Source organism: Pontibacillus litoralis JSM 072002 (assembly GCF_000775615.1).
GTDB lineage: Bacteria > Bacillota > Bacilli > Bacillales > BH030062 > Pontibacillus > Pontibacillus litoralis.
Window position 1 is genome coordinate 1 of record NZ_AVPG01000020.1, and the last position, 57671, is coordinate 57671.

Below are 57671 nucleotides of genomic sequence, written 5' to 3' on the forward strand. Positions count from 1 at the left end.
AAGTTCGTAATGTCTTTCGTTTGCGTCGCTTATTTCGGCGACTTAACTAATATAACATTTTATCGAATCTTCGTCAACAACTTTTTTAAAAGTTTTGAAGTGTTTTCGATTGTTTGTTCCGCCTCGTTTGAAGCGACAATTAATAATTTAACACGTATAAATCATTAATGCAACACATTTTTAAAATTTCTTTTAAAATAATTAGTAAAACAATCAAAAACCACTCTAGCTACTACTTTTAAGCTAGAATGGTCACATGAATTAAGATACAACAAACATTTGAATCGCTACTAGTGACATTAAACCAGGAATACCTAATAATCCGGAAACACTGGCCGTATACACGTTAATAGGTACGTGTAAGCCTATAGACGCCCCAAATACATTGAAGAAGAATAATATAAATACACCAATGACTACTTTAATAGCTCCATTGGCAATATATTTCATCGGTCGCAATGGTGTTCCTACTATTAATAGTCCTCCTATGAGTAAGGAAATAGCCAAGATAATAAAAATAGATCCCAATTAGAAACCCCTCCTTTTTGCTCGTCCTTATTGTTACTATATGAACGAAAAGGGAGAGGCATGCCTAGTTATTGAGCACGTATGTTACGTTTCCTTGCTTCATTTAACAAATATAAATATTTAACTCTTGCAATTGCTAAATCACACTGACCAAATTCACTTGCATCCACACTACAGTCCATAATTTTTTTTAAACTCATCCACTCTTGCTTTAGTTGCCTAATTTCCTCTAATAATTGCTGATCGTATTCTTTCTTTATTCTTTTGCGCTTGATCATGAAGATCCCCTTCTCCACTAAATATCTCTTCTTCCTTCTAATGCTTTCGAAAGTGTCACTTCATCTGCATATTCTAAATCCCCACCTACCGGCAAACCATGCGCAATCCGAGACACACGAACACCAGCAGGCTTAACTAATCTTGAAATATACATTGCTGTAGCTTCTCCTTCAATGTTAGGGTTCGTAGCAACAATTAGTTCTTCTACTTCTTCGTCTTTCAAGCGGCTAATTAAGCTTGATATATTAATATCCTCCGGTCCAATACCATCCATAGGTGATATAGCACCATGCAGCACATGATATTTACCACTAAACTCTTTCATTTTCTCTATCGCAATAACATCTTTCGGATCTTGCACAACACAAATGACAGAAGGGTCTCGTTGGTTGTCTTGACAAATAGCGCAAGGGTCTTGATCTGTAATATGACCACATACCACACAATGGGTTAACTCTCGTTTCGCGCTCACTAAAGCTTTTGCAAAATCTAATACGTCATCTTCTTGCATTTCCAACACAAAAAAAGCCAGGCGCGCAGCCGTTTTGGGGCCTATCCCTGGCAATTTCGTAAAGCTGTCAATTAATTTAGAAATAGGTTCTGGATAATACATTTTCCGCTTCCTCCAATGCCTATAGCAAGAAAAAACAATGCTACACTTTACGCGTAGCAGCTGTTTTTCTATAATTAAAACATTCCTGGCATGTTCAATCCTTTTGTAAACTGGCCCATCGTTGCATTTGTTTTATCATCTACTTGCTTAATCACATCGTTAGTAGCCGCTATAATTAAGTCTTGTAGCATTTCAATATCATCTGGGTCTACCACATCTTCTTGAATTTCCACATCTACAATTTCTTTCGTCCCTTTAGCAACTACTTTCACCATGCCGCCACCTGCTGTAGCTTCAAATGTCATTTCGTGCAGTTCTTCTTGAGCCTTCTCCATCTTCCTTTGCATTTGTTGCATTTGTTTCATCATATTCTTCATATTACCTTTCATGCTAATTCCTCCTTTAATCTTCTTGAATTTCTAATAAGCTATCGCCAACCAGCTTTCTTGCTTCTGCTACGACAGGATCTTCTTGTTGCACAGTACCTTCTTTTTCTTCCTCATCTTTATGGCGTTGTCTTACATATTCTTCTCTTAATTCTTGCCACTTATCTTCTGGAATCGGAATAATTGTAGTCTCATTGCCCATAAATTCAGCCAATAAAGATTGTATAATATCTTGATTTTCCAATGCTAATGAACAGTGAATTTCATATTCAAAAGATAGAACAATGGCCTTATCTGAAGCTGCTCTCGGTTTACTGTTCATTAAGCGAGCGTGCGCAGGCGCGCTTTTCTGTCTAAGCGCATCCATAAAGCTGGCCCACTTCGTTTGAATGGTTTTCAAGCTTTGCTTGGAAGCTTCATCCATCACATGGCGAATACGCTCATAAGGAATTTTATATTGATTCCGTCGATTCATTCGTTGAGGCTTTTTCTCTACTTGTTGCACCCCTTGTGCAGGTACTCCCTGTTCGTGCATATCGGCTAGTTTTCTCTCTAATGAATCTACTTTTTGTTTTAACTGTTGAATCCCCTCAGGTTCTAATGCCGTTGGAGGTGCATTCGGTTGATTTACTTGTATATCACATATATTTAACATTGCAATTTCAATAAATACTTTCGGGCTATTGGTCCACTTCATTTCCTGCTGACATTGATTCAACACCGTAATCGTTTGTTGGATCCAACTGGCTTGTAATTGTTCACTCAACGCCTTGAAACCTTCATCTGGAATAGCTCTTTCTAGAATATTCTCTAGACCAGGTGCACTTTGGTACAGTAATAAATCCCGCAAATAATAAATTAAATCAAAAATAAACCGACCTGGGTCTTTCCCTTCTCGAATAAGCTCATCAACAAATTGTAACGCTTCTTTCACTTCATTAGCTAGCAGTGATTGAATAATGTCCGTCAATTTCTGCTGAGAAACAGAGCCTGTTACAGCTAACACATCTTCTATTCTTACTTCATCTTCACTGTATGAAATGGCCTGATCTAACAAGCTTAACGCATCACGCATTCCACCTTCAGCTGCTAACGCAATTGCCCCAAGAGCTTCTGTAGTTACAGAGAGGCCTTCTTGCTCTACAATATATTGCATACGTTCTACTAGAGCAGTTTGATTAATCCGTTTAAAGTCAAAACGTTGGCAACGGGAAATAATCGTTAGGGGAATTTTATGCGGTTCTGTTGTCGCTAATATAAAGATAACGTGTTGCGGTGGCTCTTCTAACGTTTTTAATAAAGCATTAAACGCTCCAATAGAAAGCATGTGCACCTCATCCACAATGTACACTTTATACGTAACAGCGCTCGGGGCATACTTTACTTTATCCCGAATATCCCTAATTTGCTCAACACCGTTGTTTGAAGCTGCATCAATTTCAATGACGTCAGAAATAGATCCATCCTGAATGCCTCGACACGCATCACATTCATTACACGGCTCTTTAACAGGTCTTCGTTGACAGTTTACGGCTTTCGCAAAAATCTTAGCCGCACTCGTTTTCCCTGTTCCTCTTGGTCCCGAGAACAAATAGGCATGCGAAAACTTATCCTGAACAATCGCATTTTGCAGCGTGCGAGTGATATGTGATTGTCCGACGACATCTGCGAAACCTCTCGGCCGCCATACTCTATACAATGCCTGATAGCTCATCGTCCTCGTTCTCCTTTACGGTTTCTTCCCTATTATACCTAAATACAGTCGTCCTTTTCAATGTGTAAACCTAGACACTATATTCACATTTACTCCATTAAAAAAACTCACCCGTTAAGGTGAGTTGCTATTATGTATACGCCGTGCACCCACCTTCGATGAGATGGTCTTAAGCGTTACTTAAGGTCATGGCTCGACCCAGGCTACCCCGCAACACATGAAGAATACCGCTTACTGCTGCTTCCTTCCGGACCTGACAGGGTTCACGGGTCTCCATTGTGCAGGACCAAGGTGTCAACACCAATTACTTAAGGCAGACCTTAAAACCATCCCACCTAGGGCGGGAATTCAGCCTTGCTATAGCGGATTGCAAGTGCAGGGCACCGCTACCTCCCCACCTAGCACGGCAAAGTTGTTATCCATTTGTATCAACACATTTTTTAATGTGCATACTCCAGTATATATACTATTTACGGAAAATGCAACGTTTAATGATTGTTAATTTCCACCACATTGACATTTATTTTGTTTTACTCGCTTTTTTTCTTCTCGAAGATGACGAAAAAAAGTCGTTAATAATAGAGCGCATGGTTCCTGCATGACTTCCGGCACAACCTCTGCTTGATGATTAAATCTCTCATCTTGCAATAAATTCATTAGTGTACCTGTACACCCAGCCTTTGGATCATAAGCGCCAAACACAACACGCGGAATTCTCGATTGCAATATAGCACCCGCGCACATCGGGCATGGTTCAAGGGTAACATACAATGTACATTCTTCCAGACGCCAACTTCCTATCACACTATTCGCTCGTTCAATCGCAATAAATTCTGCATGAGAAGAAGCTTTCTGTGTATGTTCTCTTTTGTTGTATCCCGTCGCAATGACTTCATCGTCTTTTACGATTACTGCTCCTATCGGCACTTCACCGATACGTGCTGCTTTTTTCGCTTCCTCCATTGCAAGCTCCATATAATATTCATCATTCATATAGGCCACCACTTTTTGATTAGTTATTCCTTAGTGAGTAAATTCCATAATTCAAACATCCTTATTGAAATCTGGACGAATCTATATGGGTAAAAATATTGCTTTAGGACACTTTCTACGGACATGACCGTCTTTTCTTACAAACATCCGAATTAGAAATTAATACATTCGTTCCGATATTCAGTTGAACTAAACAATTATGAAATTGCTTCTAGTATAAGTAAAACAAACTTTCCTATCCTCGTAAACATACTTTTGCTCTCCCTTTCATAAGTCTTTATAGAGATAATTGCTAAGAAGGGGGCCACAAAGGTGCAAATTCATGTAGTTAAGCCGGGGGAAAGCATTTATAGCATCGCAAACCAATACAGTATTACGATGAACGAAATAATTGTAGCAAACGAACTAGATAATCCCGACCAATTAGTCGTTGGCCAAGCACTTGTTATTCCGATAGTTGGTCAATATTATTTTCTTAAGCCGGGAGACAGTTTGTATAAAGTTGCTTCACAGTTCAATATGACCGTCGATGAGCTAGCAGCGATAAATAACATCCCTACACAAAGTGTTTTACCTATTGGATTACGTTTATACATTCCCCCTAGTCCTAAAACATCTGCAGCGTTTAACGGCTACGCTGAATCATATGGCGGAAAAGTATCACCTGCATTAGAAGAGTACGTACAAGAGCACATGCGTTCCTTAACCTACTTAGGTCCATTCAGTTACCAAATCAAGGAGGATGGTTCTTTACAACCACCACCATTAAATAACTATTTCAATATCGCCAAACAAAATAACGTTGCCATGATGCTAGTGGTTACCAATTTAAAAGAAGGGGGATTTAATAAAGATTTAGGCGGAAAAATTGTTACGGATACGGCATTTCAAGATACACTTCTCAAAAATATTATCGAAATTGCTCAAGCAAAAGGATATACAGATGTCCATTTCGACTTTGAGTTTTTACCACCAGAGAATCGTGAAGATTACAATCGATTTTTGCGAAAAGCAAAGCAACAACTATCAAAATCGGGATTACAAATGTCGACAGCTTTAGCACCAAAAACAAGTGCACAACAAACAGGGGCATGGTACACGGCACATGATTATAAAGCGCATGGGGAAATTGCTGATTTTGTCGTATTAATGACCTATGAATGGGGATATAGTGGTGGTCCTCCTATGGCTGTATCGCCTATTGGTCCTGTTCGTAAGGTGGTCGAATATGCCCTATCCGTCATGCCGTCAGAGAAGATTTTCTTAGGCCAAAATTTATACGGCTACGATTGGACACTTCCATACGTAGCAGGCGGGGATCCTGCAGAAGCGATTAGCCCTCAACAAGCCATTCAACGCGCAAGAAAATACAATGTAGCCATCCAATATGACAACAAAGCGCAAGCTCCTTATTATACGTATGTAGATGAACAAGGGAGAAATCATGAAGTTTGGTTTGAAGACGCTCGCTCTATCCAGGCTAAATTCGACCTTGTGAAGGAACTGAATTTAAAAGGAATGAGTTATTGGAAGCTCGGCTTAAACTTCCCACAAAATTGGGAATTATTAGAGAGTCAATTTAATGTATCCAAAATCGTTTAAATGCCATCTCGTAGGCTAGCATCTTTATCAGATGCTAGCCTTACATAATGACGAATAACGGAGGAAAAGATAACGAAAGCGGAAGTGCCCTAGCTCTTTAAAACAATCAATTACACTTCTTCTAATCCAACAACACAAGCCGTATTCTCATTCTAATTGAAAGTACTAGAACAAGAAGGAACAAACGAGACTAGACGACGGGAATATTCTCCTAGTTCGAAGGCGCGTTCCCAGCCATTTGTATTTATTAAACGCCGTGATACACGTTTGTACGGGAAATCTATGCGAAATGGAGCTCGAAAAGGAAATGGATCAACGCTCACCGTTTGTTCATTATCCCAACGCGCTATCATGCCATTGGGAAATGAGGGAAACACTTGCCGAAACCCGCCCCGAAACCAGGACAATTCTTCTTCTTTCGAAACACCAGGAACATTCATACAACAATATAAAGACAAATCGTCACAAAACTGAAGCAAGGGAAAATGAACCTCCACCTCTTCTTCAGTTATGCTCCCGTAAAGCTTATCCCAAAGCAAACGCTGCCGCTCATTCTCTCTATATAAAAACGCCGCGATATTTTTATCCTTCGATTCTTTCGGAAAAAAAGAACAAAAATGCAAGCTACACAAATATCCTGCGTACAGAGACTGTCGTTCCACATCCGTAATCCCTTCATCATATCGCTGCAACTTCTCTTTCATTGGATAATCCATAAATGAATACGGCTGTTGCTGCTCAGCATTCCAAATAGGCGTTTGGTCTAACGGAATCCATCCTCGGTCGTGATAAGCAATTGCATATTCAACGTGTTGACGCAAAGCTTCATTTGGAAAAGTACCATTCCACATTTTCGCCATAACCCCAGAGGCCAAAGCATGATGATGTTGTTCAAAGACAAGAATTTGTTGGTCATCTGCCATAACAATCATAGTCCCATCCCTCCTGTTACTCTCCTTCTCCTTTCCTAGACCAAATTCCTTTTTTAAAAAGGGCAAAACAGCGCAAAAATTACTCTTTCCAAGTACGTTCTAGTATCATAATAAGGAGGGTCCCAACTAAAAGTCCATTACTAGCAATATTTTGCAATACAGAGGGGAATCCAGTAAATGCTTCAGAAGGTAAGAACATGATACCTATACCAATTAAAAAAGAGACCGCTAATATAGTTAATCTACGCTGATCGAACGGTTCACTAGCAATATTACGTAACCCTAATCCCATTAATTGGACAAACGTCGCTAACAAAGCTGCATTAGCGACAGGAGCTGGAATTTGCGAAATGAATTGTACCATCGGCGGGAAGAAAGCTAAAACCATTAACACAACGGATGCATATAAAAATGGCTTCTTCCGCTTTTGCCCTGTTAACTCAATAAAACCAGCAGAAGAGGCTAACGGGACATTCGCAATGGTTGACCAAATCCCAGATAAACCATGAGAGATTCCGACCATCATACTACCTTTATTCATCTGCTCATATGTATAATTCGGCTTATCGTAAACTGCATCACTGACACCAACGAGGGCAGCAACAAGATTCGACAACAAAATAACCGCTGTCATGAATGCAATTGGCACAACACCTAAATCCCACACAGGTAAACCCCAAGCAAATAACTCCGGCACAGAAAAAACGGCGATATTGCCAGTACTAGACGATTCTACACCGATACAACCTGCATACAATATCCAACCAATAACAATACCAATTAATACTGCATAGCTTTTTCGCCATCCTTGTCCAAAAATCGACATACCTAATACGAAGAAAAACGTTAAAAAAGCAACAATGGAGGCAACTGGTTGAATGGCGGGAGAGTCAGACGTAATCCCTAACATTCCTTGCAAAAATGTCCCACTTAATTGCACCGTTAACAAAAACAAAAAACCCCCAGTAACTAAAGGGGTGAAAAAGAATAACACACGGCTCGATAAGCGCATGACACCGAACAAAAACAGGAAGATACCTGTTAAAATAATCGCAAACTGCAACACTTGCAACGTATGTATGGGTGAATCACCATGCTGTGCAGCCGTTGTCGCCATTACCGCAAATATACTTACCCAAATGCCGGCTGGTCCCTCCATCACCGGGAGCCGATGCCCAAACAACCCTTGCAAAAGAGAGGCTAACCCTACTACGAAAAGCGTTCGTTGCATTAATCCCGCAACCTCTTGACTATCCAGTGCAAACATCGCTCCTACTACAATCGGCAAGGCAACAGAACTCGCAAGGAAGAAAATCAACCATTGTAACGTTTCTAATGACGTCGCACGCCAAGCACTATTCCCTTTCACTTTATAACTCCTCCCCTTCATCGAGATCCATTAATACACGTAACTCTGCATGATTAGCTAATATATCTTGTAGTGTATATTGATCCAACACTGCTAAAAAAGCGCTTAACGCTTCATTTAACACATGCTTTAAGTGACAAGAAGGGGTAATGACGCATTGATTCGTATCCCGGTCGAAACATTCCATTAAAAGAAAATCCTCTTCCATTTGTCGAACAACTGTACCTATGTTGATATCTTCGGGTGCTTTCGCTAATCGAATACCACCACTTCTTCCGCGGACTGTTTCAATAAGCTCCATCTTCCCTAATTGATACACAATCTTACTCAAATGATTCGTCGATATATGAAATACTTCTGAAATTTCTTTAATAGACGCAAGCTTATCCCCTTTTACAGATCCCGTATAAATCAATACTCTTAACGCATAGTCTGTATATTTTTTCAGACGCATGCGATCACGCTCCTACTTTAGTAAATTTAACCGTATAATACCCACCTATCATATCAAAAATAAAAAGAATAAACGACCTTCAAGTGTTAACAACATTGACACAACTTGTTTCAAAAAACGCATTGCACTATGTATCGTCTAACATTACAATAAACATGTATTTTAAATACATGTTTTAAATATTTGAGGGGGTATTTTTATTATGGGGTCCAAAACAAAACAAGTATTAGATGAGCAAACCATTGCCATTGTCAAATCAACTGTACCTGTATTAGCAGAACACGGAGAGGCCATCACAAAACGATTTTATGAATTAATGTTTCAAAATCATCCGGAACTTAAAAATATTTTTAACCAAACAAACCAACGACTTGGAAAACAGCCAAAAGCACTCGCAAACACAGTCTTTGCTGCTGCGAACTATATTGACCAGCTAGATGCCATTTATCCTGTAGTAAAGCAAATTGGACATAAGCACCGTAGTTTAAATGTGAAACCAGAACAATATCCAATTGTCGGCGAGCATTTACTATTAGCAATGAAAGATGTGCTAGGCGATGCCGCTACAGATGAAGTAATTCACGCATGGGGAATTGCCTATGGCGTCATAGCGGACGTATTTATACAAGTGGAGAAAGAAATGTATCAAGAAGTAACAGAAGCAGAAGGTGGTTGGAACGGTTTCAAAGACTTTGAAATTGTTCAGAAAGTAAAAGAAAGCGACGTCATTACCTCCTTTTACTTAAAGCCTGTTGATGGAGACGTATTGCCAGCATTTAGCGCTGGCCAATACATTACCGTAAAAGTAACCGTTCCTGGATATGACTATGTACACTTACGTCAATACAGTCTATCCGTAGCTCCTGGTGGCGACTATTATCGTATTAGCGTGAAAAAAGAAGGTGGAACAGATCATCAACCAGCAGGCGTCGTGTCCACTTACTTACATGAATCTATAAATGTAGGAAATGTGTTACCAATAACAGCACCAGCTGGGGACTTCATATTAAATAAAGAAGAAGAGAAGCCACTTGTTTTAATTAGTGGAGGGGTTGGGCTTACACCACTTGTTAGCATGTTGGAAACGACAATTAAAACCCAACCAAAGCGAGCAATCTACTTCATTCATGCCGCACAAAATGGGAAGGTTCAAGCATTCCAGGAGAAAATGAACGAATGGAACAAGCTAGAGCAAGTACACGTCTTTACTTGCTACCATCAACCAACTGCTGAAGATCGAGCGAATAACAACTTCGATAAAGAAGGGTTGATTGACTTAGCTTGGCTACAATCCATTCTACCTTCTAACGATGGGGACTATTACTTATGTGGACCGGGTGGATTTATGAAGCATATCAACCAATGCTTAACAGAATGGAATGTTCCTCAGACGTCCATACACCATGAATTCTTTGGTCCAGAAGAAGGACTAGCATAAATCAAACAGGAGAGAAACACGGCCCTCTTCAACCGAGTGCCGTGTTTCTACTTTCCATTATGGACGGCTTTATTCTTCTAGCGTCGATACATCTCCTGTTGGCAATCCTAATTCCCACGATTTTAATAAACGCCGCATGATTTTCCCGCTGCGTGTTTTCGGAATGCTGTCCTTTACTTCTAATTCTCGAGGAGTGGCATGTGCACTTAACCCTTTCTTTACAAACTGCCGGATATCGTCTAGCAACTCATCTGATTGTACATATCCTTCATTTAATGTAATAAACGCTTTAATAATTTCTCCTCTTTCTGGATGAGGTTTACCGATGACTCCCGCTTCTGCAACAGCAGGGTGTTCAATTAACTTACTCTCTACTTCAAATGGACCAACGCGCTCACCTGATGTATTAATGACATCATCAAGTCGACCTTGAAACCAGAAATATCCTTCTTCATCATAGTAAGCGCTGTCACCCGAAATGTACCAATTATTTAAGAAATAACTTTCATATTTCTCTGGACGTTTCCAAATTGCCCTCATCATCGATGGCCAAGGTGCTTTTATTGCCAAGTTCCCCATTTGATTAGGCGGTAGTTCATTTCCTTCATTATCAATAATAGAAGCAACGACACCCGGTACCGGTTTTCCCATTGAACCTGGCTTTATATCAATAGCAGGATAATTACAAATCACTTGCGCTCCTGTTTCGGTCATCCACCACGTATCATGAATACGGAGCTTAAACGCTTCTAGCCCCCACACAATTACTTCTGGATTTAAAGGCTCTCCGACACTCGTTATATGACGAAGTTTCGATAAATCAAACGGCTCTATCGCTTGACTTCCTGCACTCATCAGCTTGCGAAATGCAGTTGGAGCAGAATACCAGACGGTCACTTCATAATCTTGCAACGTTTTATACCAATTTTCCGGACTAAAACGGCCACCAACGACTACATTCGTTACGCCATTTAACCACGGCCCAAAAATTCCATAACTTGTTCCTGTCACCCAACCTGGATCTGCGGTACACCAATACACATCATTTTCATGCAAATCTAGTACCCATTTAGCTGTCTGATAATGTTGAATCATCGCATGATGTACATGGTAAACCCCTTTTGGTTTTCCAGTAGAGCCAGAAGTATAGTGAAGCAACATTCCATCCTCTAAATCAACCCACTCCACATCGAAACTTTTGGAAGCTTGATTCATCTCTTCATGAAAATCAATAAAAGATCCTTCCTTATTATCATCTTCCCCGACTAATACAATTTGTTTCAAATGAGCCAATTCCTTATGTGGCACACGCTCTAACAATTCAGGTGTCGTCACTAGCATAGACGCTTCACTATCTTCTAACCGGTCCCGGACCGCTTGCTCCATGAACGCTTCAAAGAGCGGCCCAGCTATTGCACCAACTTTCAAAATACCAAAAAACGCCGAATAAAATTCAGGACTTCTAGGCATAAAAATGAACACCCGGTCCCCTTTCTCAATTCCATATTTTTTTAACACATTGGCAAATTGATTACTCGATTGTTTTAAATCTGAAAATGTATATGTTTCTTCTCGATCAGGGGAGGAATAGATCAGCGCTACTTGATCTGTTTTCATTGGATTCTCCGCATGTCGATCAATTGCTTCATACGCAATATTCACTTTACCAGTACGAGACCAACTGAATGCTTGTTTCACTTCATCCCAATCAAATTGTTGATAGGTTTTGTCGTAATTCGATAAATGATAGTTCCCTTCTTTTACTCCGATTCGCTCCATGTTCATACCATCACCTCACCTGATTTTGTAAAACAACCTCTTCACACGAAAACTTTTAAATTTTCTAAAAAGTCAACTAATTATAGTATAAGTTATTTTTATACATTTTTAAAGAGCGAAGAATCATACAATGCTCATGGAAAAAACAATTAACTATACCACTTTCCACACAATATATTACTTTATTATCCACGGAGTTTACGCTACCTTAACATTATCAATGAATGAAATGGTTGTTATTAACACTTTTTAATATATTAAAATAATATTATTGGTGACTAATAAACAAAAAAATAACTTCCTAATATATTAATATAATATTTTATGTTACTTGCCTCAGTTTTAATATATTTAGGTAAATCATACTATTCCTTTACTTAGCATTAACATTTAAGCGGTAATATAGAAAATGCTTTGGAAGAAAGGAGGCACAAAATGGGACAATTACAATTAAACAAATTAACTAAGCAATTTACCGACCATTTAGCTGTCGATCAAATAGACTTACAAGTAAACGATGGTGAATTTGTCGTTCTTGTCGGTCCTTCTGGTTGCGGAAAATCAACGACACTACGAATGATTGCTGGATTAGAATCGATTTCAAGTGGTGATCTTATCCTAAATGGAACACGTTTAAATGATACACACTCATCAAACCGTAATATGGCGATGGTATTTCAAAGCTATGCGCTATATCCCCATATGTCTGTTTTCGAGAACATCGCATTTGGTATGAAGGTTAGAAAAGTTAATAAGAACATCATTAAACAAGAAGTTGAGAAAGCTGCTAAAATACTACAATTAGAAAATTTACTAAATCGAAAACCTGGTGAACTTTCTGGTGGACAGAAGCAACGTGTCGCAATAGGTCGAGCATTAGTTCGAGAACCTGAAGTATTTTTAATGGACGAACCTCTATCCAACTTAGACGCTAAGCTAAGAACAAAGATGCGTTCAGAAATTAAAGAACTCCAGCAAAAATTAAAAGCAACTATGATCTATGTCACCCATGATCAAGTAGAAGCAATGACAATGGGGGACAAGATTGTTGTTATGAAAGATGGTCAAGTGCAACAAATTGGTGCTCCTGTTGATGTATACAACAAGCCAATTAACCGTTTTGTAGGAGGGTTTATTGGTTCACCACCAATGAATTTTACTCAAGGTGTGCTGTCTAATGAAGGTGGGAAGCTACAGCTCATGACAGAACAACACTCTATCATTCTTTCTCATGATGAGAACATCGCCTTACAAGAATATGTAGGGAAGAAACTATTGATAGGTGTACGCCCTGAAGAAATCACTTTAGGAAATGAAGGAGATGAATATTCGTATTCCTTCACTGTCACAAACACAGAAGTATTAGGCAAAGAAAGCTTAATTTTCTATACCTTTGATGAGCATAACATGTGGAATGCGAAACTGTTCGATCAATATACATATCAAACAGGTGATACGATTTCCCTGCAATTGAAACCTGAAGTTATGCATGTATTTGATGCAGATACAGAAGAACGATTAGCTGATCACTACCAACTTTCAGCAAATTGATTCATGAACCACCAATAAAAAAACAGATGTTGAGGGAGGAATTTAGTTATGAAAACAAATAATAAATCATTATTTGCCTTAGTGTTTGTATTGTTATTAACGTTATTTACGATAACGGCATGTGGCTCATCAGAAGACGCATCTAGTTCTGAAGATGAGACGAAATCTGAGGAAGCAAATAAAGAAACAGAGGAAGCTAGTGAAGAAGTAAGTAGTGATAAACCAGTAGAATTAGAGTTTTATTATCCTGTAAGTGTCGGTGGCGCAATCGCTGAAAAGGTTGAAAGTTATGTAGAACAATTCAACCAACAAAACGAAGGCAAGATTGTTGTAAATCCTGTTTTCGCTGGTAGTTATGCAGATACGTTAACAAAAGCGAAAACGGCAACAGAAGCAGGAAATTCTCCTGACTTAGGAATTTTCCTACAAACAGACATTTTTGATTTAACAGATCTTGATTACGTTGAACCAGTAGATGAGTTTATCGCACAAGAAGACGAAAGCTTTATCGATGATTTTTACCCTGCACTTTTAGATGGATCGGAAATTGGTGGTAAGCGTTATAGCCTTCCATTCCAACGTTCTACTCAAGTATTGTATTACAACAAAGAAGTACTTAAAGAAGCAGGCGTAGAGAAAGCTCCTGAAACTTGGGATGAATTAGTAGAAGCAGGTCAAAAACTAGTAAAAGAAGAAAATGGCGAAGTGACTCGTTGGGGTCTTCAAGTACCAATGGGAGGACCTATGGGATACTGGAATATACAGCCTTTCGCACTACAAAATGGGGTAGAACTTGCAAACCCTGAAGGTACTGAAGTTGCATTTAACGATGCTAAGACTATTGAAGCTGTTCAATTTTTCTATGACTTAGCACATGAGCACAAGATAATGCCTGAAGGACCTCAAGGATGGGGAGACATTCCTACAAACTTCCTAGCAGGTAACACGGCGATGATGGTTCACTCAACTGGAAGCTTAACAAACGTTAAAGAGAAAGCTGAATTTGATTTTGGCGTATCCATGCTACCAACAAATGGTGGAGATCGCACGAACTTAGGTGGAGGAAACCTTTACATCTTTAAAGACATTCCTCAAGAGAACAAAGATGCTGCTTGGGAATTCATTAAATTCTTAACTTCTCCAGAGATTGCAGCAGACTGGAGTATGGCAAGTGGTTATATTGGTGTTACGAAATCTGCATATGAAACACCTGAATTAAAAGCATATGTAGAAGAGTTCCCTGAAGCTGCCGTAGCACGTGACCAATTAGAAGAGGCTGGCGCTGAGCTGGCAACGCACAATAACGGTAAAGTAACACGAGCATTCAGTGATGAAATTGATGCTGTTATTACAGGTTCGAAATCTGTAGAAGATGCAATGAACGATGCTCAAGAAAATGCAGAAAGAGCTTTGAAAGGCTTTTAATCCATCTTTCTAATAGCCAACATAAGGTAAGAGACCGGGGCTGACCAAATGCATAATACTAACCATCTTTTCTTCAGGAATCGGTTTAGTATATATGAAGTCAGTCCCTCTCTTTTATTAGCCTGATTGAAAGCGGTGAGTAACCTATCTTAGGTAGTAAAACAGGAGTGTAGCTATGTTTAAGAAACAAACACTTAAAGTAAACATGTATGGGTATTTATTTTTATTACCAGCGTTAATATTTCTCATCTTGTTTACGTATTATCCAACTCTATTGTCGATTCATGACAGCTTTTATTTGAAAGATAATCTACGCCCTGAAGGAGCATTTGTCGGGCTAGATAACTATAAATACTTACTGCAAGATGACGTATTCCAAAAAGTACTATGGAATAACCTTATCTTCGCCATCGGTACCGTTCCAACGAGTATTATGCTAGCGATGTTCATGGCAGTTAAATTAAATAAAGTGACGCGTATTAATCAATGGATGAAAACATCCTACTTCTACCCGACTGTAATCCCACTTGTAGCCGTAGCAAACATTTGGTTATTTATTTACCAACCAGATTTCGGCTTGTACACACGCTTTGCGGATTTCTTTGGATTACCAGATATTCCTTGGCTACAAAGTGAACTTTGGGTTATGCCAGCCATGATCATCTTAACGATTTGGAAGGAAGCAGGATTCTTCATGATTTTCTTCCTGGCAGGATTGCAGAACATCCCGAATCACATTTATGAGTCAGCAAGCATGGAAGGCGCATCGAACGGTTATGTATTCCGTAAGCTAACGTTCCCTCTATTAATGCCGACAACATTATTTGTATTCATCATTGCATTAACCAACTCGGTCAAAACCGTTGATCACATCTTCGTTATGACAGAAGGTGGACCGAACAATGCAAGTAACTTAATTCTTTACTACATCTATCAAAACCGTTTCACGTTTGGAGACATAGGAATAGCGGCTACTGCGAGTGTCATTTTGATTGTCGTTCTGTTAGCCATCTCGTTAATTAACTTCTTTGTACTTGATCGTAAAATTCACTATTAATAAAGAAGGAGGAAGACAAACTTGAATACGACAAAAGACAAAATCATACACGTCTTCAGTACAGCCTGCATTATTTTATTGTCGTTTGTATGGATTATTCCATTGATGTGGTCCATTTCCATCGCCTTTAGACCAGCAAACGACGTGTATAAAGGTCTATTCGACATATCTGGTATCACATTTGAGAACTTTGTTAATGCATGGAATGAAGCTCCTTTTGGCTCCTATTACATTGCAACCATTATTATTGTAGTCGGCATTCTTTGCGTGCAGCTCGTAACATCTGTACTAGCAGCGTACGCCTTTGCTAGACTAGAATTCCTTGGTAAAAATGTGCTATTCGTTTTATTTATCGTTCAATTAATGATCCCGGCAGATGTTCTTATAGCACCTAACTATGAAATCATCTCCGATTTCGGACTCATTGATACGAAAATCGCTGTCATGCTACCTTACTTTGCATCAGCCTTCAGCATCTTCTTGCTACGCCAAACGTTCAAACAAGTTCCAATTGAGTTTGACGAATCAGCAAAAATGGAAGGTGCAAGCATGTGGAATATTTTAACAAAAATTTATATTCCAATGGCTAAACCTACCCTTACTGCACTCACATTAACGGTAGGTAGCTTCCACTGGAATAATTATTTATGGCCATTGATCGTAACGAACTCAGAAGAAAACCGACCATTAACAGTAGGGTTATCTGTATTCTCTGCTTCATCAGAGTCTGGTGCAAACTGGGCAACTGTAACAGCAGGAATGTTATTCGTTATCCTTCCATTACTCATAGCCTTTATCATTTTTCAACGTCAATTTATTAACAGCTTTATGCACGCTGGGCTGAAATAAAAAAACGACATTCTTCTCTCTAATGGAAGAATGTCGTTTTTTCGTTGTACGACCCCGGCAGGATTCGAACCTGCGACACAAGGTTTAGGAAACCCATGCTCTATCCCCTGAGCTACGGAGCCATTATTATCACTTATCTATTATACTAGAAAAGAAATAAATGTAAAAGCCTATTCCATGTATCTTCTCTCATTTTTCCTTGTTACGGCAATCCATCGGTTGTGATAAAATAAGATTTGTCTGTCAGAGCGAAGCGAATATACTCAATTTATACAAAGGAGGAGAAGGTATGGGGCAAACGCCATTTATTGCGATTGAAGGACCAATTGGAGTTGGAAAGACATCCCTTGCCAATCAATTAGCCTCCCATTTTCAATTTACGTTATTAAAAGAAATTGTCGAAGAGAACCCATTTCTCGGAAAGTTTTATGACGATATTGAAGAGTGGAGTTTTCAAACGGAAATGTTTTTTCTTTGCAATCGATATAAGCAATTAGAAGATATCGAACAAAAACATTTAACTAACAAGCGAGCTGTTATTGCTGATTACCACATATCCAAAAATTTAATTTTTGCAGAACAAACGCTAAAAACTCATCAATTTGAAAAGTATGTACAAATATATGATATTTTGACGAAAGATATGCCAAAACCTAATATTATCATCTACTTAAACGCGAACCTTAATACGTTGTTAAAGCGTATTGAGAAGCGAGGAAGAGACATTGAACAAAATATACAGGCTAGCTACCTAGAACAACTTTCTGCCGATTATGAGCGATTTATGACGAAATTTGAGCTAGATCATCCGGATATCCCTGTTATTCATTTAGATGGAAATAAGCTAGATTTCATGAAATACCGAGATGATTTGACACATATTATCGATATCGTAGAGAAGCATGTAGCAAAAGGAGAGGAATCGAATTGAGTCGAAGAAATGAATACGGAATTCCTAGCGATGCGGTCATTACGATTGCTGGAACCGTCGGGGTAGGAAAATCAACGATGACAAGCGCGTTAGCCAATGCGTTAAACTTTCGTACATCACTAGAGAAAGTCGATACGAACCCTTATTTAGATAAATTTTATGATGATTTTGAACGTTGGAGCTTTCATTTACAAATCTATTTCTTAGCAGAGCGCTTTAAAGAACAGAAGAAAATCTTTGAATATGGTGGGGGATTTATTCAAGACCGTTCCATTTACGAGGATACAGGCATCTTCGCCAAGATGCACTACGAAAAAGGGACCATGAATGAAGTGGATTACGAAACGTACAAAGCGTTGTTTGATGCAATGGTGATGACGCCATACTTCCCTCATCCTGACTTGCTTATTTATTTAGAAGGATCCTTTGAAGAGATTTATACACGTATTCAAGAACGCGGTCGTGCTATGGAACAACAAACACCAATCGATTACTGGAAAGAGATGCATGAGCGTTATGAGAATTGGATTAATAACTTTAATGCATGTCCTGTCCTTCGGGTCAATATTGCTGATTATGACATTATGGAAAGTGAAAACTCCATCGATCCTGTATTAGAGAAAATCGGTCATTTCATTCAACATTCACGTAAATGGACTTCTCGACAATCCCTTTAAAAAAGGACGGATATACCCTTTAAGGTGCATATCCGTCTGTTTTTTATCATAAAAAAAGACACCTGATAACCAGATGCCTTCTATGTTATAAGTAAAATCGTTACGACAAACGATTTTCAATCTCCAATTTTTACGCGCATAAAAAATGGCGGAGGAGGAGGGATTCGAACCCCCGCGGGGCGTTAACCCCCTGTCGGTTTTCAAGACCGATCCCTTCAGCCGGGCTTGGGTACTCCTCCGTAACGACAAGTAATACTATATCATTGATTTAAATAAGTGTCAACAATCTATATCATTTTTTCGAAAAAGATGACGAATAAAGTCGACGTAATTACAATGTCGATTGTATCGAATATCCGGATGCAAATCAATCTTTTTCGAAAAAGAAATAACCGCAAGAAGGCGTGTGACATTCTCGCGGTTTATTCGTGTTATAAAGTAATAACTTCTTTACCACCCATATATGGACGAAGCACTTCTGGAATAATAACTGAACCGTCTTCTTGCTGATAATTTTCTAATATAGCTGCAACCGTTCTACCTACCGCTAATCCAGAACCGTTTAATGTATGAACAAATTCTGGCTTGCTTTGCTTCTCACGACGGAAGCGTATGCCAGCACGGCGAGCTTGGAAGTCTTCAAAGTTTGAACAAGAAGAAATTTCTCGATACGTGTTATAGCTTGGAAGCCATACTTCAATATCGTATTTCTTAGCTGCTGTAAAGCCTAAATCTCCTGTACACATGCTCATCACTCGGTACGGTAATTGTAAAAGCTGCAACACTTTCTCCGCATGCCCTGTAAGCAGTTCTAAAACGTCATAAGAATCCTCTGGCTTCACAAATTGCACAAGCTCTACTTTATTAAACTGATGCTGTCTTATTAATCCGCGTGTATCACGACCGGCTGATCCTGCCTCAGAGCGGAAGTTTGTGCTAAAGGCTACATATTTCTTTGGAAGCTCTGCCACATCTAGAATTTCTTCACGATGATAGTTGGTTACTGGTACTTCCGCTGTCGGTACTAAATAGTAATCCCATTCCTCTACTTTAAAAGCGTCCTCTTCGAATTTAGGCAGCTGTCCTGTACCAGTCATACTTGTGCGATTCACCATTTGTGGTGTAATCATTTCCTCGTAACCGTGCTCTTCGGCGTGTAGATCCATCATAAAGCTAATAAGCGCTCTTTCCAAACGCGCACCGAGTTTCTTATAAAAAGCAAAGCGGCTGCCTGTTACTTTAGATGCACGCTCAAAATCGACAATATCCAGCTCAGCTGCAATATCCCAATGTGCTTTCGGTTCAAATGCAAACGTTTTGATATCACCCCATTTGCGCACTACCACGTTGTCATCTTCATCCTCACCAACTGGAACACTTTCATGTGGAATATTTGGTATAGAAAGTAGTAACAATTCTAACTCTTGCTCTACTTCTTTCAATTGAGTATCAAACGCTGCAATTTTATCTCCGACTTCACGCATTTCCTTAATTAGGTCATCTGCGTCTTTTTTCTCTTTTTTCATTGTTGAAATTTGTTTAGACACTCCATTACGCTTCGCTTTAAGCTCTTCTGTTTCACGAATTAAGTCACGACGGCGCTCATCTAGCTCGCCAAACTTTGCTAAATCCGATAAGTCTTCTCCTCGTTTTTGCAACAATCCTTTAATTTCTTCAAAGTTACTACGTAAATGCTTTAAATCTAACATGATGGTTTCCTCCTTTGATTATTACATAAAAAAAACTCCCATCCCTATTATAAAAAGGGACGAGAGTTGTATTTCCCGCGATGCCACCCTACTTGGAAATAAACATGCTTATCTCCCGGCTCTGTTGATGAATAACGGCGCAAAACACCGGATACACTTACTTAACATTCAGCATATCAGCTCTAGGATGGATTCACAACTTCCTTCACTGGTTCACACCAACCACCAGCTCTCTGGAGAAAGAAACATTGTTACTATTTCCTATCATCGCGTTTCGTATAGGTTGATTGTCCCATTAATATAGCTAATTTCTCGTCATGATGCAAGTGTTTTCTTGGATTCCTCTACCATTTTCACGAAATGCCCTGTAAAACGATGATCATCCGTTAATTCTGGATGGAATGCACTTGCTAGTAACGTCCCTTGTTGTGCTGCTACAATTTTTCCATCATACGTAGCTAACACTTCTACAGCATCGCTAGCCTCTACAATATATGGAGCACGAATGAAGACAGCTTCATATTTATCTGCTATCCCTTTTATATTAAGCTCAGCTTCAAAGCTTGCTACTTGACGGCCAAAAGCATTGCGCTCCACAGTAACATCCATTACTTGCAAATGACCAAAGTCAGATCCTTCTATATGCTTCGCTAGCATAATTAAACCTGCGCACGTGCCATACATCGGCTTACCACTCTTGGCATATTGCTGTAATGGTTTCAGAAATTCATATTTATCAATTAGACGGCGCATCGTCGTACTTTCCCCACCTGGAAGAATAAGTCCATCTATGTCCTGTAATTGTTCCACACGCTTTATAACAATGCCTTCTACTCCATTCGCCTCTAACGAACGAATATGCTCACGAACAGCACCTTGTAAACCTAATACACCAATTTTCGTCATGATGCATACTCCTTTAATGTCGAATGATAGATCATTTATTCGCTACGATCTTGCATACGTGATTCAGGCGATAATGTGGACATCTCTATCCCTTTCATCGGAGTTCCTAATCCTTTAGAGAGCTCCCCAATTAACTTATAGTCATCGTAATGCGTTGTAGCTTCAACAATCGAGCGAGCAAATTGTTTCGGATTGTTCGATTTGAAAATACCAGATCCTACGAATACACCGTCAGCTCCTAACTGCATCATTAACGCCGCATCAGCTGGAGTAGCAATACCACCTGCAGCAAAGTTTACTACTGGCAGACGGCCTTCTTCTTTAATTTGGAATAAAAGCTGGTATGGAGCTCCGTGATCTCTTGCGAATGTCATAAGCTCATCTTCAGACATATTCACCACTTGACGAATTTGCGATTGTACTTCACGCATATGACGCACTGCCTCTACAATATTACCCGTACCAGGTTCTCCTTTCGTACGTAGCATCGAAGCACCTTCTGCAATACGGCGAGTTGCTTCCCCAATATTACGGCAGCCACACACGAACGGAACAGTATAGTCATCTTTCTTAATATGGAATACTTCATCAGCAGGAGTTAATACTTCACTCTCGTCAATATAATCTACACCCATAGCTTCTAGAACACGCGCTTCGACAATATGTCCAATTCGTGCTTTCGCCATTACTGGTATAGACACGGCGTTCATTACCTCTTCTACGATAGTAGGGTCTGCCATACGAGCTACCCCGCCAGCTGCACGAATATCAGCAGGTACACGCTCAAGCGCCATTACAGCTACTGCGCCTGCTTCCTCTGCAATCTTAGCTTGCTCTGCGTTTACGACGTCCATAATAACGCCGCCTTTTTGCATTTCTGCCATACCACGTTTAACACGATCGGTACCTGTTGTTGACATTATGAATTCCTCCCAGTTATCTATACATACTATTTAGTTTCGTGAATCTTGGATAAACAATATATCAAAAACATCCTAAACTTATCAGAACATTTGGATTCCACATTCTATTGTATCGTATAAGAGGTTACCTGCCTACCAAATAAACTTTTTAGAACCAGCCTGTTATTGTGTCGACAACACTATTGAATACATTACTAAAGAATTCTCCGATAGAACGCATAGATAGAGTGAACCAGTTCGCTTTTTCCACCGCTGTTTGCGTTACAACATCAACGGTTTGAGACTTAGGCGCGTCATCTGTAATGTAACCAAAGTCGTCGCCTTTATATTCAAGCTCTATCGTACCAACTTTTTCACCTTTTTCTACTGGTGCTGTTAGTTCGTTATCCTCATTGAATTTTGCTTGATCTAGATTATACGTAACACTGTATTGATCTGCTGTCCCTTTTTGGATAATGGTTTCTAACGGAGCAGCAGAAGCAATTTCAACAGCATCTTCTTTTCCTTTTGTTACGGCTAATGTAGATTCATTTTTAATCTGGTGGTTTGATGGATATAGCTCTTTTCGCTCAAATTGATTGTAACCATATTCCATTAATTTACGTGTTTCCTGAAAACGTTCTTGCTCACTATTTGTTTTCATTACAACCGTAATCAAACGCGTGCCATTACGTTCAGAAGTCCCCGTAAAGCAATAGCCTGCCGTATCAGTCCAGCCTGTCTTTAAGCCGTCCATGCCGTCAAAACTAAAGGCACCATCTTGAATTTCACTACCTGGTAACATCCAGTTTAAATTGTTTAACTGTTGTTCATCGAATGTTGTCGAAGGGATGCTAGATATCTCTAAAGCATCTGGAAAATCATTAATCAAATGATACGCTAACAATGCAGCAGAGCGAGCAGATAGAAGATTATCCGCATCGGGTTCTGTACCTTTCGGATAATTATCCCCTAAGTCTGAATTATGTAATCCAGTAGAATTAACAAATTCCGCTTCAGGTAAACCCATTTCCTTGGCTTTCTTATTCATCATTTTTACGAATTCGCCTTCGGAACCAGCGACTAATTCTGCTAACGTAATCGTTGTAGCATTATCCGAATTAATAGCCATTGCCTCGTACAATTCACGTACAGTGTAATCCTTTTGTTGGGTTAAACCAACACCCGAAAAACTAGTATTAGCTGAAATACTATAAGCATAATCTGAGATTTGTGTCGTTGTATCCCACTTAATTTTACCTTCCTCTATTGCTTCTAAGACGAGATATTCAGACATCATCTTCGTCATACTTGCAGGTGGCAATATCATGTCAGCATTTTTCTCAAATAATATTTTTCCTGTATCTGCATCTACTAAAATGGCAGATTTCGCTTTTACATCTACTGCAGCTGATGCTGGCATTGGATTGCCTATCATTGTAGTAAATGCAACAAGCATAATGGTAAGTAGTAAAAACGATGATTTTAATCTATGTTTCAAGCCCTTTCACCCTCCAATAATGTTTGTGTGCATGAAATTATTTTATCACAGGAAAGCAAAGAATAGAAACAAGACTTTAAACCCACCACTCCATTTTCACACTTTTTAAAAAAAGATAAACAATGCAAAACAAATAAAGATCCTAACACCGTGAAGATGCTAGGACCTTTTCGTTCTTATAAGGAATAGTTTGGTGCTTCTTTCGTCACTTGAACATCATGTGGATGGCTTTCTTTCAAGCCGGCATTCGTAATACGAGTAAATTGCGCATCTTTTCTTAACACTTCTAATGATGCCGTTCCGCAGTACCCCATACCTGCTCGTAATCCACCAATAAGCTGATGAATCGTATCGGCAAGTGGTCCTTTATATGGAACTCGTCCTTCGATACCCTCAGGCACAAGTTTGTTTACTTTTTCCGTTTCTTGGAAATATCGGTCTTTAGAGCCTGATTGCATCGCCCCAACAGATCCCATACCACGATACACTTTAAAACGACGACCTTGGAAGATTTCCGTTTGACCAGGACTTTCTGTTACACCAGCAAATATACTACCTAACATAACAGCACGCGCACCTGCCGCTAACGCTTTTGCCACATCTCCTGAGTACTTAATACCACCGTCCGCAATTATCGGGATATCGTATTTATCAGCTTCTTTTGCACATTCATATATAGCAGAGATTTGTGGTACTCCTACACCTGCTACGACACGGGTCGTACAAATAGATCCTGGACCAATGCCTACTTTTACTACATTCGCACCTGCTTCAATTAACGCTCTAGTTCCTTCAGGTGTTGCTACATTACCCGCAATAATCATTAGATCTGGATACTGATTACGTATTTTAGCAATTTGATTTAGAACACCTGCGGAATGTCCGTGTGCTGTATCGATGACAATGGCATCCACACTAGCTTCTACTAGCTTGGCAATCCGCTTATCTGCATCCGCAGTAATACCGACAGCAGCAGCAGCTAATAAGCGCCCTTGCGCATCTTTAGCAGAGTTAGGGAATTCAATGACTTTCTCAATATCTTTAATCGTGATAAGCCCTTTTAATACACCTTCATCATCTACTAGAGGCAGCTTTTCAATTTTGTAAGATTGAAGAATTTTTTCTGCTTCTTCTAACGTCGTTCCAACTGGTGCAGTTACAAGGTTATCAGATGTCATCACTTCTGAAATCAAAATGGAGTAATCTTGAATAAAGCGAAGATCACGGTTTGTCAAAATACCAACGAGCTTTTGATCATCTACATTATTAACAATTGGCACGCCAGAAATGCGATATTTACCCATTAAATGTTCTGCATCATACACTTGGTTGTTCGGTGTTAAGAAAAATGGGTTCGTTATGACACCACTTTCACTACGTTTTACACGATCAACATGCTCTGCTTGTTCCTCAATGGACATGTTCTTGTGTATAACACCCAGCCCACCTTGACGAGCCATTCCAATCGCCATAGAAGCTTCCGTAACCGTATCCATTCCAGCACTAATTAACGGAATATTTAGCTTTAACGTTGAGGAAAGCTCCGTATTTACATTCACTTCCTTCGGTAATACATCAGACTTTGCTGGTACTAATAGCACATCATCAAAAGTCAAACTTTCCTTTCCAAACTTATCTTCACGCATAAGACCCCTCCTCATATTATTTTTCATGGTATACGGGAAAGTTGGTCATACTAAACTTAACCCGTTCGAATATTATATATTTTTACTAACAATACGATAACCAAACAGTATTTTCAACTGTTTTTGAGGAGGGAAAGCTCGTTTATGAATACACGGAATATTCAGTCCTTTATGGAGTATATACAATCCGCTCCTTCTGCCCAACAATATCTCGTCCATTGTTATCGAAACCTGTTATCCATTGATCCTGAACAACAAAGCTTTTTAAATGCGTATCGATTCATATATTTTTTGCAACATGGCTCGACTTATTATGCGCAAGGAAAAATAGCTCCGTTAGCTGTTAAACCGATGCTATTATTTTACGGAATGGGCCATTTATTGAAAGCATTACTATTAACCAAACGACCTCATTATCCGGAAAATACGAGCGTTCTTGCCCACGGCGTTTCCACTAGAAAAAGAAAAAAACAAAACTACTCCTTCCTCGAAGATGAAGTAAAAGTGCAATATAAAGGATTCTTTCCTTATTTTGCAGACCATATGTTTCACGTGAAACAATTTATGCAAGAAAAATATACAATGGCTAATTTGTTCAAACGAATTCCTGAGCTTCAACCATTATATCAAGCAGCGAAACAACAGCAGCATATCTTCTATTTAGGCCCTTTAAACAGCAATCATTGGAGTATTTCGGAGAGAATTTTAAATGATTATAACTGGACATTTCCCTACTTCACCAAATGTATGAAAGCAGCTTGTCCTGAAGTCGATGCGATTACTCTATCAAAAAAAAATATTGTATGTTCCCTTGCTAAATGTGTAAAAAACCCTAACCATTCCTACTTTTATTACGATCGATTAAAGAAACAGTTAACCATTTCTAGATATCGAACACACTTCGAACCGTTTCCAGAACTGTTAGTGCATTATTTACTATTGTATAACTTAAGTATGATATGTCGATATGAGACGGAATGGTGGGGAGATCAGCTTCACTCTTTTTCAAGCGATGATATTGTTTATATCAAATCATTTCTAACAATTACCGAGGAAAAAGTACCGTTATTAGTTGGAGCAGCTTTAGAAAGTGCTTGGCACCACGAAAACTAGACCTATGAACATCATAGGCCTAATTCGTTATTATACGATTACAATACTTCCTGAATGTGTAAATGAGGATGGTGCTGAAGATGAATAATTTCATCAGTATGTTGCAAACGAATCATCGGACGTGTTGGATGTTTCGCTTCTGTAAAAATAATTTCTCCTACCGTATTATCATTTAATTTAATACGCGTTCCAGTCATACTACTAAGGAAACTATCCATAAGCGCCTTCACAATGCGGTGATCAAATTTACCAAATTGGTCATGTGTAATAGCCTCTATCACTTTAAATGGTGACTGTTTAGAGCGATATAACCGTTCAGAAGTCATCGCATGATACGTATCACAAACTGCAATAATTTTGCCATACGTATGTATTTTATTTGCTCTTAAGCCGATTGGATAACCACTACCATCGATTCGTTCATGATGCTGTAATACGCCTAATAAAACAGCATGTTTCAACACTTTGCTATTTTCAATCATGCGATAGGAATACGTAGGGTGTTTTTTTATGTCTTCAAATTCATTCGTCGTTAATGGTTTCATTTTGTGTAATATGTGAGGATCTATTTTCGCCATACCACAATCACTTAATACACCCGCTAAACCGATTTGAATGACTTCCCCTTTACTATACTTCAATTGTCTTGCAATCAAAGCAGCAAGTAGCCCAACTGCTACGCTGTGATGGTAAAGGTAGTCTTCCTTTGTTGAAAATCGATGCATTTTTAAAATTTCTAGGCGATTTTGTTGAGCTTCATTAATTAAAGGAACTATTAGCTGTCGAACTTTAACGACATCTACTGGTGAACCTGCTTGCCATTGACGAAACATGAGCTTGTATTTTTGAACGGTTTCAAGGTAATGATGGATAAACGATGTCTCATATACTTGTTCAGTGGCTGGAGATTCTTCCTCTAGCGTCTCGATGTTTTTAATAGTTTCTCCATCAGCAAAACGATGACTAATTTCCACTTCATCGATTAAAAATTTGTGTAATATGGTTATATGTATCGGCTTGACTACAGTGTTCTTGCTAATAATAGGATAGTTAGTATAGCCCCACACATCTTTCACGATGATATTCCCTGCTTCGAGTTGGCTTGGATGTACTCGCATAGAATCACTTCCTACAAAGATAGTAAAAAAAGAGGATCACAATACTATGTGTATCCTCTTTTTCCTTCAACTTACTCAGACGGTGTTGGATCATTTTCTTCTGAAGTTACTTCTTCTATTTCATTGTTTTCGTCTTCCTTAATGTCTTCGTCCTCTTCACTCGCAATACGTGCTACAGTGGCAACCTCTGCTCCATCTTTAAGCGATATAAGTTTCACACCTTGTGTGTTTCTTCCTGTTTGGGATACGGATTCAACAGACATACGAATTAAGACTCCGTCCTCCGTCATGATCATAATATCTTCATCACCTGATACAGACTTCACAGCGACAACGTCACCATTACGTTCTGTTAGATTACATGTAAGAACACCTTTGCCGCCTCGTCCTGTAATACGATAATCTTCAGCAGGCGTTCGTTTACCAAATCCTTTTGTCGTAACGTTTAACACTTGCAAGCCATCTTCAATGATTTCCATTGAGACAACTTCATCAGCGCCCCGCAAGGAGATTCCTTTGACCCCAGCTGCACTTCGTCCCATTGTACGTACATCTTCTTCAGGGAAACGGATGAGATAGCCACCTTTTGTCCCTATCATAATGTGTTTCTTCCCATCTGTTAATCGGACGGAAATAAGCTCGTCTTCTTCTTTCAACGTAAGTGCGATTAATCCGCCACGACGAATGTTCGCAAATTGTGATAGCGTTGTTCGTTTGGAAATCCCATTCTTTGTTGTGAAGAATAAATACCAATCATCGACAAAGTCCTCAACAGGAATTACAGCGTTTACCCATTCTCCCTTTTCAACTTCTAATAGATTAATAATGGGGAGCCCTTTCGCTGTTCGGCTGAATTCTGGAATTTCGTACCCTTTGGCTCGATATACTTTACCTTTATTTGTAAAGAAGAGAATGGTATTGTGCGTTGACGTAGAAAGTAAATGTTCTACGAAATCATCCTCATTTGTACCCATTCCTTGTATGCCACGGCCACCACGTCTTTGCGAACGATACGTTGAAGCTGGCAAGCGTTTTATATACCCTTTATGGGTTAACGTTACAATAATCGTTTCTTCAGGTATTAAATCCTCGTCTTCTATATCTACACCGCCTGATACGATATCTGTGCGGCGTTGATCATTAAAACGCTCTTTAATCTCCATTAGTTCTTCACGAATAATCTCTAACACTTTCTCCTTATCAGCTAGAATTGCTTGTAATTCTTTAATAAGTTGAACAAGATCTTGATACTCGCCCTCGATTTTCTCTCGTTCTAAACCTGTCAAACGCTGCAGTCGCATATCTAATATCGCTTGTGCTTGTTTATCCGTTAGATCGTAATTCGTCATTAAACCTTCTTTTGCAATATCTGCTGTTTGTGATTGACGAATTAACGTAATAATTTCATCAATATGATCTAGTGCAATGCGTAACCCTTCTAGAATATGGGCACGAGCCTGTGCTTTCTTTAATTCATATTCTGTTCTTCTACGGATTACGACTTGTTGATGATCTAAATAATACTGTAACGTTTGCTTTAAATTCAAGACTTTAGGATGACCATCTACTAAAGCAAGCATGTTAATTCCAAAAGAGGTTTGTAATGCTGTTTGTTTATATAAATTATTTAATATGACACTAGCATTAACGTCTCGACGTAGCTCAATAACCACTCGCATGCCTTCACGGTCTGATTCATCCCTTAAATCGGTAATACCGTCAATCTTCTTATCACGAACAAGATCTGCAATTTTTTCAATTAATTTTGCTTTATTTACTTGGAAAGGCAATTCATGAACGATAATACGCGTTTTGCCATTCGCTAATTCTTCAATGAAAGATTTAGCACGTATCGTGATAGAGCCTTTCCCTGTTTCATAAGCTTTACGGATGCCGCTTCGTCCAAGAATTTCTCCACCTGTTGGGAAGTCTGGTCCGAAGAGGTAATCTGTCATTAATTCATCAATCGTAATATCTGCATCTTTACTTACTGCTAATACAGCATCAATTACTTCTCCTAATTGATGGGGAGGGATATTCGTTGCCATCCCAACGGCGATACCACTCGCTCCGTTCACTAGTAAATTAGGGAATCGAGAAGGTAATACAACGGGTTCTCTCTCGGATCCGTCATAATTATCAATGTAGTCTATCGTATCTTTGTTAATATCACGTAATAATTCCATCGAAATCTTGGACATGCGTGCTTCTGTGTAACGCATGGCTGCTGCTGCATCTCCGTCTACAGATCCGAAGTTACCATGCCCATCTACGAGCATATACCGATAGTTAAAGTCTTGTGCCATACGAACCATGGCATCGTATACTGCTGAATCACCATGTGGGTGGTATTTACCAATGACATCACCGACGATACGAGCTGACTTCTTATATGCCTTGTCTGAATGCATACCTAAATCATGCATAGCATACAAAATCCTTCTGTGTACAGGCTTTAATCCATCACGAACATCTGGTAAAGCACGAGATACGATAACGCTCATCGCATAATCTAAAAAGGATGTTTTCATTTCTTGACTAATATTAATTTCTTCTACCTGGGGACGTTGTTGATCCACTATAACGACCTCCTATCAAAAATGGGAGCACTCAGAATATGTCCTATCTTCCAAAAGCACATATTCTGACTAACTCCGTACCATGTCCTCATCTATATTCAGCTTGCACACCCTAGCAGATTGTTTTATTTCTAATGCTCCGATCGGGTCCGCTATGCTTATCGTTTATACATCTAAGTTTTTAACGTATTGGGCGTTATCTTGGATAAAATTACGACGTGGTTCTACTTTATCACCCATTAAAATTTCAAACGTTTCATCTGCTTCAATAGCATCTTCTAATCCGACTTGTAATAATGTACGGGAGTCTGGATTCATCGTTGTTTCCCACAGCTGTTCGGCATTCATTTCGCCTAAACCTTTGTAACGCTGCAATCCAGGTTTCGGCGTTTTTGGTAATGCCTCTAGTCGCGCTTCCATCTCTTTATCGTTGTATGCATAATAAACAGCTTTCCCTTGTTTTATTTGATACAACGGTGGTTGAGCAATATACACATAACCAAATTCTAATAGTGGGCGCATATATCGATAAAAGAACGTCAATAATAAAGTTCGAATGTGAGCACCATCTACATCAGCATCGGTCATAATAACCACTTTATGATAGCGTGCTTTCGTAATATCGAATTCTTCGCCGATACCTGTTCCAAGTGCTGTAATAATAGAGCGTACTTCATTATTAGACAGAATTTTATCTAGTCGCGCTTTTTCGACGTTAATTATTTTTCCACGCAAAGGAAGAATGGCTTGAAAATGACGATTACGACCTTGTTTAGCGGAACCACCTGCGGAATCCCCCTCTACTACGTACAACTCGCTTATTTCAGCATCTTTAGAAGCACAATCTGCTAATTTACCTGGCAAATTGGATACTTCTAATGCACTTTTTCGACGAGTTAATTCTCTTGCTTTTTTAGCTGCTGCACGAGCACGTGATGCCATTAATCCTTTTTCAACAATTTTCTTTGCTGTATCCGGATTTTCAAACATAAATTGAGAAAAGTGCTCATTAAAAATATTGTCTGTCACCGTTCTCGCTTCACTGTTTCCAAGCTTTGTTTTCGTTTGTCCTTCAAACTGTGGATCTGGATGCTTAATCGAAATAATGGCCGTTAACCCTTCTCGCACATCATCTCCAGTTAAGTTTGGATCATTTTCTTTAAACATTTGATTGCGACGAGCATAATCATTAATGACTCGTGTCAATGCTGTTTTAAACCCAGATTCGTGCGTACCACCTTCATACGTATGAATATTGTTGGCAAAAGAATAAATATTGCTTACGAAGCCGTCGTTGTATTGTAACGCTACTTCTACACTAATATTATCACTTTCACTTTCTACATATACCGGCTCATGCAATGCTTCACGAGTACGATTTAAATGCTCTACGTAGGAAATAACGCCTCCTTCGTAGTAAAATTCTCTCGTTTCATTATCTGTATCCCTTTTATCTACAATGGAAATCCGAAGTCCCTTATTTAAAAAAGCTAATTCTCTTAAGCGAGTAGCTAATGTTTCAAAATTATATTCTTTCGTTTCTGTGAAGATTTCTTCATCAGGATTAAAACGAATGCGCGTTCCAGTCTTTTCCGTCGTGCCTACCACTTTTAAATCTCCAGCTGGAACTCCACGGTGATATTTCTGATAATGAATCTGTCCATCTAAGTGAACGAACACCTCAAGCTCACTTGATAAAGCATTTACGACTGAAGCACCTACCCCGTGTAAGCCACCAGAAACTTTGTAGCCACCGCCACCAAACTTCCCTCCCGCGTGTAACACGGTCAAAATAACCTCAACAGCTGGTCGATTTGCTTTCTTGTGCATCCCTACTGGAATACCACGGCCATTATCCGTTACAGAGATACTATTATCTTCCTCAATCGTTACTTCAATGTGATCACAATATCCAGCTAAGGCTTCATCTATACTGTTATCCACAATTTCCCAAACTAAATGATGAAGTCCTCTTTCATTAGTCGAGCCAATATACATACCTGGACGCTTTCTAACAGCTTCCAAACCTTCTAACACTTGTATTTGACTTTCATCATATGATTGCTGCTCTAATTGTTTATCTTCCATCGTCATGCTCTCACCTACACTTCTTTCAACAGGTTATATTTCAAATTTATTCAGCAAATCCCTCTGAAAAATCTTCTATTTTATTCAATGTCGTGGAAATATTTGCTCGTTTTTTAAGAGTCACGACAGATAACGGGCTGAAATAGATATATTCTTTCGTTATAACAATTGATTTCGGCTCTGCATTTAGTGCATCATACACACGTTGGTTATTTCGTTGATTACGCACCATCTCCTCTACTATAGTAGTCGAAGAATAAAGGTCATAATCAATAATCGCGATGACATCATCGGATTGTAATACGAATTCCTCTCCAATATGAATAAACACCAATACCCCTCATTTCTTCTGCGAAACATTTCCTTGCGTCACATAGAATATATCCGCTTGTTTCAGCGTTTCGTGCTCAATACCATCTACGCTTGTTGTAGAAACAAACGTTTGAACCTTCCCTTGAATACTGTTCAATAGATGAGATTGTCTAAAATCATCTAGTTCACTTAATACATCATCCAACAACAAAATAGGATATTCTCCAACTTCGCTATGGATTAATTCAATTTCAGCAAGTTTTAAAGAAAGAGCTGTCGTTCGTTGTTGTCCTTGAGAACCGTATGTCTGTACATCTTTTCCGTTCACATAAAAAATCAAATCATCGCGGTGAGGACCAACTAACGAGGTTCCTCGCTCTATTTCTTTTTGTTCTATTTCAGTAAATTTATCTTGAAATACTCTTATCATTGTGGACAAATCGACGTCCTCTGATACATCTATACTTGCATCATAAGCGATTTCTAACTGTTCAAGCTGCCGGCTTATCCCTTCATGGATTGGAGCTGCCCATTTTCTCAATAAGCGGAGGAATTTCATCCGCCTCCTAACAATGGTTGCTGCATGCTCGATTAATTGTTCTGTTAAAACATAAAGCATCGTCCGATCAGCATCTTGTTTGCGTTGTAAATCTTTCAATAAATGATTTCGTTGCTTTAAAATCTTTTGGTACTGTCCTAAATGATAAATGTATGCAGGTTGAATTTGACCAATTTCCATATCTATAAAACGACGTCGAACCTGAGGACTTCCTTTCACTAAGTTTAAGTCTTCAGGTGCAAACATAACAACATTAAGTGCCCCAATATAATCACTTAACCGTTTTTGCTCTAAATGATTTAATTTCGCTTTCTTTCCTTTGCGAGAGACGACAATTTCTAGTGGTAAGCTACGATTACGTTTAACTACATTCCCTTTTATTTTAGCATATTCTTGCTCCCACATGATAAGTTCTTTATCACGAGGTGTACGATGGGATTTTGAAAAGGCTAAAACGTAAATAGCTTCCATCAGATTCGTTTTGCCTTGGGCGTTCTCCCCAATAATCACATTTACTTTATCATCAAAGGTTAAATTTAAGCTTTGATAATTCCGGTAATTTCTTAGTGTTAATTGTTCGATATGCATTAGGATTCCCCTTTTAGCTCTGTTGAGAATTATTTCTCTTCGACAACAACATAGCTTCCTATCCCTTCAATTTCTACAACATCTCCGTCGTACAATTTTCTACCACGCCGATTATCTCTTTCTCCATTCACAGTTACGACATATTCTGACAGAAACCATTTAGCCATGCCACCAGTATCAATTACATTAGACTTTTGTAAAAATTTACCCAACTGAATCATTTCTGTTTGTATTTCTACACGTTCTTGCATTTACTTCACCCTATTTATATATAATTTGACCTTCTATCTATTTTACTAAAGAAAGTCATATAAGAAAAGCAAGGGTGTCATTACCCCTGCTTCTTTAGAAAATATTATGCTGAAATTTAGTACGTTCTCACCGGAAGAATAAGCTGTAGAATTTCGTCGTTATCCATTGGACGAATCAAAAATGGGCGCATAGCACCAGTAAATTGAATATTCACTTTTTCTGTATCCATTACTTTCAGTGCATCCATCATGTATTTGGCACTAAAGGATATTTTTAAATCTTCTCCCTCAAGTGATTCCGCTTGAAATTCCTCTTCCACTTTACCAACTTCTGGTGAATTACTTGATATTTCAATTTGATTATTCGTTCTCGTTGTTAATTTCACAACACTGTTACGGTTTTCTTTCGCTAATAACGCGGCACGGTCAATCGAGTGAAGCAACTCTTTCGTATCAACTTGAATCATTGTTTTTGTTTGATCTGGAATAAGTCTCGATGTTTCAGGATAATTACCGTCTAACAAACGAGAAAGGAAATATAAATGTTGTGTGCGGAATAATATTTGGTTCTCTGTCACACTTATTTCAATCGTCTCTTGAGAATCAGCTAATATTTTGTTTAATTCTGTTAAGCTTTTTCCCGGTATAACAACATTTTGGAAAGATACGTTGTTTGCATTTTCTTGCATTGGTATTTTTCGAGAAGCTAAACGGTGACTATCTGTCGCCACAAATTGTAATTCGCCATTTTCGACAATCATATTTACTCCTGTCAAGATAGGGCGTGTTTCTGACGTGGACACTGCAAATACAGTCTGACGGATTAAGCCTTTTAGTAAATCAATCGGTAATTCGAAACTTTGTTCAGCTTGTACTTGTGGAAGTAATGGGTATTCTTCTGCATCCTGGCCGTTTAAATGAAATTCCGCACTACCAGAACGAACGCTAACATTTGCATGATCATCCACTTCTAATTCTACCGTTTGTTGTGGTAGCTTGCGAACAATATCAGGAAAATACTTTGCTTGTAAAACAATACTTCCTGGTTGAATATTTTCGACATAAACAATACCGTTTTGTTCAATTGGGATGAAGGACTCAATCGATATATCTGAATTGCTTCCTGTTAACTTTACGCCATGTTCTGTTGCCTCTACTTTCATACCTGTTAGGATTGGAATCGTTGTTCTAGACGAGATAGCTTTCATTACATCTTGTACGCTTTCCATAAGTTGATCCCTTTGGATGGTAAATTTCATTGCGTTATTCCTCCTAATGGATGTATCTCTTTATTATATTAATTATTTATTTAAAAAAACAGTAGTAGTAATATAGGCTGTGGATTTGTGAATAACTACAAGAAACCCTACAGCGCCTAAGTTATACACATGTGGATAGATTGTGGACAACCGCAAGGATAAAAAGAGAGTTATGCACATGGTGATAACTCTTTATGGAGACTTTATGGTTTCCGTTAGTTCATCTAAATCCTTCTGTAATTGCGAATCATTTGTTATTGCTTTTGAAATTTTTTCGTGCGCATGTATGACCGTTGTGTGGTCACGTCCACCAAATTCTTCTCCAATTTTCGGCAAAGAAAAATCCGTCATTTCTCTAGATAAGTACATAGCTATTTGTCTAGGAAATGCAATTGATTTTGTTCTTTTTTTCGCTGCGAAATCTTCAATTTTAATGTTATATTTCTCCGCGACAACTTCTTGAATTCCTTGAATTGTAACCACTTTAGGCTTCGAACTAGGAATAATATCCTTTAACGCTTCGGCTGCTAAGGAAGCATCAATATCAGAATTAATTAAGGAAGAATATGCAACGACACGAATTAACGCTCCTTCTAGTTCTCGAATATTGGTATCAATCTGATTGGCAATATAGAGCATGACTTCATTTGGAATGTCTAACCCTTCTGCTTTAGCTTTTTTACGTAATATTGCAATACGTGTTTCTAAATCAGGAGGTGTAATATCCGTTATAAGACCCCATTCAAAGCGGGAACGTAAACGATCTTCTAATGTAGGAATTTCTTTAGGTGGTCGATCACTAGAAATAATAATTTGCTTATTGTTTTCATGTAACGTATTAAAGGTATGGAAGAATTCTTCTTGCGTTTGTTCTTTTCCAGCTAGAAACTGAATATCATCTATTAAAAGCACGTCCACATTTCGATATTTATTGCGAAAATGAACGGCTTTGTTATCTCGAATAGAGTTAATAAATTCGTTCGTAAACTTCTCAGAAGAAAGGTATACTACTTTAGCTGCTGGATTATGATCAAGAACGTAATGACCAATTGCGTGCATTAAGTGTGTCTTACCTAATCCTACCCCCCCATATATAAACAAAGGGTTATACGCCCTAGCTGGTGCTTCTGCTACTGCTAGAGATGCGGCATGGGCAAATCTATTTCCAGAACCAATAACAAATGTATCAAATGTATATTTCGAATTAAGCATACTTTGTGGTGATTCCTCTTGGTCATTGGTATTTACTTGTTGATTCTTCATGGCGGGTTTTACATCATCTAATGTTTCGTCTTTCGTCTCTGGAATAATGAATTTCGTACGTAGTTTTGCACCGGTTACTTCATAGAGAGTTTCGGAAATGAGCGTTGCATAACGACTTTCCAACCAATCGCGGGCAAATTCATTGGGTGCGACGATGATAAGCGTATCCTCTACTAACGAATCAGCTTTTGTACTTTTTAGCCACGTTTCAAAGCTCGGCTTGCTAATTTTCTCTTCTATATTGGTTAATGTACTTTTCCAGAGCTCATTTATATTTTCCAAGTTATTTCACCCCTTTCATCAATAGAAAAAAACGTGTATAGAACGGTGTCGCGGTTATTTGTCGGGTTTTAAAAGAAACAAAAAAGAGCCTCGCGTTTCTTTCCTTTATAGAGAACGAAGCATTCCAGAAAAGAAAGATCCGGAGGTGTTTGTACAACTTTTGTTTAAGGTCAGAGCCTTTCCTTATTGTGGACGACAAACTGTTACTATAACAGCTTCTAAACTAGTTATAATCATTATCCACAACCTTGTGGGTAAATAAAATAACACAGCTGTTAACAACTATCCACAAGTTATCAACAGTGTGTGGATAAATGTATTTTTTAGATGTACTTTTACATAATGAAAACACAAATATAATACCAAAAAAAAAGCGAAAGCGCAATGGTTTAGGGAAAGTTATCCACAATATCTACTGGTTGTATATAACTTTTATCCACAACACTATATTTTGTGATTAACTTGTAGATGGCTAGTGTGGATAAAAAAATATGGCTGTTTTTTTGTGCACAAGGCTTGTGAATAACTATTTGTGAAGCAAAAAGTATGTTTGTGATAAAGTAAATAGAGGATAAGAATATGATTTCTATTTTAGAAGGGAGTTTTCCCCGGCCATGCCCGGATGCGACTCTATCAGCTTCGTTAACTGGGGGACTTCAAGGACGTATTATTCTTGCTGGAGTCGCCACATTTTGTTGAACGAAGCAATGATGAAATGGATTCAATTTAGAAAGAAGTTGACATATAACCTATTCATTTTCTATAATAAGTTAGACTGTCTTTTAAGTATTGATTTTTAATTTCCTCAGGGAGGTGTCTATAAATGAAACGCACATTTCAACCAAATAACCGTAAACGTAAAAAAGTGCACGGCTTTCGCGCTCGTATGAGTGATCCAAACGGACGTCAAGTTTTACAACGTCGTCGTCGCAAAGGTAGAAAAGTATTATCTGCATAGACCACTGAATTTTGTCAGTGGTCTTTTTTCTAGCTATTGTTTAGAAATACGCCTTACTTCTTAACATATTTAAGGAAGAGGGGTACAAGCTAGTTCCTTCATATGAGAGTGAGGATAAACGATGAAGAAACAAAATCGGATAAAGAAGAATGAAGAGTTTCAAGCGGTATTTAAACACGGGAAATCGTTTGCGAATCGCCAGCTTGTTCTATACTATTTACAAAAAGAAAATCAACATCATTTTCGGATTGGGTTGTCTGTTAATAAAAGGATTGGGAATGCGGTGATGAGAAATCAAGTGAAGCGTTATTTACGCCAGGCTTTTCATGAATTAGAACCTAGCGTTGATCCTTCATACGATTTAGTCATTATTGCCCGTAAGCCGACGAATCAAATGGATTATTTTCAATTGAAGAACAGTTTGACTCATTTACTAAAGAAAACAAATCTTTTGGCCAAATCAAATAATTCGTAATCCGGAAGATTTTATATAGAAGCAGATGAGGGAATAGTGGTAAAATACAAACGTATTGTATTTATTAATTGGATAAGGAAATGTTAGGAGGAAATCACGTTGCGAAAGAAGGTCCTTTTTTTATCAATGATGACAGGACTTCTATTCGTGCTTTCAGGTTGTACAGAAGTCAATCAAGATATAACTTCCGAAAGTACAGGAATATGGAATGAATTTTTTGTTTATCCACTGTCACAGTTGATTAAATATTTTGCCGAATTGTTTGGAGAGAGCTATGGCTTATCCATTATTGTTGTTACGTTAATCATTCGTTTAATTTTATTACCTTTAAACGTTAAACAGTTAAAGAGCTCTAAAGCCATGCAAGATTTACAACCGAAATTACAAGAATTAAGAGAAAAATATAGTTCTAAAGACCAACAAACTCAACAGAAATTACAACAAGAAACGATGCAGTTATTCCAGAAACACGGGGTCAACCCGCTTGCTGGATGTTTTCCAATTTTGCTACAAATGCCGATTTTAATCGCTTTTTACCATGCGATTGTACGTACAGAAGAAATCAGACAACATAGCTTTTTATGGTTTGAATTAGGGCAATCGGATCCATATTTTATATTACCGATTATCGCTGCATCCACTACTTTCTTACAACAGAAATTAATGATGGCTGACGCAATGAACGACAATCCACAAATGAAAATGATGCTATATATTATGCCAATTATGATTGGTGTATTTGCAATGACATTCCCAGCAGCACTTGCTCTGTACTGGGTAGTAGGTAACCTATTTATGATTGCACAGACTATTTTCATTCGTAAACCAATGATGGCAAACCAAAACACAGGGGGAGCGAGTAAGTGAGACAAGTAACTGCTACTGGACAAACAGTTGAACAGGCGGTCCAATCAGCTTTGGAGCAGTTAAACATCTCAAGGGACCGAGTCGATGTAGAAATTATTGACGAGGGAAAAAAGGGTTTATTTGGTATTTTCGGAACGAAGCCGGCTATTGTTAAAGTTCGTACAATAGGAACGACTGAGGAAAAGGATGAACAGATTCAAGTTCAAGTGCAAACAGAAGCACATAAGGGAAATGTGGAAGTATCCAGTATAACGAGTGAACCACAGTGGGTGGAACAAGCAGAAGAGCTTCTAGAAGATGAAAAGGATAACAAAGAGTCTGACGTTGCTAATTGTATTGAAGAAACGAAGCAATATTTAATAGAAGTTGCTGCTGGTATGGGAGCTCCTATTGATGTTCATGTTCATCGAAAGGGAAAAGAAATCGTTTTTGAATTAGTTGGCAGCAAAATCGCGTTACTCATTGGTAAACGAGGACAAACGTTGAATGCACTTCAATACTTATCTCAAATCGTCTTAAATCGCACAAGTTCTACGTATTTAACTGCTATTGTAGATGCAGAGAACTACCGGATGCGAAGGAAAGAAACGCTAACAAAGCTTGCTAATCGACTTGCAGATCAAGTAGCTCGCACGAAGAAAGGTGTCGCATTAGAGGCAATGCCTTCCTATGAACGTAAAATCATTCACTCTGCATTACAACATCATAAGAGTATTACGACTTTTTCCGATGGAACAGACCCTCATCGCCACGTAGTAATTAAACCAAAATAAACGATACAGGCCCTTGACCTTACTAGAAAGGTTGAGGGTTTTTTACTTTGGAACAAAGCTAATGGCACAATAACCATATAGAAACGTTCCACTTGTGGATAAGACGTGATAAAATAACAAATAGATAAAAAGCGGTAAAACTTATGCACATGTGGATAAGTTTTATCACGGATTATTACGTCTATACTAAAGATAAAAAACTTTTCAAATAAAATCGATTTGTGCTAATCTAATAAATTGGTGATTGATAATTGAAATAGACCGATTATGGATAAATATATAAAGATGAAAGTTAGGGGGAAAGACATGGAGACGGATACAATTAGTGCTATTTCGACACCACTTGGAGAAGGAGCTATTGCGATTGTACGCTTAAGTGGTCCGGAAGCAGTTGAGAAAACGAATCGCATTTTTCAAGGTAAGCATTTAGAAGAAGTAGCCTCTCATACGATTCATTACGGTAAATTAGTTGATCCTGAAACGAATGAATTAGTTGAAGAAGTTATGGTGTCCGTAATGCGAGCACCAAAAACATTTACACGTGAAGATGTTGTGGAAATCAATTGTCATGGTGGGCTTGTGTCGGTAAATCGAGTGTTAGAGCTTGTGTTAGCCCAAAATGTTCGATTAGCTGAGCCAGGAGAATTTACGAAGCGTGCTTTTTTGAATGGAAGAATTGATTTGTCTCAAGCGGAAGCGGTAATGGATTTAATTCGTGCCAAGACGGATCGCGCGATGAGTATTGCGTTGAAACAAATGGATGGACGTTTATCGAAGCTGATTCACAATTTGCGCCAGCAGTTATTAGAAACATTAGCGCAAGTGGAAGTGAACATTGACTATCCTGAATACGATGATGTGGAAGAAATGACGAATGAACTAATGATTCATAATACGAAAACGGTGCATCAAGAAATCGAGCGTATTTTACAAACAGCAAAACAAGGGAAAATATTAAGAGAAGGTTTAGCGACTGCGATTGTAGGAAGACCAAACGTTGGTAAATCTTCTTTAATGAATGCCCTCGTGCAAGAAAATAAAGCCATCGTAACCGAAATTCCAGGAACGACAAGAGATGTGATAGAGGAATATGTGAATGTCCGTGGTGTACCGTTACGTCTTATTGATACAGCAGGAATTCGCGAAACAGAGGATTTAGTAGAACAAATTGGTGTCGAGCGTTCCCGTCAGGTATTACAAGAAGCGGATGTAATATTGTTAATGTTGAATTATGGAGATGAATTAACGGAAGAGGATGAGAAGTTATTCGCAGCCGTGCAAGGAATGGACGTTATTGTCATCGTGAATAAAACAGATCTCCCCCCTCGATTAAATATGGATAGACTTCGTCAAATAGCTGGTGAACACCCGATTGTCCAAACGGCAATTACGCAAGAGCAAGGAATTAATCAGTTAGAGACAGCTATTTCAGATATATTCTTTGAAGGAGATATCGATGCTGGTGATATGACGTATGTATCAAATGTACGCCATGTGCAATTACTAAAGCAAGCTAAACAGGCTTTAGAGGATGCTACAAATGGGATGGAAGCTGGTATGCCTATCGATATTGTGCAAATTGATGTAACGAGAACGTGGGAGTTATTAGGAGAAATTATTGGAGATACAGTTAGTGATAGTTTGCTCGATCAACTATTCTCTCAATTCTGCTTAGGGAAATAAATGAATAAAAGGAGAGAGTGTTATGTCAACATTTGACGCTGGACATTATGACGTAATTGTAATAGGTGCTGGTCATGCGGGTGTGGAAGCAGGATTAGCGTCAGCCCGTCGTGGAGCGAAGACGTTAATGCTTACATTGAACCTTGATATGATTGCCTTCATGCCGTGTAACCCATCTATTGGAGGACCAGCTAAAGGGATTGTCGTCCGTGAAATTGATGCACTTGGTGGTGAAATGGCCAAAACCATTGATAAAACGTATATTCAAATGCGCTTGTTAAACACACGCAAAGGACCGGCTGTACGTGCTTTACGTGCACAAGCGGATAAGCATTTATACGTTCAAGAAATGAAACGAGTATTAGAAAGTGAACCGAACCTTTATCTTCGTCAAGGAATGGTTAAACAACTCATGGTTGAGGATAATGAGGTAAAAGGAGTTATTACCGAAACAAAAGCAGCGTATTATGCAGATAATGTCATTGTCACAACAGGTACGTTTATGCGTGGGAAAGTGCTCATCGGCGATATTGCGTATGAAAGTGGCCCGAACAACCAACGATCATCTACAGAATTATCGGTGCATTTAGAGGAACTTGGTTTGAAAATGGTGCGTTTCAAAACAGGAACCCCGATGCGTGTGAATAGTAACACTATAGATTATTCTAAAACAGAAATTCAACCAGGTGATGATGTGCCGCGCGCTTTTTCTTATGAAACAACAGAATACATCACAGATCAACTCCCTTGTTGGCTAACGTATACAAACGAATTTACGCACCAAATTATTGATGATAATTTAAGTACTTCTGCTATGTATTCTGGCATGGTGAAAGGAACAGGTCCTCGTTATTGCCCATCTGTTGAGGATAAAATTGTGCGTTTCCATGATAAGCCTCGCCACCAGGTTTTCTTAGAGCCTGAAGGACGTCACACAGAAGAAGTGTATGTACAAGGCTTATCGACCTCTCTTCCTGAATACGTGCAAAAGAAAATGATTGAAACTGTACCAGGGTTAGAGAAAGCAGAAATTATGCGCGCAGGTTATGCAATCGAATATGATTCCGTCGTGCCAACGCAATTGTGGCCAACGTTAGAAACAAAGGCAATAAAAGGTTTATTTACTGCAGGACAAATAAACGGAACGTCTGGTTATGAAGAAGCTGCTGCACAGGGATTAATGGCAGGTATTAATGCCTCTTCAAAAGTGCTAGGAACAGATGCTGTTATTTTAGATCGCTCGCAAGCTTATATTGGTGTATTAATTGATGATCTTGTAACGAAAGGCACAGATGAACCGTATCGTTTGCTAACATCTCGTGCAGAGTATCGCCTCATTTTACGCCATGATAATGCTGACTTACGCCTAAGTGAGATTGGCCATAACCTCGGCCTCATTTCAGATGAACGCTTTGCTAAGTTTGAAGAGAAGAAGCATCTAATCGAAGCAGAGAAAAAGCGCCTAGATAAGGTAATGCTAAAGCCAACCGAAGAAGTGCAAAGGAAAATAGAGGAAGCTGGCGGAACGAGTTTAAAAGAAGCTATACGTGCCTCTGATTTATTGCGCCGTCCGGAAATGCAATATACGGTTATAGATGCATTAGCACCATCTGAACAACCACTAGCAGACGATGTAAAAGAACAAGTAGAAATTCAATTGAAATATGCTGGATATATTGAGAAATCGAAGCATCAAATTGAACGCATGAAAAAAATGGAGAACAAATTAATCCCAGACAATATAGATTACGATGCGATTAACGGTCTTGCAACAGAAGCTCGTGATCGATTGAAGGAAGTACGTCCATTATCAGTTGGCCAGGCTTCCCGTGTTTCAGGTGTAAATCCAGCAGATGTATCCATTTTACTCGTATATATTGAACAAGGAAAAATTTCTAAGGTTTCCGGAGACGAAGCTTAAGTGGAAAGGAATGTAGGAATGAATAGTGAAGCCTTCCTCCAAGCGTTAAAGCAACAAGGAATAGAATTAAATAATCAGCAAATCGAGCAATTTGAAACGTATTTCCACACGTTAGTAGAGTGGAATGAGAAAATGAATTTAACTGCTATTACGGATCAAGAAGAAGTGTATTTGAAACATTTTTACGATTCGATAACAGCTGCGTTTTACATGGATTTCAACGAACCAATACACATATGTGATGTAGGAGCTGGTGCCGGTTTTCCTAGTATCCCATTAAAAATTGTGTTCCCACAGCTAAAAGTGACGATTGTCGATTCCTTGAATAAGCGTATTACATTTTTGAACCATTTAGCGAATCAGTTGCAACTAACAGATGTCGCTTTTTATCATGATCGTGCAGAGAACTTCGGTAAAAATGCGAAGTTTAGAGAACAATATGACTTAGTAATGGCACGTGCTGTTGCTCGAATGTCTGTGTTATCTGAGCTTTGCTTACCATTGGCCAAAGTTGGTGGAGCGTTCTTAGTAATGAAAGGCTCTCAATTTAAAACAGAATTGGACGAAGCGAAATTCGCTATTCAGTTATTAGGGGGAGAAGTGAAGGAGTTTCATACTTTCTTCCTACCTCAAGAAGAGAGCGAGCGTAACATAGCAATCGTAGATAAACGCCGGAAGACACCGAAGAACTACCCACGTAAAGCTGGTTTACCTAATAAAAGCCCGATTGCTGAGTAAGAAAAAGTATGCTTGAAAGAGACTTCCTGTTACGTGCTGTAGCGGGATGTCTTCCATTTTATAGCGAGTATGAATAGCTATAGAGCAACAAACGTTATTCTAGTAATCTATCGTTTTTATATATTTTTTCTTAGAATAGGGAAAGTCGACAAAGATTTTTGAAACAGGTCACTGCTATTTAGCCTATAGATATGGTAAAATGAGAAAAGATTAGTATAGAGTCGGCATATGCGCATCAGCATACCGCTGGAGCGTTTTTTTTGGTACGTTATTTGTTCGTTACTAAGTATGAATTAGTCGGCAAGTAACGCTCAGATATAAGTGTACTATGCGTTATTCTTCTTTGTATGAGGCGCTACTATATCATGTTTCACGTGGAACATATCATTGAGGTAACACTTATATGGATTAAAGTGTGTGAAATAGAAAAGGTGGTGTCAAAGAATGAAACACCCATTCAGTCGCTTATTTGGACTTGGTGAAAAATCTGGAGAAGGGACAGAAGAACTACCAGAAGAACAACAGGAGTACCATTCAGATGAAGTAGTGAAAATTGCTATTAAGGATATCCAACCGAACCGCTACCAACCAAGAACAATATTTAACGAAGAGAAGATAAAAGAATTAGCACAAACGATACATACACATGGTATGATTCAGCCAATCGTCGTACGCAAAATTGATCAAGGTGAAGGTTATGAATTAATTGCTGGGGAAAGAAGATGGCGAGCGGTACAAGTTTTGGAGTGGGAAGAAGTTCCTGCAATCATTCGTGACATGGATGATACGCAAACAGCATCGGTTGCTTTAATTGAGAATTTACAAAGGGAAGAACTTTCTGTGATTGAAGAAGCTGCTGCTTATGCGAAATTACTTGAACTTCATGGATTAACACAGGAAGCCTTAGCTCAGCGTCTAGGAAAAAGCCAATCGACGATCGCGAATAAATTGCGTTTGTTAAAGCTGCCGGAATCCGTTCATCATGCTATTATAGACAAGAAGATAACAGAACGACACGCGAGGGCATTAATTGCATTAAAGGAACAAGCGATGCAAGAGAAGATGCTAGAGGAAATTATTGAGCATCACTTAAATGTAAAACAGACAGAAGAACGCATCGAGAAACGGTTAGGCAATAACGATGCACCAAAGAAGAAAAAGAAACCGAAGTTAAAAGGGATAAACAAAGACATGCGCATTGCGATGAATACGATTCGTCAGTCTCTAACAATGGTTTCCGATACTGGTATTGATGTGGAAACAGATGAAGAAGAACATGATGACTATTATCAAATAACGATTAAATTACCGAAAAATAAATAACGCTGCAACACCCATCTTCTAGTGAAGGTGGGTATTTTTTGTAAGATGGAGGAATTATTGCTTTTCTGTCCTAAAAAAGATGATAGAATAGTAGTTAAAAGATTGGACAGATAAGAGGTAGGTGGCTTCATGGGTAAAGTAATTGCAGTTGCTAATCAAAAAGGTGGCGTAGGCAAAACGACGACATCGGTTAACTTAAGTGCTTGCCTAGCTTATTTTAACCATAAAGTGTTATTGGTTGATGTGGATCCTCAAGGTAATGCAACGAGTGGGGTAGGGATTAATAAAGCGGACATTGAACATTGCGTATATAATGTACTTGTAGAGGATGTAGAAGCAAAGCAAGTGACGGTATCTACGAATGTAGAGAATTTGAAAGCGATACCGGCTACCATTCAGCTTGCAGGAGCAGAGATTGAATTGGTACCAACGATTTCAAGAGAGGTTCGTTTAAAGAAAGCGATTGATGAAGTGAAGGATGATTATGACTTCGTCGTTATTGATTGCCCTCCTTCGTTAGGGCTATTAACAATTAACGCCTTAACTGCTTCAGATGCTGTATTAATTCCGGTACAATGTGAGTATTATGCGTTAGAAGGATTAAGTCAGTTATTAAATACCGTACGATTAGTTCAGAAGCATCTTAACACTGAATTAAAGATTGAAGGTGTTTTACTTACCATGTTGGATGCACGTACGAATTTAGGATTGCAAGTAATTGAAGAAGTGAAGAAGTATTTTCAAGATAAGGTGTACCAATCTATTATTCCCCGTAATGTGCGCTTAGGAGAAGCTCCAAGTCACGGCGAACCGATTATTTTATATGACCCGAAATCAAGAGGTGCGGAAGTGTATTTAGATTTAGCAAAGGAAGTGATGGTTAATGGCAAGAGGGTTGGGTAAAGGTATTGGTGCTATCTTCACGGAATTAAAGGCAGATCAAGAAGAATTGGTACAACAAGTTGCGATTAAGCAATGTCGTCCTAATCCTTATCAACCTCGTAAAACCTTCCATGACGAAGCTATCCAAGAGTTAAAGGAATCTATTATACGACATGGCATTCTTCAACCGTTAATTGTGAGAAAGAGTATTAAAGGGTATGAAATTGTCGTAGGGGAACGAAGATATAGAGCTGCACAAGAAGCTGGTTTAGAAGACATTCCGGTCGTTGTTCGTGATCTAGACGAGACGAATATGATGGAATTAGCTCTCCTTGAGAATTTGCAACGAGAGGATTTAACTGCAATCGAAGAAGCAACAGCGTATAAGAATTTAATAGAAGAGTTACACATAACCCAAGAGGAATTAGCCCAAAGACTAGGAAAAAGCAGGTCGCATATCGCTAATTTAGTTCGCTTGTTGTCTTTACCTGAACCTGTTATACAGCTCATTAATAATGGTGAGTTATCAATGGGGCATGGTCGAGCGTTGCTAGGGTTAGCAAATAAAGACCACTTAATTCCATTAATTGAAAAGATTCGAACAGAAGGCTTAAACGTACGTCAAGTAGAGAAGCTTATTGTAGAAATGAATAATAAGCAACCCGAGCCAAAAAAGAAGAAGCAGACGAAAGATATCTTCATTCAAGAACGAGAATCCGTGTTGCAAGAGCGTTTAGGAACAGGTGTTAAGATTCATAAAGGGAAACGAAAAGGGAAAATTGAAATCGAATTTTTTACCGATGATGATTTAGAGCGGATACTCCAATTGTTTGAAGAATAACAAGCGCCCAGTAATGTGATTAGCTGTCACATACTGGGCCTTATTTAGTAGGATGGATTCGACCATTCTGGAAGGAACGAGTTTTTGTTTGAGTAAGAATAAGGGAATTGTTGGTCGAAGCGGACGAGTAGCGCGACAATTTGTTTAGCCATTTGCATCACTAAATGAAGCCGCGTGTTCTGTAAGACGAAATATTCCATGAATCCACTTACATTCACAACCCCTGTTATATGAAGGTGTCCTACATCGGGGAGTTGTTTTTTAACTGCTAATCCAGGCTTAACAGGTCCTTGACCGACAATAATCGTTCCAATAGATGTTACTTTACCAAGGCATGCATCTATCCCAATCACGCATGCATGTGGATGAGCTCGCTGAATCGCTTCCAGTTTTTCTACTAGATTTACCGCATGAACAGGATTGTCTAACGTGCCATAGACAGTCAAGTTTTGCAAAGGGTGTTCCTGTAATAAAGTGCCAATGAGTGGCCCTAATGCATCTCCTGTCGAGCGGTCTGTTCCAATACATACGATGACAATAGTTTGCTTCGGTGGCACCCATTCCATTAACGTATTACACAGTTGGGTTATCAATTGATCATCTTGGTAATGAAAGCGATGCTCCGTGCTTTTTGAAAAAAGTCTCTGCTTTAGATTCATAGCTTTTCCCCCGTATTCATATTGTTATTAGTATATAGCGCTTTTTCTTCATCTATACATCGAATGAAGGAGAAGGTAGGAGGAAAGCAATATGATACGAGCCGGGCTAAAATGGATGTTCTTAATTATTGGTACGATGATTGGCGCAGGGTATGCTTCTGGGCGGGAACTTTGGCAATTTTTTGGCTATGAAAGTGGACTTGCTATTTTGTTGTTTGCTATTTTATTTACCATTTGCTGTTACGTTATTATGGATATAAGTTATCAAAAGAAATCGACACACTACCTACCTGTACTACGAACCATTGTCGGTGATAAGTTGACACTAGGGTATGATGTGATGATTATTCTTTATTTATTTTCGACAACGGTTATTATGCTAGCTGGTAGTGGTGCGACGTGGCAAGCGTTTCATCTTCCTTATTGGTTAGGCATTACAGCTATTGTTATCCCACTCATCCTCGTATTTATATGGGGGGTGCAAGGGCTTCTTTCCATGAATGCTGTGATTTTACCTTTATTAATAGGGGGGCTTTTGTACGTCTTAATTTTATTTTCGGTTCAGCAAGAGTTATCATGGTTGTCTTCCCTAGCGGAGCAGCGAAATTGGGCGGCTGCGTTTCCTTTTACAGCACTTAACATACTACCACTCATCGCGGTGCTAGGTGCTATTGGGGATAAGGTAGTTAAGAAAGGGGAAGTATGGATTGCTAGTGTAGGTAGTGGTCTTGTACTCGGTGCTATTTCTTATATATATAACAATAGTCTTATTCAAATTGCCGACGATATTTTATTGTATGAGATACCCTTGTTTGCTATCCTTAAACATTATCCGATAGAGATGTTTTTATTTATTTCTATTTTGTTATGGGTTGCTATTTTTACTACAGCGGCATCAGGTGTATTAGGGTTAGTGACGCGTATCCAATCCCGCTTTCAAGGACCGTTATGGTTACTCGCATTCGTCATTATCATGGTGATGGTCCCCTTAACGAGTATTGGTTTTTCGACATTAATTACATATTTGTACCCTATATACGGCTTACTGAACTTATATGTTCTCTCTAGTTTATTGCTTTACCCGTTTACAAATCGATACAAATAAAATTGAAAAGCTGTTAAAATAATAGCCATAAGCAAGAGTTACAAAAGAAAGGTGACGGATAAGGTGTCAACGCAAGTGAAGGAAGTGAAGACGGATTGGGAAGCCTTTTATAATATGTTAACAGGTCCTGATTTATGGGTGGATATAGCTTTAAAGATAGGAACCATTTTATTTATCCTATTTATGGCAATGCTCGTAATACGCATTGGCAAGAAAATTATTCAAAATTTATTTAAGAAGCGAAGAAGAGGACCATTTCAAATTACAGAGCGTAGAGAGAATACGCTTATTAAATTGCTGGAAAATACATTAACGTACACGATTTATTTTGCTGCTATCGTTATGATTCTGCAAAATCTTGGTTTCGAAGTAGGCGCTATGCTTGCAGGGGCTGGAATAGCTGGATTAGCGATTGGTTTTGGAGCGCAAAGTCTTGTACAAGATATTATAAGTGGATTCTTTATTATTTTTGAAGATCAATTCTCCGTAGGGGATTACATACAAACGAACACATCAGAAGGGTTTGTAGAGGAAATTGGTTTTCGAACAACGAAAATTAAGCACTGGACTGGAAAGATTTACATCATCCCTAATGGCAACATTAAAGAAGTGACGAACTACTCTATTCATAATAGTATTGCCGTTGTGGATGTTAGTATTGCGTATGAAGGAGATATAAATCGTGCAGAAGAAGCGATTGAGGAGCTATTGCAAGAGATGCCGAATCGCTATGAAGAAATAAGAGCTGTACCAGAGTTGCTAGGTGTGCAACATTTGGGAACGTCCGATATACAATTACGTATTATTGCTGAAACAGAGCCGATGATGCACTGGCATATCGCACGTATGATGCGCAAAGATATTAAGAATCATTTAGATGAACGAGGGATTGAGATTCCATTTCCGCGTCTCGTCTTGTATAGTAGAACAGATGAAGCACAATCCATTGAGGGAGGTGAGGACAATGGCTGACAAGCAGTATCATTTAAATGATGTGGTGCAAATGAAGAAAGCTCATCCTTGTGGCGAGAATAGATGGAAAATTATTCGTTTAGGAATGGATATTCGCATTAAATGCCAAGGGTGCGGTCATAGTGTTCTAATTCCTCGAAAAAAATTCGAATCACGTATGAAAAAAGTGGTTGAAGCAGCGCCACAGGAATAAGAAAAAGTGTTTCACGTGAAACAGTTAAAATGGAAGAACGTAAAGATGAACAGCGTTTGTTTTTATAATTTCAGCTGTATAAAAGAACAAAACATGGAGGGGAAGGTCTCTTGTTTTGTTCTTTTGTTAGCTTGTCTTTTTACGGATACAAAATTATAATTGGGTTGACTGCGAAACGTATATTTAGATAGTCGGAAACCTTTAAGGAGTGGAAACATTTATGTCTCTAACAGCAGGAATTGTAGGTTTACCGAATGTTGGTAAATCAACATTGTTTAACGCCATTACACAAGCGGGTGCAGAGTCTGCGAACTACCCGTTTTGTACAATTGATCCAAACGTTGGTATCGTAGAAGTGCCAGATGATCGTCTCCAGAAGTTAACAGAGCTAGTGAAGCCGAAGAAGACAGTCCCAACTGCTTTCGAATTTACGGATATTGCTGGGATTGTGAAAGGTGCAAGTAAAGGAGAAGGACTTGGTAACCAATTCTTATCTCACATTCGTCAAGTGGACGCGATTTGTCAAGTCGTTCGTTGCTTTGAAGATGAGAATATTACGCACGTATCAGGTAGTGTCAATCCCATTGATGATATTGAAGTCATTAACTTAGAACTTATTTTGGCTGATTTAGAAACAGTGAATAAACGTTTAGAACGTGTACAGAAGTTAGTACGCCAGAAAGATAAAGAAGCGATGGCAGAACATGAAGTATTAGAGAAAGCGAAAGAAGCATTAGAAAACGAAACACCAGTCCGTGCGCTACAATTCACAGAAGAGCAAACGAAAATCGTAAGAGGGTTGCATTTATTAACGTCAAAACCAACCCTATATGTGGCGAATGTAAGTGAAGATGAAGTAGCAAATGCAAGTAATAACGAACACGTACAAGCAGTTCGTGACTTTGCAGAAAAAGAAGGCGCACAAGTCATCGTTGTATGTGCGAAAATCGAATCAGAAATTGCAGAACTAGAGGGCGAAGAAAAAGAAGAATTTCTTCAAGAGTTAGGCATTGAAGAGTCAGGTTTAGATCAATTGATTAAAGCTGCTTATAACCTATTAGGCTTAGCAACGTATTTCACAGCAGGTGAGCAAGAAGTACGAGCTTGGACGTTTAAAGAAGGTATGACGGCACCACAAGCAGCTGGAATTATTCATAGTGACTTTGAACGTGGCTTCATTCGCGCAGAAACGGTTGCATATGACGACTTACTACAGGCCGGAAAAATGTCCATTGCTAAAGAGCAAGGAAAGGTTCGTTTAGAAGGGAAAGAGTATATCGTCAAAGACGGCGATGTTATTCATTTCCGATTTAATGTATAGCGCATTAGGATTCCTATTGTAATCTGCAAATTAGTTTGGTATAATACTACATTGTGAGTAATGAAAACATATTACTCCTTGCCCAAATAAGGGCCGCTAAGTCCAAAAGGAGGTGAAGACGGATGAGAAATTACGAAATTATGTACATCATCCGCCCAAACATTGATGAGGAATCTCAGAAATCAGTAATTGAGCGTTTCAATACAGTTCTTACTGATAATGGTGCGGAAGTAAAGAAAACAGAAGAGCTTGGTAAGCGTCGCCTTGCATACGAAATTAACGATTTCCGTGATGGTTATTACGTAATTGTTAAGCTTGCAAGCGGCAGCGAAGCGATTAATGAATTTGATCGTCTTGCTAAGTATTCTGATGATATTATTCGTCATATCGCAGTACGCGAAGACGATAAATAAGGAGTGGTTCTGTGTTAAATCGTGTCGTACTTGTCGGCAGATTAACGAAAGATCCTGATTTGCGCTATACACCAAACGGAGTTGCTGTTGCTAATTTTACCATTGCAGTAAATCGTCCTTTTACAAGTCAACAAGGCAGTAGAGATGCAGATTTCATTAATTGTGTTGTTTGGCGTCGTGCTGCTGAAAACCTAGCGAACTACATGAAAAAAGGTAGTATGATTGGTGTTGATGGTCGTTTGCAAACCCGTAGCTTTGATAACCAAGAAGGAAAACGAATATTTGTAACAGAAGTTGTTGCTGATAGTGTTCAATTTTTGGAAACGAAAGGCTCTTCAGGTGGGTCAAATACATCAGGATTCCAGCCGAACCAGAACCAAATGAACCAGCCAAGACAAGAGGACCCATTCGCGAATAATGGGGAACCTATCGATATATCAGACGATGATTTACCATTCTAAATAAAGAAAGGAGGCATACATTATGGCTCGTCGCGGTCGTGCGAAACGTAAAAAGGTGTGTTTCTTCACATCTAACGGAATTACACACATTGACTATAAAGATGTAGATCTTCTTAAGCGTTTTATCTCAGAGCGTGGAAAGATTCTTCCTCGTCGTGTGACAGGAACATCTGCTAAATATCAACGTAAACTTACAGTAGCGATCAAGCGTGCACGTCAAATGGCTTTATTGCCTTACGTGAACGACTAGGTCTTACATTTGTAAGCATATAAGAAGAAGCACAGCATATAAGCGCTGTGCTTTTTTTCTTACGATAATAGCCTTGAATTGAATACGATTGTCCCATTTGGTATCTTTATATCATGGACTTTAAAAACAATGGAAACAATTTAGAGGAGAGCAATATAGAATGAATCAAACTACAAAGATAAAAGAAGGAATCGTATACGCGGCTATTTACATCATTTTGCTACTAATGAGTATTTTCATTCCTGGTGTCGCCGTTATTGGAATGGTACTCTTACCTTTACCTTTTATGATTTATACGGCGCGTTTTGGATGGAAGTCTTCTGTTATTTTAGCAGCTATTATAATGCCAATAACGTTAATAGTTGCTACAGTCGCATCACTTCCTATTACACTGTTAGCAATTTGTGGCGGAATCGCGTTAGGTACAGGTGTCTATTTGAAACGTTCATCCTATGAAATATGGGCGCAAGGAACCGTAGGCTATGTACTTGGAATGGTGTTATTTTATGTCTTGTCATTACTACTATTCCATATTAATTGGGTAGAGGAAATTCAAGTTTATATGCAGGAATCGATAGAGGCGTCTAAGCAAATGATTGAGTCGATTAGTGGAACTGTGCCAGAAGAGCAACTAGAGCTTGTGGAGGAACAATTATATCGAATCATTGGCTTGCTTCCTAGTTTCATGGCTATTATGTCTATTGGTTATGCATTAATGACGCTTTGGTTAGGGTATAAACTTATGAACTTAACCTATAAGACGAAGCACCAGTTTCCACCAGTACGAAACATGTCGTTTCCTAAAGCGTTAATATGGTATCATTTAATTGCGATTATATTAACGTGGATCAATGCAGACCCCGGTTCGTTTATGGACCAAGCAAGTCAGAACGTCTATACACTTACAGGATTTCTAATGACGTTACAAGGCTTAACGTTTTTGTTTGCTTTTGCCGATTATAAGAAAATAACTAAAGCTTTTCCGATTGGAATGGTGGTCTTGACATTTATGCTACCATTTTTATTACTATATCCTTTAATGATTTTAGGTATAATTGATTTAGGATTTTCCTTACGAGCGCGATTTTCAAAGAAGTAAGGTCGGACAAATAGTTTAGGAGATGACGGTCATGCCGAATTTCTTTCGAAAACCGAAGATGAGCAGTCATTTATGGGTAATTTATGCATTATCCGTTATATTACTTGGCCTCACCTTTTTCTATGAGTGGAGGCTCGGTTTAGTGATGGCCGCATTATTGGCTGCATCGATTTATTATAGTGTACGAACAGAACAAGATTTAATTACGGAAACAGAAGCATATATTTCCACGCTTTCCTATCGAGTGAAAAAAGTTGGCGAAGAGGCGTTAATGGAAATGCCTATTGGAATTGTTTTATTTAGTGAAGATTATCATATTGAATGGACGAATCCGTACATGAACAATTTCTATCCTCATGATAACTTGATTGGACATTCATTAAATGAAATTTCGAATCAAGTTATCCCAGCAATCAAAGAGGATAAAGAAGACATTTGGGTGAACATTGACGGCTATGAATTTCAGACGATCATTAAAAAGGAGGAACGGTTGCTTTATTTGTTTGACCGAACGAAGCAAAGGGAAATCCAAGACTTGTACATGAATGATCGTACGGTTATTGCCATTATTTTTCTCGACAATTATGAAGAAATCACACAGGCCATGGATGATACGTCTAAAAGTAGACTAAATTCACAAGTTACGGCTAATCTAAATGAATGGTCAGAAGAAAACGGGGTTTATTTGAAACGATTCTCTCAAGATAAATTCTTTGCCGTCATGAACCAACAAATTTTATCGAATTTGGAGCGGACGAAGTTTGATATTCTTGATGACGTGCGAGCGTTACACACAGATAAAAATGTTCCGCTTACGTTAAGTCTCGGTATTGGTGTTGGAGAAGTTTCTTTACGGGAATTAGGAGAACTTGCTCAATCTAGTTTAGACTTAGCGCTTGGACGTGGTGGCGACCAAGTAGCGATTAAAGATGAACATGGAAAAGTGCGCTTCTATGGCGGGAAAACGAATCCAATGGAGAAACGCACAAGAGTACGAGCTCGCGTTATCTCTCACGCATTGAAAGAATTAGTGAAAGAAGCGGATAACGTTATTGTGATGGGGCACAAAAATCCGGACATGGACTCCATTGGGGCGTGTATCGGTATTTTGAAAATAGCTCAAGCCAATGATAAAGATGGATTCGTTGTATATGACCCGGATGAATATACTGGTGTGCAGCGTCTAATGGAAGAGATTCAAACGAATGAGCAGCTTTACACTTGGTTTGTATCTCCTTATGAAGCACATGAAGTCGTGAGTAAGAATTCTTTATTAGTTGTCGTGGATACGCATAAACCGTCACTTGTAATGGACGAACGATTATTAAGCAGGACAGAACACGTCGTCGTCATTGACCATCACAGAAGAGCAGAAGAATTTATTAACGATCCAACCCTTGTGTATATGGAGCCGTATGCATCGTCTACTGCTGAACTCGTTACAGAAATGTTAGAATATCAGCCGAAGAAATTAAAGCTAAGCATGTTAGAATCAACGGCCCTACTAGCAGGTATTATTGTTGATACGAAGAGCTTTACGTTACGTACAGGATCAAGAACGTTTGATGCGGCGAGTTATTTGCGCTCACGAGGGGCGGATACCGTACTTGTGCAGAAGTTCATGAAAGAAGACTTAGATATCTATGTGAAGCGAAGTCGTCTTATTGAAAGGACAAAGATTTATCGAGACGGTATTGCCATTGCCAAAGGGGTACCTGGTGAAACGTATGGCCCGGTCATTATTGCCCAAGCAGCTGATACGCTGCTGACGATGAGTGGTGTCATTGCATCGTTTGTTATTTCCGAACGCGTCGATGGACGAATCGGTATTAGTGCCCGGTCATTAGGCGATGTGAACGTACAAGTGATTATGGAGGCCATGGAAGGTGGCGGCCATTTAACCAATGCTGCAACACAACTATCGGATACAACGATGGATGAAGTGGATCAGCAGCTAAAAGGTATATTAGATAAATATGTAGAAGGGGGAACTGAATCATGAAAGTAATTTTTACCGCAGATGTGAAAGGCAAAGGGAAAAAAGGTGAAATAAAAAATGTGTCAGAAGGATATGCACGTAACTACTTGCTTAAGAATAATTTAGCTGTCGAAGCTACAAAAGGGAACTTAAAAGCGTTAGAAGCAAAGAAGAATAAGCAACAAGAACAAGCAAAAGAGGAACTAGAAGAAGCAAAGCGTTTAAAAGCCACACTAGAAAACCTTACTGTTGAAATGCAAGCGAAATCCGGTGACAAAGGAAGTCTATTTGGATCGATTACAAGTAAGCAAATCGCGGAACAATTGCATAAATCCCACGGTATTAAAATTGATAAACGAAAAATCGAGATGGACGCGCCTATCCGTTCATTAGGTTATACGAATGTACCAGTGAAACTTCACCATGAAGTAACAGGAACAATTAAAGTACACGTTTCCGAAAAGTAACGTGTAGTTCCTCTGAAGAGATAAAAGGAGGAAGCGAAGTTGAGTGACTATCTAGACGACCGCACCCCTCCTCACAACATTGAAGCGGAGCAGGCGGTGCTTGGTGCTATTTTCTTAGAACCCCAGTCTATTTCGACAGCAGCAGAAGTATTAATGCCAGATGATTTCTATCGAGCTAGTCATCAGCGCATTTTTGAAGTAATGCTACAACTGTCGGATAAAGGGGAACCTATTGACATTGTAACAACGACAACCGCTCTATCGAATATTCAAGTGTTAGAAGATGTCGGTGGTGTATCGTATTTGAGCGATTTAGCCAACTCTGTACCGACTGCGGCTAATATGGAATACTATACGAAAATTGTAGAAGAGAAATCGATTCTACGAAGATTAATAAAAACAGCGACCAACATTGTGACTAATGGATTTGCGAATGAAGATGATGTGGAAGGGGTACTAAACGACGCTGAGAAATCCATTTTAGAAGTGGCACAGCGTAAGAATACAGGCCGTTTTAAGAACATTAAAGACGTGCTCATAGATGTGTATGATAATATTGAGCAGATTCATAATCAAGATGCTGATATTACTGGGGTACCGACTGGTTTCAAGGATTTAGATAAAATGACATCCGGATTCCAGAAGAACGATCTCATTATTATTGCCGCACGTCCATCGGTTGGGAAAACAGCTTTTGCTCTCAACATTGCCCAAAACGTGTCCATTACCGCGCAAGAGAACGTAGCAATCTTCTCTCTAGAGATGGGGGCAGAGCAGCTTGTCATGCGTATGCTTTGTGCAGAGGGGAATATTAATGCACAGGGACTTCGAACAGGTCAAATGGACACAGAAGATTGGGGTAAGCTAACGATGGCAATGGGGAGTCTGTCGAATGCGGGTATATTCATTGATGATACACCAGGTATTCGCGTCAATGAGATCCGTTCTAAATGCCGTCGCTTGAAACAAGAACACGGCCTAGGCATGATCCTAATTGACTATTTGCAATTAATCCAAGGAAGCGGCTCTTCTAAAGAAAACCGTCAGCAAGAAGTATCAGAGATTTCTAGGTCATTGAAAGGACTTGCGCGTGAATTGAATGTCCCGTTAATTGCCCTATCTCAGCTGTCCCGTGGTGTAGAAGGACGACAAGATAAACGCCCAATGATGTCTGACATACGTGAATCAGGGAGTATTGAGCAGGATGCCGATATCGTTGGTTTCCTTTATCGTGATGATTATTATGATAAAGAGTCAGAACGACAGAACATTATTGAAATTATATTGGCGAAACAACGTAACGGTCCTGTTGGTACAGTAGAATTAGCCTTTGTAAAAGAATATAATAAATTCGTAGATTTAGACCATCGCTATGATGCAAGTGATATTCCACCTGCTTAATCTAATACAAATGAAACGAATCGCCACACCATTAATGTATAGGTGGCGATTTTTTTCATTTGGCATTACATAATTGCTTACCAATGTGGGGAAAACTAAAAAGATAAGGTTTGTCGAACAATAATCAAATTATGCAACTTAATGTTCGTGTTATTTGTTGACTTTTGATTCTCGTCTTGATAAGCTACAAAATGTCTTAATAAAAAGTAAATGTGTTAAAAGGCGGAGGTGCCCTATA

The 57671-nt window shown here is 38.9% G+C and carries 55 protein-coding genes, 2 tRNA genes, 1 other RNA gene and 1 other annotated feature (1 of these 59 running past the window's edge); of the genes, 31 read left to right on the top strand and 27 right to left on the bottom strand.

The features are described from left to right. Nucleotides 1-261 precede the first annotated feature (261 nt). The 7 genes from N784_RS11830 to tadA form a co-directional block, all read right to left on the bottom strand. Nucleotides 262-528 (bottom strand): pro-sigmaK processing inhibitor BofA family protein, encoded by a 267-nt coding sequence (locus tag N784_RS11830; protein ID WP_036835163.1) that lies wholly within the window; start codon nt 526-528, stop codon nt 262-264. Between the two features lie 68 nt (nt 529-596). Further along, on the bottom strand, nt 597-806 hold the full coding sequence (locus N784_RS11835) for a YaaL family protein (protein ID WP_036835268.1): 210 nt from the start codon (nt 804-806) through the stop codon (nt 597-599). 17 nt (nt 807-823) lie between these two features. Then, complete coding sequence (gene recR, locus N784_RS11840) at nt 824-1420, bottom strand: recombination mediator RecR (RefSeq protein WP_036835164.1); 597 nt, start codon at nt 1418-1420, stop codon at nt 824-826. Nucleotides 1421-1494: 74 nt separating this feature from the next. Beyond that, nucleotides 1495-1809: a YbaB/EbfC family nucleoid-associated protein gene (locus N784_RS11845; protein ID WP_036835167.1), complete on the bottom strand. Its 315-nt coding sequence runs from the start codon at nt 1807-1809 to the stop codon at nt 1495-1497. 13 nt (nt 1810-1822) lie between these two features. After that, complete coding sequence (gene dnaX / locus N784_RS11850) at nt 1823-3520, bottom strand: DNA polymerase III subunit gamma/tau (protein ID WP_036835168.1); 1698 nt, start codon at nt 3518-3520, stop codon at nt 1823-1825. 141 nt (nt 3521-3661) lie between these two features. Next, an RNA gene (gene ffs / locus N784_RS16350) (signal recognition particle sRNA large type) lies at nt 3662-3927 on the bottom strand. Nucleotides 3928-4018: 91 nt separating this feature from the next. After that, entirely contained in the window at nt 4019-4513 is a 495-nt protein-coding gene (gene tadA / locus N784_RS11855; RefSeq protein ID WP_036835170.1) for a tRNA adenosine(34) deaminase TadA, read from the bottom strand. Between the two features lie 312 nt (nt 4514-4825). Here tadA and N784_RS11860 point away from each other — a divergent pair, with 312 nt between their 5' ends. After that, nucleotides 4826-6115, top strand: coding sequence for a glycoside hydrolase family 18 protein (locus N784_RS11860; protein ID WP_036835172.1), 1290 nt, complete (start codon nt 4826-4828; stop codon nt 6113-6115). Nucleotides 6116-6267: 152 nt separating this feature from the next. Here N784_RS11860 and N784_RS11865 read toward each other — a convergent pair whose 3' ends face one another. The 3 genes from N784_RS11865 to N784_RS11875 all read right to left on the bottom strand — a co-directional run bounded on the left by N784_RS11865 (nt 6268) and on the right by N784_RS11875 (nt 8870). After that, nucleotides 6268-7047 (bottom strand): DUF3891 family protein, encoded by a 780-nt coding sequence (locus N784_RS11865; protein WP_036835174.1) that lies wholly within the window; start codon nt 7045-7047, stop codon nt 6268-6270. Between the two features lie 79 nt (nt 7048-7126). Beyond that, nucleotides 7127-8416: a purine/pyrimidine permease gene (locus N784_RS11870; RefSeq protein WP_036835176.1), complete on the bottom strand. Its 1290-nt coding sequence runs from the start codon at nt 8414-8416 to the stop codon at nt 7127-7129. A 1-nt stretch (nt 8417) separates the two neighbouring features. Beyond that, nucleotides 8418-8870, bottom strand: a complete 453-nt coding sequence (locus N784_RS11875; protein ID WP_036835178.1) for an Rrf2 family transcriptional regulator — start codon at nt 8868-8870, stop codon at nt 8418-8420. Between the two features lie 202 nt (nt 8871-9072). Here N784_RS11875 and hmpA point away from each other — a divergent pair, with 202 nt between their 5' ends. Beyond that, nucleotides 9073-10308 carry an NO-inducible flavohemoprotein gene (gene hmpA / locus N784_RS11880; protein ID WP_036835180.1) on the top strand — a complete coding sequence of 412 codons (1236 nt, stop codon included), beginning with the start codon at nt 9073-9075 and terminating at the stop codon, nt 10306-10308. Nucleotides 10309-10377: 69 nt separating this feature from the next. On the opposite strand, the gene acsA is transcribed toward hmpA, so the two are convergent. Continuing rightward, entirely contained in the window at nt 10378-12093 is a 1716-nt protein-coding gene (gene acsA / locus N784_RS11885) for an acetate--CoA ligase (protein ID WP_036835183.1), read from the bottom strand. A 429-nt stretch (nt 12094-12522) separates the two neighbouring features. Between acsA and N784_RS11890 the strand changes: the two genes are divergently transcribed. The 4 genes from N784_RS11890 to N784_RS11905 all read left to right on the top strand — a co-directional run bounded on the left by N784_RS11890 (nt 12523) and on the right by N784_RS11905 (nt 16969). Further along, entirely contained in the window at nt 12523-13638 is a 1116-nt protein-coding gene (locus tag N784_RS11890; protein ID WP_036835185.1) for an ABC transporter ATP-binding protein, read from the top strand. A 48-nt stretch (nt 13639-13686) separates the two neighbouring features. Then, nucleotides 13687-15063 carry an ABC transporter substrate-binding protein gene (locus N784_RS11895; protein ID WP_036835187.1) on the top strand — a complete coding sequence of 459 codons (1377 nt, stop codon included), beginning with the start codon at nt 13687-13689 and terminating at the stop codon, nt 15061-15063. A gap of 175 nt (nt 15064-15238) precedes the next feature. Further along, nucleotides 15239-16120, top strand: a complete 882-nt coding sequence (locus tag N784_RS11900; protein ID WP_036835189.1) for a carbohydrate ABC transporter permease — start codon at nt 15239-15241, stop codon at nt 16118-16120. Nucleotides 16121-16162: 42 nt separating this feature from the next. Then, entirely contained in the window at nt 16163-16969 is an 807-nt protein-coding gene (locus N784_RS11905; protein ID WP_036835269.1) for a carbohydrate ABC transporter permease, read from the top strand. Nucleotides 16970-17018: 49 nt separating this feature from the next. Here the strand turns inward: N784_RS11905 and N784_RS11910 are convergent. After that, nucleotides 17019-17091 (bottom strand) — tRNA-Arg (locus N784_RS11910). Between the two features lie 167 nt (nt 17092-17258). Between N784_RS11910 and N784_RS11915 the strand changes: the two genes are divergently transcribed. Both N784_RS11915 and N784_RS11920 read left to right on the top strand, forming a co-directional pair. Beyond that, a complete protein-coding gene (locus N784_RS11915; protein ID WP_036835191.1) occupies nt 17259-17900 on the top strand; it encodes a deoxynucleoside kinase in 642 nt (213 codons plus the stop codon). Beyond that, nucleotides 17897-18577, top strand: coding sequence for a deoxynucleoside kinase (locus N784_RS11920; protein ID WP_036835194.1), 681 nt, complete (start codon nt 17897-17899; stop codon nt 18575-18577). Before N784_RS11915 ends, N784_RS11920 begins: the two co-directional genes overlap by 4 nt. A 146-nt stretch (nt 18578-18723) precedes the next feature. Here N784_RS11920 and N784_RS11925 read toward each other — a convergent pair. The 6 genes from N784_RS11925 to guaB form a co-directional block, all read right to left on the bottom strand. Continuing rightward, nucleotides 18724-18816: transfer RNA gene (locus N784_RS11925), tRNA-Ser, on the bottom strand. A gap of 192 nt (nt 18817-19008) precedes the next feature. After that, on the bottom strand, nt 19009-20286 hold the full coding sequence (serS, locus tag N784_RS11930) for a serine--tRNA ligase (protein WP_036835196.1): 1278 nt from the start codon (nt 20284-20286) through the stop codon (nt 19009-19011). 52 nt (nt 20287-20338) lie between these two features. Next, nucleotides 20339-20563, bottom strand: a binding site (T-box leader). 38 nt (nt 20564-20601) lie between these two features. Continuing rightward, the gene (pdxT, locus tag N784_RS11935; protein ID WP_036835198.1) at nt 20602-21192 is read right to left on the bottom strand and encodes a pyridoxal 5'-phosphate synthase glutaminase subunit PdxT; all 591 of its coding nucleotides are present in this window, start codon (nt 21190-21192) and stop codon (nt 20602-20604) included. Between the two features lie 35 nt (nt 21193-21227). After that, nucleotides 21228-22112 (bottom strand): pyridoxal 5'-phosphate synthase lyase subunit PdxS, encoded by an 885-nt coding sequence (gene pdxS, locus N784_RS11940; protein ID WP_036835200.1) that lies wholly within the window; start codon nt 22110-22112, stop codon nt 21228-21230. Between the two features lie 151 nt (nt 22113-22263). Further along, complete coding sequence (locus tag N784_RS11945; protein WP_036835203.1) at nt 22264-23595, bottom strand: serine hydrolase; 1332 nt, start codon at nt 23593-23595, stop codon at nt 22264-22266. Nucleotides 23596-23771: 176 nt separating this feature from the next. Further along, the gene (guaB, locus tag N784_RS11950; protein ID WP_036835205.1) at nt 23772-25241 is read right to left on the bottom strand and encodes an IMP dehydrogenase; all 1470 of its coding nucleotides are present in this window, start codon (nt 25239-25241) and stop codon (nt 23772-23774) included. Nucleotides 25242-25385: 144 nt separating this feature from the next. Between guaB and N784_RS11955 the strand changes: the two genes are divergently transcribed. Further along, nucleotides 25386-26354 carry a YaaC family protein gene (locus N784_RS11955; protein WP_036835207.1) on the top strand — a complete coding sequence of 323 codons (969 nt, stop codon included), beginning with the start codon at nt 25386-25388 and terminating at the stop codon, nt 26352-26354. Nucleotides 26355-26392: 38 nt separating this feature from the next. Here N784_RS11955 and N784_RS11960 read toward each other — a convergent pair whose 3' ends face one another. From N784_RS11960 to dnaA, 8 genes are all read right to left on the bottom strand, one after another. After that, nucleotides 26393-27472 carry an HD-GYP domain-containing protein gene (locus tag N784_RS11960; protein WP_036835209.1) on the bottom strand — a complete coding sequence of 360 codons (1080 nt, stop codon included), beginning with the start codon at nt 27470-27472 and terminating at the stop codon, nt 26393-26395. Nucleotides 27473-27543: 71 nt separating this feature from the next. Continuing rightward, nucleotides 27544-30003, bottom strand: a complete 2460-nt coding sequence (gyrA, locus tag N784_RS11965; RefSeq protein WP_052127294.1) for a DNA gyrase subunit A — start codon at nt 30001-30003, stop codon at nt 27544-27546. Between the two features lie 213 nt (nt 30004-30216). After that, nucleotides 30217-32145: a DNA topoisomerase (ATP-hydrolyzing) subunit B gene (gene gyrB, locus N784_RS11970; RefSeq protein ID WP_036835212.1), complete on the bottom strand. Its 1929-nt coding sequence runs from the start codon at nt 32143-32145 to the stop codon at nt 30217-30219. Nucleotides 32146-32185: 40 nt separating this feature from the next. Next, nucleotides 32186-32470, bottom strand: a complete 285-nt coding sequence (remB, locus tag N784_RS11975; RefSeq protein WP_036835214.1) for an extracellular matrix regulator RemB — start codon at nt 32468-32470, stop codon at nt 32186-32188. A 9-nt stretch (nt 32471-32479) separates the two neighbouring features. Further along, on the bottom strand, nt 32480-33598 hold the full coding sequence (gene recF / locus N784_RS11980; protein WP_036835217.1) for a DNA replication/repair protein RecF: 1119 nt from the start codon (nt 33596-33598) through the stop codon (nt 32480-32482). Nucleotides 33599-33627: 29 nt separating this feature from the next. Then, the gene (gene yaaA, locus N784_RS11985; protein WP_036835220.1) at nt 33628-33849 is read right to left on the bottom strand and encodes a S4 domain-containing protein YaaA; all 222 of its coding nucleotides are present in this window, start codon (nt 33847-33849) and stop codon (nt 33628-33630) included. Between the two features lie 116 nt (nt 33850-33965). After that, complete coding sequence (gene dnaN / locus N784_RS11990; RefSeq protein WP_036835222.1) at nt 33966-35108, bottom strand: DNA polymerase III subunit beta; 1143 nt, start codon at nt 35106-35108, stop codon at nt 33966-33968. Between the two features lie 192 nt (nt 35109-35300). Further along, nucleotides 35301-36653 (bottom strand): chromosomal replication initiator protein DnaA, encoded by a 1353-nt coding sequence (gene dnaA, locus N784_RS11995; protein ID WP_036835225.1) that lies wholly within the window; start codon nt 36651-36653, stop codon nt 35301-35303. 823 nt (nt 36654-37476) lie between these two features. On the opposite strand from dnaA, the gene rpmH reads away from it, so the two are divergent. The 10 genes from rpmH to N784_RS12045 all read left to right on the top strand — a co-directional run bounded on the left by rpmH (nt 37477) and on the right by N784_RS12045 (nt 47114). Next, nucleotides 37477-37611, top strand: a complete 135-nt coding sequence (rpmH, locus tag N784_RS12000) for a 50S ribosomal protein L34 (protein ID WP_036835227.1) — start codon at nt 37477-37479, stop codon at nt 37609-37611. A gap of 121 nt (nt 37612-37732) precedes the next feature. Further along, nucleotides 37733-38086, top strand: coding sequence for a ribonuclease P protein component (rnpA, locus tag N784_RS12005; protein WP_036835228.1), 354 nt, complete (start codon nt 37733-37735; stop codon nt 38084-38086). 126 nt (nt 38087-38212) lie between these two features. After that, complete coding sequence (gene spoIIIJ / locus N784_RS12010) at nt 38213-38953, top strand: YidC family membrane integrase SpoIIIJ (RefSeq protein WP_408633531.1); 741 nt, start codon at nt 38213-38215, stop codon at nt 38951-38953. Further along, the gene (gene jag, locus N784_RS16950; protein ID WP_036835233.1) at nt 38950-39726 is read left to right on the top strand and encodes an RNA-binding cell elongation regulator Jag/EloR; all 777 of its coding nucleotides are present in this window, start codon (nt 38950-38952) and stop codon (nt 39724-39726) included. The genes spoIIIJ and jag overlap by 4 nt, the downstream gene beginning before the upstream one ends. 306 nt (nt 39727-40032) lie before the next feature. Continuing rightward, nucleotides 40033-41409 (top strand): tRNA uridine-5-carboxymethylaminomethyl(34) synthesis GTPase MnmE, encoded by a 1377-nt coding sequence (mnmE, locus tag N784_RS12020; RefSeq protein ID WP_036835236.1) that lies wholly within the window; start codon nt 40033-40035, stop codon nt 41407-41409. A gap of 22 nt (nt 41410-41431) precedes the next feature. After that, the gene (gene mnmG, locus N784_RS12025; protein ID WP_036835238.1) at nt 41432-43330 is read left to right on the top strand and encodes a tRNA uridine-5-carboxymethylaminomethyl(34) synthesis enzyme MnmG; all 1899 of its coding nucleotides are present in this window, start codon (nt 41432-41434) and stop codon (nt 43328-43330) included. A gap of 18 nt (nt 43331-43348) precedes the next feature. Next, nucleotides 43349-44068 carry a 16S rRNA (guanine(527)-N(7))-methyltransferase RsmG gene (rsmG, locus tag N784_RS12030; RefSeq protein WP_036835272.1) on the top strand — a complete coding sequence of 240 codons (720 nt, stop codon included), beginning with the start codon at nt 43349-43351 and terminating at the stop codon, nt 44066-44068. 444 nt (nt 44069-44512) lie between these two features. Beyond that, nucleotides 44513-45391: a nucleoid occlusion protein gene (gene noc, locus N784_RS12035; RefSeq protein WP_036835240.1), complete on the top strand. Its 879-nt coding sequence runs from the start codon at nt 44513-44515 to the stop codon at nt 45389-45391. Nucleotides 45392-45520: 129 nt separating this feature from the next. Beyond that, nucleotides 45521-46294, top strand: coding sequence for a ParA family protein (locus N784_RS12040; protein WP_036835241.1), 774 nt, complete (start codon nt 45521-45523; stop codon nt 46292-46294). Next, nucleotides 46275-47114: a ParB/RepB/Spo0J family partition protein gene (locus N784_RS12045; protein ID WP_036835244.1), complete on the top strand. Its 840-nt coding sequence runs from the start codon at nt 46275-46277 to the stop codon at nt 47112-47114. Before N784_RS12040 ends, N784_RS12045 begins: the two co-directional genes overlap by 20 nt. Before the next feature lie 44 nt (nt 47115-47158). Here N784_RS12045 and yyaC read toward each other — a convergent pair whose 3' ends face one another. Continuing rightward, nucleotides 47159-47773 (bottom strand): spore protease YyaC, encoded by a 615-nt coding sequence (gene yyaC, locus N784_RS12050; protein ID WP_084600243.1) that lies wholly within the window; start codon nt 47771-47773, stop codon nt 47159-47161. Between the two features lie 91 nt (nt 47774-47864). On the opposite strand from yyaC, the gene N784_RS12055 reads away from it, so the two are divergent. The 12 genes from N784_RS12055 to N784_RS12110 form a co-directional block, all read left to right on the top strand. Continuing rightward, complete coding sequence (locus N784_RS12055; protein ID WP_036835246.1) at nt 47865-48878, top strand: YkvI family membrane protein; 1014 nt, start codon at nt 47865-47867, stop codon at nt 48876-48878. A 114-nt stretch (nt 48879-48992) separates the two neighbouring features. Continuing rightward, nucleotides 48993-49850: a mechanosensitive ion channel family protein gene (locus N784_RS12060; protein ID WP_052127297.1), complete on the top strand. Its 858-nt coding sequence runs from the start codon at nt 48993-48995 to the stop codon at nt 49848-49850. Beyond that, on the top strand, nt 49843-50043 hold the full coding sequence (locus N784_RS12065; RefSeq protein WP_036835248.1) for a DUF951 domain-containing protein: 201 nt from the start codon (nt 49843-49845) through the stop codon (nt 50041-50043). The genes N784_RS12060 and N784_RS12065 overlap by 8 nt, the downstream gene beginning before the upstream one ends. A gap of 220 nt (nt 50044-50263) precedes the next feature. Then, nucleotides 50264-51364, top strand: coding sequence for a redox-regulated ATPase YchF (gene ychF / locus N784_RS12070; protein ID WP_036835249.1), 1101 nt, complete (start codon nt 50264-50266; stop codon nt 51362-51364). A gap of 122 nt (nt 51365-51486) precedes the next feature. Beyond that, a complete protein-coding gene (gene rpsF / locus N784_RS12075) occupies nt 51487-51777 on the top strand; it encodes a 30S ribosomal protein S6 (protein WP_036835251.1) in 291 nt (96 codons plus the stop codon). Between the two features lie 11 nt (nt 51778-51788). Further along, nucleotides 51789-52238, top strand: a complete 450-nt coding sequence (gene ssb, locus N784_RS12080) for a single-stranded DNA-binding protein (RefSeq protein WP_036835253.1) — start codon at nt 51789-51791, stop codon at nt 52236-52238. A 22-nt stretch (nt 52239-52260) separates the two neighbouring features. Continuing rightward, nucleotides 52261-52488 carry a 30S ribosomal protein S18 gene (gene rpsR / locus N784_RS12085; RefSeq protein WP_036835255.1) on the top strand — a complete coding sequence of 76 codons (228 nt, stop codon included), beginning with the start codon at nt 52261-52263 and terminating at the stop codon, nt 52486-52488. A gap of 160 nt (nt 52489-52648) precedes the next feature. After that, nucleotides 52649-53587: a YybS family protein gene (locus tag N784_RS12090; protein ID WP_036835256.1), complete on the top strand. Its 939-nt coding sequence runs from the start codon at nt 52649-52651 to the stop codon at nt 53585-53587. A gap of 31 nt (nt 53588-53618) precedes the next feature. Then, nucleotides 53619-55589, top strand: coding sequence for a DHH family phosphoesterase (locus tag N784_RS12095; RefSeq protein WP_036835259.1), 1971 nt, complete (start codon nt 53619-53621; stop codon nt 55587-55589). Then, complete coding sequence (rplI, locus tag N784_RS12100) at nt 55586-56032, top strand: 50S ribosomal protein L9 (protein ID WP_036835261.1); 447 nt, start codon at nt 55586-55588, stop codon at nt 56030-56032. The genes N784_RS12095 and rplI overlap by 4 nt, the downstream gene beginning before the upstream one ends. Nucleotides 56033-56071: 39 nt before the next feature. After that, nucleotides 56072-57433, top strand: a complete 1362-nt coding sequence (gene dnaB / locus N784_RS12105; protein WP_036835262.1) for a replicative DNA helicase — start codon at nt 56072-56074, stop codon at nt 57431-57433. A gap of 237 nt (nt 57434-57670) precedes the next feature. Further along, nucleotide 57671, top strand: a 1-nt sliver of a protein-coding gene (locus N784_RS12110) for an adenylosuccinate synthase (protein WP_036835266.1). It continues 1289 nt past the right edge of the window; just 1 of its 1290 coding nucleotides falls inside the window; its start codon straddles the right edge of the window (only 1 of its three bases is visible, at nt 57671); its stop codon lies beyond the right edge, outside the window.

Coding starts and splice junctions, on each gene's coding strand:
- N784_RS11835 (WP_036835268.1), bottom strand. CDS start 806: ATGATCAAGCGCAAAAGAATAAAGAAAGAATACGATCAGCAATTATTA.
- recR (WP_036835164.1), bottom strand. CDS start 1,420: ATGTATTATCCAGAACCTATTTCTAAATTAATTGACAGCTTTACGAAA.
- N784_RS11845 (WP_036835167.1), bottom strand. CDS start 1,809: ATGAAAGGTAATATGAAGAATATGATGAAACAAATGCAACAAATGCAA.
- dnaX (WP_036835168.1), bottom strand. CDS start 3,520: ATGAGCTATCAGGCATTGTATAGAGTATGGCGGCCGAGAGGTTTCGCA.
- tadA (WP_036835170.1), bottom strand. CDS start 4,513: ATGAATGATGAATATTATATGGAGCTTGCAATGGAGGAAGCGAAAAAA.
- N784_RS11865 (WP_036835174.1), bottom strand. CDS start 7,047: ATGATTGTTATGGCAGATGACCAACAAATTCTTGTCTTTGAACAACAT.
- N784_RS11875 (WP_036835178.1), bottom strand. CDS start 8,870: ATGCGTCTGAAAAAATATACAGACTATGCGTTAAGAGTATTGATTTAT.
- hmpA (WP_036835180.1), top strand. CDS start 9,073: ATGGGGTCCAAAACAAAACAAGTATTAGATGAGCAAACCATTGCCATT.
- acsA (WP_036835183.1), bottom strand. CDS start 12,093: ATGAACATGGAGCGAATCGGAGTAAAAGAAGGGAACTATCATTTATCG.
- N784_RS11890 (WP_036835185.1), top strand. CDS start 12,523: ATGGGACAATTACAATTAAACAAATTAACTAAGCAATTTACCGACCAT.
- N784_RS11895 (WP_036835187.1), top strand. CDS start 13,687: ATGAAAACAAATAATAAATCATTATTTGCCTTAGTGTTTGTATTGTTA.
- N784_RS11900 (WP_036835189.1), top strand. CDS start 15,239: ATGTTTAAGAAACAAACACTTAAAGTAAACATGTATGGGTATTTATTT.
- N784_RS11915 (WP_036835191.1), top strand. CDS start 17,259: ATGGGGCAAACGCCATTTATTGCGATTGAAGGACCAATTGGAGTTGGA.
- serS (WP_036835196.1), bottom strand. CDS start 20,286: ATGTTAGATTTAAAGCATTTACGTAGTAACTTTGAAGAAATTAAAGGA.
- pdxT (WP_036835198.1), bottom strand. CDS start 21,192: ATGACGAAAATTGGTGTATTAGGTTTACAAGGTGCTGTTCGTGAGCAT.
- pdxS (WP_036835200.1), bottom strand. CDS start 22,112: ATGTCAACAACAGGTACCGATCGTGTTAAACGTGGTATGGCAGAAATG.
- guaB (WP_036835205.1), bottom strand. CDS start 25,241: ATGCGTGAAGATAAGTTTGGAAAGGAAAGTTTGACTTTTGATGATGTG.
- N784_RS11955 (WP_036835207.1), top strand. CDS start 25,386: ATGAATACACGGAATATTCAGTCCTTTATGGAGTATATACAATCCGCT.
- N784_RS11960 (WP_036835209.1), bottom strand. CDS start 27,472: ATGCGAGTACATCCAAGCCAACTCGAAGCAGGGAATATCATCGTGAAA.
- gyrA (WP_052127294.1), bottom strand. CDS start 30,003: ATGAAAACATCCTTTTTAGATTATGCGATGAGCGTTATCGTATCTCGT.
- gyrB (WP_036835212.1), bottom strand. CDS start 32,145: ATGACGATGGAAGATAAACAATTAGAGCAGCAATCATATGATGAAAGT.
- recF (WP_036835217.1), bottom strand. CDS start 33,598: ATGCATATCGAACAATTAACACTAAGAAATTACCGGAATTATCAAAGC.
- yaaA (WP_036835220.1), bottom strand. CDS start 33,849: ATGCAAGAACGTGTAGAAATACAAACAGAAATGATTCAGTTGGGTAAA.
- dnaN (WP_036835222.1), bottom strand. CDS start 35,108: ATGAAATTTACCATCCAAAGGGATCAACTTATGGAAAGCGTACAAGAT.
- rpmH (WP_036835227.1), top strand. CDS start 37,477: ATGAAACGCACATTTCAACCAAATAACCGTAAACGTAAAAAAGTGCAC.
- rnpA (WP_036835228.1), top strand. CDS start 37,733: ATGAAGAAACAAAATCGGATAAAGAAGAATGAAGAGTTTCAAGCGGTA.
- spoIIIJ (WP_408633531.1), top strand. CDS start 38,213: ATGATGACAGGACTTCTATTCGTGCTTTCAGGTTGTACAGAAGTCAAT.
- mnmE (WP_036835236.1), top strand. CDS start 40,033: ATGGAGACGGATACAATTAGTGCTATTTCGACACCACTTGGAGAAGGA.
- mnmG (WP_036835238.1), top strand. CDS start 41,432: ATGTCAACATTTGACGCTGGACATTATGACGTAATTGTAATAGGTGCT.
- rsmG (WP_036835272.1), top strand. CDS start 43,349: ATGAATAGTGAAGCCTTCCTCCAAGCGTTAAAGCAACAAGGAATAGAA.
- noc (WP_036835240.1), top strand. CDS start 44,513: ATGAAACACCCATTCAGTCGCTTATTTGGACTTGGTGAAAAATCTGGA.
- N784_RS12040 (WP_036835241.1), top strand. CDS start 45,521: ATGGGTAAAGTAATTGCAGTTGCTAATCAAAAAGGTGGCGTAGGCAAA.
- N784_RS12045 (WP_036835244.1), top strand. CDS start 46,275: ATGGCAAGAGGGTTGGGTAAAGGTATTGGTGCTATCTTCACGGAATTA.
- yyaC (WP_084600243.1), bottom strand. CDS start 47,773: ATGAATCTAAAGCAGAGACTTTTTTCAAAAAGCACGGAGCATCGCTTT.
- N784_RS12055 (WP_036835246.1), top strand. CDS start 47,865: ATGATACGAGCCGGGCTAAAATGGATGTTCTTAATTATTGGTACGATG.
- N784_RS12060 (WP_052127297.1), top strand. CDS start 48,993: ATGTTAACAGGTCCTGATTTATGGGTGGATATAGCTTTAAAGATAGGA.
- N784_RS12065 (WP_036835248.1), top strand. CDS start 49,843: ATGGCTGACAAGCAGTATCATTTAAATGATGTGGTGCAAATGAAGAAA.
- ychF (WP_036835249.1), top strand. CDS start 50,264: ATGTCTCTAACAGCAGGAATTGTAGGTTTACCGAATGTTGGTAAATCA.
- rpsF (WP_036835251.1), top strand. CDS start 51,487: ATGAGAAATTACGAAATTATGTACATCATCCGCCCAAACATTGATGAG.
- rpsR (WP_036835255.1), top strand. CDS start 52,261: ATGGCTCGTCGCGGTCGTGCGAAACGTAAAAAGGTGTGTTTCTTCACA.
- N784_RS12090 (WP_036835256.1), top strand. CDS start 52,649: ATGAATCAAACTACAAAGATAAAAGAAGGAATCGTATACGCGGCTATT.
- N784_RS12095 (WP_036835259.1), top strand. CDS start 53,619: ATGCCGAATTTCTTTCGAAAACCGAAGATGAGCAGTCATTTATGGGTA.
- rplI (WP_036835261.1), top strand. CDS start 55,586: ATGAAAGTAATTTTTACCGCAGATGTGAAAGGCAAAGGGAAAAAAGGT.